The following is a 50483-nucleotide window of genomic DNA, read 5'->3' as shown; positions in this document are numbered from 1 at the left end:
CCCTTCCCGTAGCGCCTGCCCCTCCCCCAGCGCCCGACATGCCTGCGCCGTCCGTCATCCGGACCATCGACCCCAATCAGGCCGCCGCGCCGAATTGAGGTGTCAGGCCGGTCCCAGGCGGAGCGCCCCGGCCCGAATGAATATGGCGTTGATCACCGGATCATTGTCGGACACGCGCTTCGCCACATGGAAATCGATGGGCGCGAGGGGCGGCATCCCCTCCAGTTCGACCAGCGCGCCGCTGGTCAGGTCGTCGCGGGCCATGGGTTCGGGGAAAATGCCGATGCCGCCGCCGGACTTGGCGATGTCGATCATCATCCGGGCATTGTTGCACAGGTTGAGCGACTGGTGCGCGATCCGGGAGGCGGCGATCGCGTCGCGCATCCGGCCGTAGATCGGCGAATGGCTGGCCAGCGACCAGATCGGGATGGCGCGATCCAATGCGCCGCCATGGAAGGAGGCGGCGACGGCGGGGCTGGCCAGCCAGGCCAGGCGCACCGATCCGATGGGGTGCGACTGGAGCGCGGGATGTGCCAGCGGCCCGGCGGCGAAGGCGATGTCGGTGCGGCCGACCAGCAATTGCTGGATCAGATTGGCGGTCAGGTCGATTTCCAGTTCCAGGCTGACATGCGGCATGTCCGCCTTCAGGCCGGACACGAAGGCCGGAAGGCGACTGGCGGCGGCGATCTCCCCCGCGCCGATGCGGACCACGCCGGTCGCCTCCTCCAGCCCGCCGCAGCGCAGCAACATGCTTTGCAGATCGGCCCACAGCGGCCCGCAATCGCGCACAAGCTGGCGTCCGGCGGCGGTGAACGACATGGTGCGGCCTTCGCGGCGGAACAGGCGGGCGCCCAGATGGCCCTCCAATTCCCGGACGCGCGCGGAAATGGCGGGCTGGGTCGTGTTCAGCCGTTCCGCCGCGGCGGCGAAAGTGCCCAGCCGGTCAATCCACAGCAGGGTCTCAAGATGGAAGAGGCCGATGCGATTGATAGACATTCATTTTGATTAGAGCAAAAAACAAATCATTAGAAATGATAAATCCTTTCCGTCAGAGTGCCGCTCTTCCCCCAAGGAGAGCGAGCTGATGGTCAAAAAACTCTATTCGGATGCTGCGAGCGCGTTGGAGGGTTTGCTCTTCGACGGGATGCATCTGTGCGCGGGCGGTTTCGGGCTGTGCGGAATTCCGGAGCGGCTGATCGACGCGATCCGGGATTCGGGGGTCAAGGATCTGACCATCGCCTCCAACAATGCCGGGATCGACGGCGAGGGGCTGGGCAAGCTGCTGCGCACGCGGCAGGTGAAGAAGATGATCTCCAGCTATGTCGGCGAGAATAAGGAGTTTGAGCGGCAATATCTGGCGGGCGAGCTGGAAGTGGAATTTTGTCCGCAGGGCACGCTGGCGGAGCGGTGCCGGGCTGGCGGCGCGGGGATTCCGGGCTTTTACACCAAGACGGGCGTTGGGACCGCCGTTGCCGAGGGCAAGGAGGTCAAGAATTTCGACGGGCAGGATTATATCCTGGAGCGCGGCATTTTTGCCGATGTGGCGATCGTCAAGGGCTGGAAGGCCGATGAGAGCGGCAACCTGATCTTCCGCAAGACGGCGCGCAATTTCAACCAGCCCATGGCGACGGCGGCGAAGATCTGCGTGGCGGAGGTGGAGGAAGTGGTGCCGACCGGCAGTCTCGATCCCGATGCGATCCACCTGCCGGGCATCTACGTCAAGCGCATGATCGTCGGCGCGCCCTATGACAAGAAGATCGAATTCCGCACCGTTCGCCAGAGGGAGGCTGCATGATGCCCCAGGAAAGCAAAGGCTGGACGAGGGACGAGATGGCCGCGCGGGCGGCCAAGGAATTGCAGGACGGATTCTATGTGAATCTGGGCATCGGCATTCCGACGCTGGTGGCGAACCATATTCCGCCGGGCGTGGAGGTGACGCTCCAGTCGGAAAACGGCATGCTGGGCATCGGGCCTTTTCCCTATGAGGGGGAAGAGGATGCGGACCTGATCAATGCGGGCAAGCAGACCATCAGCGAATTGCCGCAGTCGGTCTATTTCTCCAGCGCCGACAGTTTCGCGATGATCCGGGGCGGGCATATCGACCTGACCGTGCTGGGCGCGATGGAAGTCGCGGAAAATGGCGACATCGCCAACTGGATGATCCCCGGCAAGATGATCAAGGGCATGGGCGGCGCGATGGATCTGGTCGCGGGGGTGAAGAAGATCATCGTCGTGATGGAGCACACGTCGAAAGACGGCAGCCCGAAGTTCATCCCGGCCTGCACGCTGCCGCTGACGGGGAAGAATGTGGTCGATATGATCGTCACCGACCTTGCCGTGTTCCAGCGGCCTGACCATGACAGTCCGTTCCGGCTCATCGAATGCGCGCCGGGCGTGACGGTGGAGGAAGTCGCGGCAAAGACGAGCGCGCATTATACGGTTTAGGGCGCGTGAATGATTGGAATGCCGGGGAAGGGCTGATTTGGGTGGGGAGCGGACCTATCCTATTCCTCCCCATCGGGAGATGGGGAGGGGGACCAGCCGAAGGCTGGTGGAGGGGAATGGGGCACGACCTGCGAATTTCCCCTCCACCACCGCCTTCGGCGGCGGTCCCCCTCCCCACGCTGCGCGTAGGGAGGAATTGATGTCCGCTATTGGCCAATTCCCGGTATTCCGAATTTGTCCGCGCGCCCAGGACCACTCTATGCTGGATTGAAGCGGAACAGGGCGACGCGCTGAGGCGCTATCCCAAGGACGCCATTGCCGTCCCTGCAAAACGGCGAGCCTTCCGGTCTCTTCTGGGTTAACATGCCGTCAGCCCATCCGTGACGGACTCGATCCGGCATGGCGGGCCGGAGAGGTGTCATATGTGGCGCCGGAGCAGAGAATGGGGCCCCGAAAGGCAGGGGGCGGGCGCGCTCGCCGCTGTGGGTTTCCCTTGTCCGCGATGGGCGCTGTTCTTCTGCCTGCTGCTTGTTCCCCTGCCATGTCCGGCGGGGCCGTTCGAGGATGCCGCCGCCGCCTATCGGCGAGGCGACTATGCCGACGCCATGCGCCTGTATCAGTCGCTGGCGGACGACGGCGATCCCCGCGCGCAGAACAGCCTGGGCCGCATGTATTTGCGCGGCCAGGGCGCGAGCCGGGACTATAAGGCGGCGATGAAATGGTTCCGCCGGGCCGCCGCGCTGGGAGTGGCGGACGCCCAATATAATCTGGGCGAAATCTATCTGCGGGAATTCGGCGTCGATCAGGATCTGGTGGAGGCGGCGCGATGGTATACCAGGGCCGCCGAACAGGGCCATGTCGGCGCGCAATTCACGCTGGCCGTGCTCTACATGATCGGGCAGGGCGTCAGCCGGAGTCCGTTGAAGGCGGTCTATTGGTTCGAACGCGCCGCATCCCAGGGCAGCGCGGAGGCGCAGGTGCAACTGGGCATTATCTATGGCGCGGGCCAAGGCGTGGCCCGCGATTCCGTGGTCGCCTATAAATGGTTCGCGCTGGGTCAGGCCAATGCCCGCGAGCCGAAGCTGCGCGCCAAGGCCAGCCAGAATATCGGCCGCCTGTCGCGGGGCATGACGCCCGCGCAGATCGCCGAAGCGCAGCGGCAGGTCCGCGAATGGCAGCCCGTTCCAGCAAGGGGCGGCCAGTCATGAGCGGACCGGCCCCCTCCCCCCTGCCCTCCGCCAAACCCAAGGCGTCCAGCGGCCGGAACTGGCTGAAGGGCGGCGCGCAATATGGGTTCGCCCTGATGGTCGGGATCGTCAGCCTGCTGCTGACGCTGGGCGTTTGGCAATGGCTCGTGCTGGGCCAGAGCCGGTCGACCGAAACCGAATTCACGCTGGAGGCCGAACAGCGCGCCGAGGGCATCAAGCGGCAATTCTTTTCCGAAACCAGCGTGATGCGCGCCCTGCTGGGATATTATCGGGCGTCGCAGAATGTCGCCCCGGAAGAGTTCAGGGCCTTTGCCAAAGTCTATCTGACCGGCCTGTCCAGCCTGGATTCCGTGCAATGGGCGCCCCATGTCCCCGGTGGGGAGCGCCGGGACTGGGAGGAAAGTAGCGCGGCCTTCCGCTTCACCCAGGCCGACGCCCACGGCATGGCCGTTCAGGCGGAGCGGCGCGGCAGCTATTTCCCCGTCGTCTACGCGGAATCGGCCATGGACGGTACGCCGGAGATGCTGGGTTTCGACTGGGGATCGGACCCGTTCGCGCGCGCCGCGATGATGGCCGCCCGCGACAGCGGGGAGATCAACGCAGCCGCCCATATCCGCCTGCCGCCTATGGCCGACGATACGCCCCGCATCGCCCTGTTCGCCCCGGTCTATGACGGCGGGGAGCAGGTCGCCGTGGATCAGCGCCGCAAGCATCTCAAAGGGTTCGTCGTCGCCGTGCTGCGGATCGGCGACGTGGTCCAGGGCGCGATCGACCTGATGCCCCGGAAGGGCGTCGACCTCTATCTGCTCGATTCCTCCGCCCCGGCGGCGCAGCGGGTGCTGTTGTCGATCATGGCGCCCGGCAGCAAGGCGAAGCGAAAGCCGGGCGCCGGTCCGGCCATGGATTCGGGGTTGTTCCATTCCAGTTCGCTGGTGATCGGCAACAGCGTCTTCACCATCTACACCGCCGCGACCGACGCCTATGGCGACAGGCGGGCGGCCACCACGCCCGCCATCGCATTGGCGGGCGGGCTGGCCGTCACGCTGATCCTCTTCATCTACCTCGTCTCCCTCGCCAACCAGCGGGCGCGCACCGAGCAGGTGGTGGCGCAGCGCACGGCGGAACTGCGCGGCGTCAACATGCGGCTGGAGGAGCGGACGATCCAGCTGGAGGAATCCGAAACGGAATTGCGCGCCGCCAAGAACCGGGCGGAGGAAGCCACCCGCGCCAAGAGCCAGTTCCTGGCCAATATGAGCCATGAGATACGCACCCCCATGAACGGCGTCATCGGCGCGTCGGAATTGCTGAGCGACACAAGGCTGAACGCGTCGCAGCGGGAATATTTGGCCATGATCACGCAGTCGGCGGACGCCCTGCTGCACCTGATCAACGACATTCTCGACTTTTCGAAGATCGAGGCGGGGCGGCTGGAACTGGAGCATGTCGCCTTCAGCCTGCGCGACGAACTGGCCGACACGTTGCAGGCCTTTGCCGGGCGGGCGACCGAAAAGGGGATCGAACTGGCCTGCCATGTCGCGCTGGACGTGCCCGACGCGCTGGAGGGCGACCCGCACCGGTTGCGGCAGGTGGTGATCAACCTTGTCGGCAATGCGCTGCGCTTCACGGAGCGGGGCGAGGTGGTCATGGACGTGGCGGTGGAGCGGATGGAGGATCAGCAGGTCCGGTTGCGCTTCGCCGTCAGCGATACGGGGCCGGGCATCGCGGCGGACAAGCGGAAGCTTATCTTCGAGGCTTTTTCGCAGGCCGACACATCCTTCACCCGGCGTTTCGGCGGCACCGGCCTGGGCCTGACCATCGCGTCGCAACTGGTGCAGTTGATGGGCGGGCGGCTGGAACTGGACAGCAGCGTCGGCCGGGGCAGCGTCTTTCATTTCACCATAGCCTTCGCGCTGGCGCAGGGGGAACCGGCCCATCCACCCGCAGAACAGCCCTCGCTGCACGGCCTGCCCGTGCTGATCGTCGACGACAACGCCACCAACCGGCGCATATTGGATGAGATAATCCGCGGCTGGGGCATGAAGCCGCTGGCGGTGGAGAGCGGCCCCAAGGCGCTGGCCGCGCTGCGCAACGCGGCGGGGATCGGCCGTCCGCTGCGGCTGGTGCTGCTGGACATGATGATGCCGGACATGGACGGCTTTGCCGTCGCGAAGGAGATAGCGCGGAGCGGCGGGGACGAACGCCCGGCGGTGATCATGCTCTCCTCCGCGCAGAAGGATGAGATGGCCCGCCGCAACTGGGCGACCGGCATCGCCGCCTTCCTGCTGAAGCCGGTGCGCCAGTCCGAATTGCTGGAGGCCATTTTCGCCGTGCTGAAGGTGACCGTGCGGGAGGAAACCGCCCCGCCCGAACCGGCGCCGCACGACCGGCCGTCGCTGCACGTGCTGGTGGCGGAGGATAATGCCGTCAACCAGCGGCTGGCGCTGCGCCTGCTGGAGAAGCGGGGCCATCGGGTGAAGATCGTCGGCGACGGTGCGCAGGCGGTGGAGGCGCTGGCGCAGGACAGTTTCGACGTGGTGCTGATGGACGTGCAGATGCCGGAAATGGACGGTTTCCAGGCCACCGCCGCCATTCGCGAACGGGAACGCGGCACCGGGCAACATATGCCCATCGTCGCGATGACGGCGCATGCGATGCGGGGCGACCGCGAACGATGCCTGGCGGCGGGGATGGACGATTATATCTCCAAGCCGTTGCGGGCGGAGGATTTTTACGAGGTGGTGGAGGGACGGTTCGCCAGCGCGGCGAAGCCCCATAGCGAGGAAGGTTCCGGGCCATGAGCACGCTTCTTGATTGGGCCAAGGCGCTTCAGAACGCCGATGGGGACGAGGGCCTGCTGATTGAACTGGCGGGCGTCTTCATCGACGAATGTCCGGAGATGATGCGGCAGGTCCGCGCCGCGATCGACCGCAGGGATGCGCGGGAGCTGCGGCGGGCCGCGCACAGCCTGAAGGGGTCGGCGCATATCTTCGCCGCGTCGGAAGCGGGAGCCGCCGCCTTCCGCCTGGAGGAAATGGGCGCGGACGGCAATTTCCGGGATGTCGAGGACGGCTGGACCCTGCTGCGCTTCGAGGTCGAAAGCCTGCTGAGCGAACTGATCGCGCGGGTGGGCGACCGCAATCCCGATGAGACCAGGGACACGCAAAACTCTTGAAAAACGGAGCGAAGGCCATGACGCACAAGCGCATCACCGTCCTGCTGGTCGAGGATAATCCGGTCTATTCCCGGCTGATCGAGAAGCTGCTGGGCCGATCCGACAATCCGGTGTTCGAAACCGTGCTGGCGAGCACGCTGGAGCGGGCGCTGGAGCGGCTGGCGCTGGGCGGGATCGATGTCGTCCTGCTGGACCTGATGCTGCCGGACAGCACGGCGCTGGACACATTCTACCGCGTCCGGGCGCATGACATGCAGACGCCGATCATCATCCAGAGCGCGATGGACGATGTCGGGCTGGCCAGCAAGGCGGTGGAAGGCGGGGCGGAAGATTATCTGCTGAAGGACGGCATCAACAGCGCGACGCTGATCCGGTCGATCCACTATGCGATGGAACGCACCCATGCGCGGGGGGCGGAATGGTCTTCGGCCATGCTGCACCTGGCCCAGCAGCAATTTCTGAAGGCCGCCCATATCGCCGGGCTGGACCCCAATATCCGGCAGCGCCTGCTGTTTCCCGAACGGACGCAGATCGCCGCCCTGCCCTTCAAGCGGGACGGCATCGATCAGGTCGAGACCGTCTTCGCCTATCGGGTGCAGCATGTGCTGACCATGGGGCCGACCAAGGGCGGGTTGCGCTATCATCCCGACGTCAGCCTGGGCGAAGTCGCCGCCCTTTCCATGTGGATGACGTGGAAATGCGCGCTGGCGAAGCTGCCCTTCGGCGGGGCCAAGGGCGGGGTCCGGGTCGATCCGGCGGCGCTCAGCAAGGATGAGCTGGAGCGGCTCACCCGCCGCTATACCTCGGAATTCATCGGCATGATCGGGCCTGACAAGGATATTCCCGCGCCCGACATGGGGACGGACGCGCAGGTCATGGCCTGGATCATGGACACTTATAGCGAGCATGTCGGCTATTCCGTGCCGTCGGTGGTGACGGGCAAGCCGGTGGTGCTGGGCGGATCGCTGGGCCGTCATGAGGCGACCGGGCGGGGCCTCGCCTATCTGGTGAGCGAAACGTGCCGGCAGATCGGCCTGGACCTGAACGGCGCGACCGCCGTGGTGCAGGGGTTCGGCAATGTCGGCATGCACGCTGCCACATTCCTGGCCGAAGCCGGGGCGAAGATCGTCGGCATCAGCGACGCCAGCGTGGCGCTGCACAATCCCAAGGGGTTGCCGATCGATCTGCTGAAGAACCATGTGCGCCAGCACCGGCAGCTTTTCGGCTGTCCCCACGGCGAGATCATCCCCAGCCGCGACCTGCTGGAACTGCATTGCGACATATTGGCGCCCTGCGCCTTGCAGAACCAGATCACCGCTGAAAATTCATCGCGGATCAATTGCCGGATCGTGGCGGAAGGCGCCAATGGACCGACCACGCTGGAGGCGGACGACATGTTGCAGGCGCGGGGAATCATCGTGCTGCCCGATATCCTCGCCAATGCGGGCGGCGTCATCGTGTCCTATTTCGAATGGGTGCAGGGCCTTCAGAACCTGACCTGGCCACTGGAGGAGATCAACCTGCGCATGCGCGACATATTGACCGACGCGCTCGCCCGAACGCAGCGCCGCGCCCAGGCGGAGAAGGTCGACCTGCGCACCGCCGCCATGATCGAGGCGCTAAGCCGCGTCGGCGCGGCCAATCATCTGCGCGGACTGTTTCCATGAGGGGGCATGCCGCCGGAAACGGGGCCGGGATCGGCCACCTGAGCGCGCGCCGCCGCGATGCAGGCCTGAAGATGATTGTGCCGGAAGGGCTTTGACAGGCGGGTGATGTCGGGCGCGATCAGGTCGACCCCCTCATAGCCCGATATGATCAGCAGGGCGATGTCCGGATGGTCGACGCGCAGGCGCAGCGCCAGTTCCACGCCGGTCATGCCCGGCATGATATGATCGGTGACGAGGATGTCGGGCCGGTCGCCGGACTCGATGATGCGCAGGGCGCTTTCGGCGCGGTCGGTGTCGACCACGACATAGCCCATGTCCACCAGCATCTCGCGGGTGCTGCTGCGGACAAGGTCGTTGTCGTCCACCAGCAGCACCTTGCCCGAATGCGCCTTGTCGCCCGCTTCCGTTGGTGGGGGTTCGGCCTTCGCGCTAGGGGCGCTTTCCACCGGGAGCCAGAGGCGGATGCTGGTGCCCCTGCCCACGGCGCTGTCGATTTCCACCGTACCGCCCAACTGGCCGGCAAGGCCGTGGACCATCGACAGGCCCAGCCCCGTGCCGTGGCCGGACGGCTTGGTTGTGAAGAAGGGCTCCATTGCCGCCGCCCTGACCGCCGGGGCCATGCCCGCCCCGCTGTCGGTGACGGTAAGGCGGACGTAGCGACCGGGCGCCAGCCCGGCGGGCAGGCGGCTTTGCAGGGCTTCCGCCACTATGCTGAGGGCGCCGCCGTCGGGCATGGCGTCGCGGCTGTTGACCGCCAGGTTGAGCAACGCGACCTCAAGCTGGTGGGCGTCGGCGCGGACCGGCGGCAGCAGCGGCTGAAGGTCGACCGACAGGGCGATCCGCGGTCCCAGCGTGCTGGCCAGCAGGGCCTGCATGCCGCCCAGCAGATCGGGCAGATCGACCGCCTTGACCGCCAGCGGCTGGCGGCGGGCGACGGTCAGCAGCCGCTGGACCAGGGTCTGGGCGCTTTCCGCCGCCTGCATGGCGATATTAGCGTGCCGCTCGATGGATTCGGGCGTCCGCTTTCCCGACAGGATCAGGTCCAGCCCGGCGACGATCGGCATCAGCAGATTGTTGAAATCATGGGCGACATGGCCGGTCAACTGGCCCAGCATGTCCAGCTTCTGAACCTGGCGCAGACTGTCCTGCGACCGTTCCAGTTCCCTGGTGCGTTCCCGCACGCGATGTTCGAGCTGGTCGTTCAGCGCCTCCAGCGAGGCGAAGAGCCGGCCGTTTTCCAGCGCGGTGGAGGCGGCGCGGGCCAGCGCCTCCAGCAGGGCGATCTCATTGTCGGTGGGCTGGCCGAATTCGGACCAATAGGCGCCGACGGCCGCGATGGGGTCGACCCGGCCGATCGGCACCATCAGCATGGACCGGACGAAGGTGGTGCGATACGCCTCCACCGGCACGCGCGGATCGTCGAAGACATCGGGAATGACGGCCGTTTGACGATTTTCCATGGCCCAGCCCGACACGCAACTGGCGGCGGGAAAGCGCTGGCCCGCCCAGAGCGGCTCCATCGAATCCTCGGCGATATAATGGCATTGGTCTTCGTCGCGCAGGACGACCGTTATGCCGTCCGCCCCCACGGCGCGGCGGGCAAAGGCGCGCAATACATGCGTTATCGCTTCCAGCGACCGCGTCCCCGCCATTGCCTCCATAGCCTCGGCGGCGATGCTCCACCTTGCCGCCAGCGCCTTTTGCTCGGCGATTCGTTCGCTTGCCAATTTCTTGTCCATCGACAGCCTTTTGCATCGAAAACAGCGCCTGTTTCTATCATCGGACTGGGGCGATCACAAAGCGAATATGATCAAGGACTTAGAAGACGCCTTGTACAGGCGGTCATCAACACATGCTTAACCCTGTTGTAGTGGGGAGATAGAGGGTGCGATCATGGGTTGAAAAGTGCGCATATTCTGAGTGTGGGTGGCGAATTCGGAATGGGCTGGAGCGGGCATTTGCCTTCATTAAATCCTCCCCATCGACAGATGGGGAGGATTAGAAACCCGCGCTATGGCTTGGCTGGTGCAGCGACGACGGGTGGTGGCGGCGCAATCTTCACCACTTCGAATCGTTCCTTGCGCCGCACGCCCGCCAGTTCGGGCGCGGGAGCCGTCGGAATGCGCTGGCGCATGCATTCATCCTTGTTGGCTCGCTGCGTCTGGAGGCAGTTCCAGAGCGACCGCTGCAAACCCGTCGCGCTGTTGTGGATATAGGCGAAGGCCATGCTTTCCATCTGATCGCCTGACAGGGGCAGGCCGCCCGGCGCGGTGCCCGCCCGCCATGCCATGATCCGGCATTCCGGCCGCCCGGCGCAGAAGGTCTGGGCCAGCGTCGGCCAGCTATCGGGCACGGCGGTGCGGCCCAGTTCGACCAGGAAGCTCTTGGCCCCCGGCGCGATGGCGATCAGGCGTACGCCCGCCATCATCTGGCCCAGCGATTCCGTGCCGATCATCTGCTGCGGCCGGGCGGCGAGGTCCGCCGCCGCGCCGCCCGCCAGGACCAGCGGCGAGAGGGCGCCGGGCGCGTCCGGCCCGCCCTGATGCGCGGCGGACAGGCGGGCGATCCGCTGGACCAGCGGCTCGCCATTGTCCCCGGCGCGGCGGAAGGCAGGCGGCGTCCCCCACCAGCCCCGCCAGCGGAAGAAGAGATGCGCGCCGACGGCGCCGATCTTGTCCAGGCTGCCGCTCCAATAGGGGACGACCCAGTCGGTGTGATAATGGGTGGCGTAGCCGACGGGTTTATAGACCTTGCCCGCCAGCGCCGATTTCGCGATGTCCCGCGCCCTTTCCCACGCCGCCTGGGTCGGCGTGCGGGCTAGAGCGCCGTCGCAGGTGAAGGTGAACTGACATCCGGTCGCCCGTTCCTGTCCCTGGAAGACGACGCCGCAAACCGTCTTCGGGAAGGCGGGATGGCGCACGCGGTTCAGCACCACCTGCGCGACGGCGCGCTCGCCGACGGCGTCGTCGCCCGCCTCATAGATTTGCGCGGCCGCCAGACAGTCGATGGCGCGGGCGAGATCGGTGGGCGATCCTGAGAAGAGGAAGGGGCGCGCCGCCGGATTGGGCAGGCGGGAAAAGGGAATGGCGGCGTTGAACGACCGCGCTTGATCGCGGTCCAGCGCATAGAGCCGGACGGGCGCGACCGCCGGGGGTGGGGTGGCCGGGCGTTGGAGCCGGGCGGCGGTGGGGCGCGACTGGCTTAGCGGCGCCCGCGCCTCCCATGCAGCGACGAGGGCGGGCAGGCCGACGAACAGCGCAAGCCAGATCAGCCACATCGCGCGATGCGGCTGGCCGGTGGTGGAAGCGTCGGTCATGCCCGGTCCGGCTCTGGCCTGTTCCCGGCCTTATTCGGGCAGGAAATCGGGCACCGACAGATAGCGTTCGCCCGTGTCATAGTTGAAGCCCAGAACGCGGCTGCCCGCCGGCAGTTCCGGCAGCTTCTGCGCAATGGCGGCCAGCGTCGCGCCGGAGGAGATGCCGACCAGCACGCCTTCCTCCCGCGCGGCGCGGCGGGCATATTCCTTGGCGTCGGCGGGGTCGACCTGAATCACGCCGTCCAGCAACTGGGTGTGGAGGTTGGCCGGGATGAAGCCCGCGCCGATGCCCTGGATCGGGTGCGGGCCGGGCTGGCCGCCGCTGATGACATGGGACAGGGTCGGTTCGACCGCATAGACCTTCAAATTGGGCCAGAGCGATTTCAGCACCTGCGCCACGCCGGTGATGTGCCCCCCGGTGCCGACGCCCGTGATCAGCGCGTCGAGCGGCGCGTCGGCGAAGTCGGCGGCGATCTCCTGCGCCGTGGTGCGGACGTGGACGTCGATATTGGCGGGATTTTCGAACTGCTGCGGCATCCAGCTATTGGGCGTCTGGTCGATCAGTTCCAGCGCGCGCTCGATGGCGCCCTTCATGCCCTTTTCCCGCGGCGTCAGGTCGAAGCGGGCGCCATAGGCCAGCATCAGGCGGCGGCGTTCCAGGCTCATGCTTTCGGGCATGACCAGGATCAGCTTATACCCCTTGACCGCCGCGACCATGGCCAGGCCCACGCCGGTATTGCCGGACGTCGGTTCGATGATGGTGCCGCCGGGCTTCAGGTCGCCCGATGCCTCGGCCGCCTCTATCATGGAAAGAGCGATCCGGTCCTTGATCGAGCCGCCGGGGTTGGACCGTTCGGACTTGATCCACACTTCTGCGTCGCCGAACAGCCGGTTGACGCGGATATGCGGCGTATTGCCGATGGTTTCCAAGATGCTGGATGCCTTCATTGCACTGTCTCCTGCGTGGATTTCGGCTCCTGGGGGGATTCGGCCGCCTTTGTTTCAGGTGGGTCGAAGGTACGGGCAAGGCGGAGTTCTGGAAAGAGCTTCGCCCAGATGAGGGTTATGACGATGGCGCCGATGCCGCCGCCGATCACCGCCGCGACCGGGCCGACCAGCGCGGCCAGGAAGCCGGATTCCGCCTCCCCCAGTTCGTTGGACGCGGAAATGGTGAGTTGCGACAGGCTGGACACGCGGCCGCGCATCTCGTCGGGGGTGTGAAGCTGGATCAGCGACTGGCGGACATAGACCGACACCATGTCGGCCGACCCCAGCAGGATCAGCGCGCCGATGCCGACCTCTATCGCGATGCTGCGCGGCAGGAAGGCGGTGGCGCCGAAGACGATGGTGGCGATGCCGAATAGGATGACGGAGGCCAGCATCTTCAGACCCACCTCCGTCTTCATGGGGCGGAAGGAGAAGAAGAGCGCGGTGACGGCCGCGCCGATGCCGGGGGATGCCGCCAGATGACCCAGGCCCGCTGATCCCACATGCAATATGTCGCGGGCATAGACGGGCAGCAGCGCCGTCGCGCCCGCCAGCAGCACCGCGAACAGGTCCAGCGTGATGGTGGCCAGCACCAGCCGGTTGGTGCGGACATAGGTCAGGCCGTCGATCATCTGGCGCACCGGATGGCGGCTGGTGTCGCGGGGCGGCTGGGGCACCGGGCCGATCAGCATCATGCAGAGCAGGGCGACGGCGAACAGCCCCGACGCCAGCGCATAGGCGCCCCAGGGCTGCACCGCATAGGCATAGCCGCCCAGCGCCGGACCCGCGATCATGCCCGCCTGCCACATGACGCTGGAAATGGCGATGGCGTTGGGCAGCACTTCGCGGGGCACCAGATTGGGAGCGAGCGCGCTATAAGCCGGGCCGTTGAAGGCGCGGGCAATGCCGACGATCGCGGCGATGCCGAAGATCAGCGGCAGGCTGACCCAGCCTTCATAAGTGGCGAAGGCCAGGGTGCCCGACGCCAGCACCAGCAGCAGCAGGGTGAAGCGGGTGATCATGCGGCGGTCGAAATGATCGGCCACCCATCCGGTCACGGGCGTCAGGAAGAAGAGCGGCAGGAACTGCGCCAGGCCGATCAGGCCAAGCTGGGCGGCGGCGGCGCCCGTGCTCATGGTTTCGCGGGCGACATTATAGGCCTGCCACGCCAGCACGATCATCATGCTATATTGCGCCAGAACCGCCGTCAGCCGCCCCAGCAGATAGGCGCGGAAATTGCCGAAGCGCAGAGGGTGGCGGGGGATGGGAGGGCTGTGCATGGCCCCCTCCTTAGCGCCTGCGCGGCGGGTTTCGCAACCGAGCGGGTAGAGAAAAGACGCAGCAATATTTGGGATGGGGAAGGTTTGGCTTTTAGGGGGGATTGGCCGCAGGCTGGTGGAGGGAAAGGCGCGACCTGCGAATTTTCCCCTCCACCACTCGCTACGCGAGCGCTCCCCCTCCCCATCTGTCGATGGGGAGGAATGGGATGGCGCCTGCTCTAATCGAATATGCCCTTCGTCAGCAGCCCGGCGAAGCGCGATACCGCCAATTCGAGCGGTTGGCCGGCGGCCCAGCCGCGCACGTCATAGGCCGAATTGATGGTCGACATGATGATATGCCCGGCGATGGCGGGATCGATCAGGCGGACGGACCCTTCCCGCATGCCGTCCAGCAGCGCGCCGGCCAGCCACAGGGCCTCCCGGTTGCTGAGTTCCAGCGCCTCGGCGCGGAGCGCGGCGGGCATCGCCTGCAGCGCGGTCGAGCGCAGGAGAGGATGGTCGCTCGCGAACTGGAGGACCAGGACGGACGCGATCCCATTTTCCAACCGCTGCCATCGCGTCCCTCCCCGCGCGTCCACCGCGATCTGGAGACGGGTCAGGCGGCGGTAGCTTTCCCGGAAACATTCCAGGATGAGGTCGTCCTTCGCCTCATTATGATGGTAGAAGCTGCCCTTGGTGAGGTTCATCTCCCGCATGATGCTGTCGACCGAGGCGCCCTTGTAACCATGCTCGTTGATGAGCCTGGTCGCGATCCGCATGAAGGGCGACTGGAGCGGCGCGGCGTCCAGCGCCTCCTCCAGCGTGAGCGGGCAGGCCCTTGATTCCAGGCCCTTCGCGCCGATGCCCTCCCGCAATATGTCGAACATGCGACGGCGGACGCTGTCGAAATCCCCCAGCGCGTAATGGGGCAGCCAGAAGGTCGCCCAGAAGAGGGATTCGTTCAGAAGCTGCGTCCGCGCCGTCAGCACGCGTTTCCGGTCGGGGTCGTCGCTCGTCCCGAAAAATTCGCGGACATCCCGGAACAAGGCCTGATATTGGGCGATCAAGGGCAGGCGATATTCCTCGTCAAGCGCCCGGATTTCCGAGAAATTCGCAAGCGGGCGCATTTCCTTCCGCAGGGATCGGGCCGTCCGGTCGAAGAAGAGGGCCAGATATTTCTCGACCCGCGCCTCCGGCGTCGGTTCCGTCCCCGCCTCCCGGACCATGGCGTGCAGCCGCTCTATGCTGTCCTCCAGCACGGCGGCGGCGAGCAGTTCCTTGTAGCGGAAATAATAGATGACGCTCGTCGTCTTGAGCGAGAGGGCCTGGGCGACCTCCTGAAAGGTCATGCCCGTCACGCCCCGCTCGTTCAGCAGGACCGTCGCGACATCCAATATCCGCTGCTTCTTGTCCTCGAAGCGGGTGCGCCGGGCCCCTCCCCCCGCATCGGTCACCAATGGATCATCGGAGGGGACGGGTCTCTCGGCCATGACCTCTTATGTCGCGGTGCAACCCGCCATGCCACCACTTTTTCCATAAGCGCTGAAAATTCAAACTGCTGGTCAGGAAATCAAAGGAAGGCAGGTCAGGCCTGTCATCCTATATTTCGAATGGTTGGTATGTTACTCGCCCGACTAAATCCCTGATCTAAAGTCCAGCCATGTCCGGCGCCTTGGGCATGGCGGCGAGTTGAGGGCAAATGTCGCGGGCCATCAGGTCGGCGATGAAGATCGATCCCTGTTGCGTCAAGTGGCCATAGTCGAACTGGACGGGCACGCCCGACTTCACCCAGAGGCGGCAATCGGTCGCGCAAAGGCTGCGATAGGTCGAGAAATAGGGGATATCGGCCCGCTTCATCGCCGCGGCGAGCTGTTGGTCGACTTTGGCCACCTGCCCGTTTCTGTGCGTGGCCAGCGGTTCGGCCTGGTCGATATGCTTGGCCAGCAGGCGCGGCAATGCCTGGTCATATTCCACGATCGGCCCGGACACGATGACATGGGGCGCGGCCTGCCGGATCAGCCGGACGGTCTGTTCGACATCGGGAACATCCTTGTCCAGCCAGCGGGCCGAAAGCACGACCATGTCCGGGCGCAGCCGGGGCAGATATTCGGAAAAGACCCGCTGCATCAGGGCCAGGCAGCGCGCATCGCCGCGACTGTGGATCAGCGGCTTGCACCCCGCCGCCGTCGCCTGGAGCACATGCATGTTCGGCAGCGCATGGTTCAGCCCATAATAGAGATGGGCGGCATGGCTGTCGCCGATGATGAGCAGGCGGGGCTTGTCATGGGCGGCCGTCAGGCATTTTTCGACCGAATAGTCCGACAGGCGGTTCTGCGTCGTCAGGAAGCAGGAGCCGGTGCGCATCATTTCCGTCCGCCCCGTCCGCTCGCCATAGGCCAGCACGTCGCGCGCCTGCGCGGATATGGGATAGAGGCTATTGCTGAGCAGGGCGAGCGACAGCACGGCCGCGCCGCAGGCCGCCATGGCGGCCGTGCCCCGCGCCACCACGGCGCGGGAGGTCAGGCGGCTCGACCGGCGGAACGGCTTTTCCACGAAGGCCCAGGAGAGCGTCGCCGCAAAGATGGCCGCGATCAGCAGGCCCAGCCGCTCCACATTGTCCAGGCGGCTGTCGATCTGGCGATAGAAGACGATGATCGGCCAGTGCCAGAGGTAGAGCGAATAGGAAATGAGGCCGATGAAGCGCATCGGCGGCAGCGAAAGCAGGCGGCCGCCCCATGTGGTTCCCCGCTGCCCGCAGAGCAGGACGAGGCCTGCGCCAAAGCAGGGGACAAGGGCGGACGCGCCGGGGAAAGTTGTGGCCTTGTTGTAGAAGAGAACGGACCAGGCGATCAGCGCCAGCCCGGCCACGACGCCGATTTCCGCCTGCCACTGACGGCGCGGGGCCGGGATCGCGCCCATCGCCAGCAGCGAACCGATGGCCAGTTCCCAGGTGCGGAAGGGAATGAGGTAGAAAGCCGCGCTGGCGTTGCGCGACACCATCCATTGCGCCGCGACGAAGCTGGCCAGCGTCAACGCCCAGACCAGTTGGCGCCGGTGCGTGGCGGACCAGCTACGGGTAAAGAAGATCAGCAGCGGGAAGAAGATGTAGAATTGCTCCTCCACCGAGAGCGACCAGGTGTGCAGCAGCGGGTTGCTGTCCAGTTCGCCGTCGAAATAGCCGCTCTGGCCGTAGAATAGCATGTTCGAGACGAAGAATATGGAGGCGATGATCGACCGGGACACCTCCGTCGCCTGATCCGACATCAGCAGCGTGCAGGCGGCGAGCATCACGATCAGGTAGAGAGCGAACAGCGCCGGGAAGATGCGCTTGATGCGCCGCTTGTAGAAATCGAACAGCGCGTCGCGCCATGCGCCCTGCTCGCCTAGAAGCGTTTGCGTGATGAGGAAGCCGGAGATTACGAAGAACACATCGACGCCGACGAAACCGCCGGAGAAGAGGCTGGTTCCCAGATGGAAGATGACGACCGGAATGACCGCTACGGTCCGCAGTCCGTCAATATCCGTGCGATATTGCTTAATCATGCGCGGACGATCCGCAGATCATGTCGCGTCCGCCGAAATGTTTCCGCTATTGCTTCCTTATCTTCGCGAAGGATTGCAGCCGTCCTTATCAAGTAAAGAAGCACGCGATAGTGCATCTTGCGTCCCCAATTCATGAAGATCGACGGAATTGCCGATTCCGCTGTTCGTTGGGATTTTTCGTACCAGAAAATTTTCCGATTTCTTGGGGAAGTGGAATCGGCATATCGCATAATATGCAATGTTCGTCGTTTTTTATGGTGAAATAACAATGATTTGGATTTAATTTACTTAAATCGTACCGGATTTGAAATATTGAAAGCAATAATCATTCGGTCGTGACAATAAACGAGGAATATTCCTGAGAATAAATTTGTTCATTTTTCATGTGTGATTGGCTGGTTTGGGTGGAGAGCGGACCTATCCTATTCCTCCCCATCGGGAGATGGGGAGGGGGACCGGCCGAAGGCTGGTGGAGGGGAAGGGGGCACGACCTCCGAATTTCCCCTCCACCACTCGCTTCGCGAGCGGTCCCCCTCCCCACGCTGCGCGTAGGGAGGAATTAATGTCAGCTATTGGCCATTTCCCGGCATTTCGAATTCTCCACGGGACGTAGGATTATAAATGATTTCAACCCTGAAGAATCGATGGCGGCGGTTCATCCGCAAAGGATGGAACAGGCGGTTATTGGGGATCGGCGGTGCTTGCATGGGGGCCATGGCCGCCATGATGTTGCTCGCCGCGCCGCATGATCCCGCCGATTATTCGCATGACAGGCAGCCCTTCGATATTGCGATCACGGTGGACGACCTGTCGGGCAACGGCAATTTGCCCCCCGGCACGACCCGTCTGGCCATTGCCGATCTCTATCTTCATACGCTGAAGCGACATGGGGTGCCGGACGCTTATGGTCTGGTCAATGTCGGCAAATTGGAACGGGACAGCGACGGCGCGGCGGTGCTGGATCGCTGGCGGCGCGCAGGCTATTCGCTGGGCAATCATTCCTACAGCCACATGAACCTCAATCGCGCGCCTTCCCTTGAGGCATGGGAGGCCGATGTCGTGACCGGCGAGCAGGAGATCGCCAGCCGGATGGAAGGCGCGGACTGGCGCTATTTCCGATTTCCCAACATGGCGGCGGGGCGGGACAAGGCGCAGCATGACAGCGCCATGGCCTTCCTGAAAGAGCGGGGATACCGGATCGCGGAGGCCAGCGTCAGCTTTGACGACTGGGCTTATAGCGACGCCTATGCGCGCTGTCTGCGTACCGGCGACAGGAAGGCGATTGCGGCCATGAAGGCCCAATATCTGAAGGGCGTCGACGATGGCATCCTGCGCATGAAGGCGCTTTCGCACGCCGTCTATGGCCGCATGATTCCGCAAGTGCTGCTGACGCATCTGAGCGCCTGGGGAGCGGATACGCTGCCCGATGTGCTCGCCAGGCTCGATGCGGCGGGGGCGCATTATGTGAGCCTGCCGCAAGCACAGCGCGACCCTGCTTATGTCGCTCCCGATCCCTGGGCGGGGAACCAGTTGCTGATGGATCGCGCCGCCCGCCAGCGGAAGATCGACGTGGAAGCCATTCCCAGGCCGCGTTCCCCGGTCGATCCGAAGACCCTCTGCCGCTGATCGTTCAGCGGCAGGCCTCCATTCTCTCCACCGCCAGGTCGATCAGGCGCGGCAGGCTTCCCAGCCGGTCCTTCGCATGGGCGGATGCCGCCGTTCCCCGGATCACCCGTCCCTTGATGCCGTGGAAGATCGCCGCCAGCCGGAAGAAGTTGAAGGCGATGCAAAAGGCATAGTCCGCTTCGGAAATCGGCGGGCGTCCGACATTGCGGCAATAGGCGGCGCGATATTCCTCTTCATTGGGAATGCCCAGCGCCGCGATGTCCGCACCGCCCAGCCCAGCCACGATGTCCGGCGGCATGCGGAACATCATCGCATGATAGGCGAAATCGGCCAGCGGATGGCCCAGCGTCGACAATTCCCAGTCCAGCACCGCCAGCACGCGCGGCTCCGTCGGGTGGAAGATCATATTGTCGCAGCGGAAGTCGCCATGGACGATCCGCGTCTCGTCGCCCGCCGGAATGGCGGTGGGCAGCCACTCGATCAGCCGGTCCATGCCGGGGTCGCGCCCCGCCTCCTCATCCTCCAGATATTGTTTCGACCAGCGGGCGATCTGCCGTTCGAAATAATTGCCGGGGCGGCCATAGTCGCCCAGCCCGACGGCTTCCGGATCGAGGCGGTGGAGCGTCGCGATGGTGCCGTTCATCGCGTCGAAATAGGCGGCGCGCTGGTCGCGGCCGACATCGGGGAAGGTCGCGTCCCAGAAGATGCGGCCTTCAACCATCTCCATCACATAGAACCAACTGCCGATGATGCTATCGTCAGTGCACAGGCCATGGACATGGGCGACGGGAAAGCCCGTCCCGCCCAGGGCCGACAGCACCCGCGCCTCCCGCTCCACGGCGTGGGCGCCCTTCAGCACCTGTCCCGGCGGCTTGCGGCGCAGCACATAGGAACGGCGCGGCGTCACCAGCTTGTAGGTCGGGTTGGACTGGCCGCCCTTGAACTGCTCGACGGAGAGCGGCCCGGCATAGCCGTCGACATGCGCCTCCATCCAGCGGGCCAGGGCGGCTTCGTCGAAACGATAGGCCTCCCGCACGGCGGTGGTTCCGGCGTTGACGGATGCATCCACGCTCATGCCACCTTCTCCCTCTGGGCCTCCCGCCAGTCGCGCTTGATCTTCTTGGCCAGGCTCCATTTATGCACTTCGGTCGGGCCGTCATAGATGCGGAAGGCCCGGATTTCCCGGAACACCTGCTCCACGATGGTGTCGCCGGTCACGCCCGCCCCGCCCATCACCTGGACGCAGCGGTCCGCGACGCGCATCAGCGCTTCGGACACGGCGACCTTGGTCATGGAGCTTTCGACCGTGCCCAGCGCGCCGCTGTCCAGCACGTCCGCGCACCAGTCTATCATCAATTCCGCCTGTTTCAGATCGATGAGATTTTCCGCCAGCATGAAGCCGACGCCCTCATGATCGATCAGCGTCTTGCCGAAGGCCAGGCGGCGATTGGCATAGTCGGCCGCGATCTCATTCGCCCGGATGCACGCCCCCAGCCAGCGCATGCAATGCGACAGCCGCGCCGGGCTGAGTCGCACCTGCGCATATTGGAAGCCTTCGCCCGCCCGGCCCAGCATCTGACTGGCCGGGACGCGCAGATTGTCGATGGTGATGACCGCGTGGCCGCCCGGCATGGAATTGTCGATGGTGTTGGGCACATGATCGATGCGGATCGCCGGATCGGGCAGATCGACCAGGAACATGCACGCCCCCTCCTCCGCCTTCGCCATGACGATGCCGACCTTCGCGCCCTGCGCGCCGGTGATGAACGCCTTGCGCCCGCTTATCACCCAATGATCGCCGTCCTGGTGGCAGACGGTCCGCATCATCGACGGATCGGAACCCGCGCCATTTTCCGCCGCCGGTTCGGTCATGAAGAAGGCGGAACGCGCCCGCCCCTCCACCAGCGGTTGCAGGAAGCGCTCTTTGATCTCCGCACTGCCGACCTTGCCCAGAAGATACATATTGCCTTCATCGGGCGCGGCGGTGTTGCAAGCGAGCGGACCCAGCGGCGACAGGCCGCTCTTGCGCAGCACGATGGCCGTCTCCCGCTGCGTCAGATGGCCGCCTTCGGGAAGGATATGCGGCGTCAGCACGCCTGCGGCCCGCGCCTTTTCCTTCAATTCGACGACCAGTTCCTCGGTCGGGCAGTCATGATGGTCGCGGCGGGGATCGCGCTCATAGGGGACGACCACCTCGCGGACGAAGGCTTCCACCTTCGCCGCGATCTCCGCCGTCCGTTCCGGACCGGCGCCGATGTGGGCCGCGCTCATTTCGGCGCCATCCGGATCGCGCCGTCCAGGCGGATGACTTCACCGTTCAGCATCGGGTTGGCGACGATCTGCTCCACCATCAGCGCATATTCGTCGGGGTGGCCGAGGCGGCTGGGGAAGGGCACCTGCCTGCCCAGCGAATCCTGCGCCTCCTGCGGCAGGGACGCCAGCAGCGGAGTCAGGAACAGGCCCGGCGCGATGGTCATCACGCGGATGCCGTAGCGGGCGAATTCGCGCGCGATGGGCAGGGTCATGCCGACCACGCCGCCCTTGGACGCAGCATAGGCGGCCTGGCCGATCTGCCCGTCGAAGGCGGCGACGCTGGCCGTGTTGACGATGACGCCGCGTTCCTCACCGCCGACCGGATCCGCATCGTGCAGGCGCGCCGCGAATTTCGACAGGACATTGAAGCTGCCGATCAGGTTGATGGTCACGATCTTCGAGAAATCGTTCAGCGGGATCGCCTTGCCGTCGCGGCCGATGACCTTGGCGGGCGGGCCGATGCCCGCGCAGTTGACCAGGATGCGGGCCTTGCCGTTCAGCGCCTCCGCCTCATCCAGCGCGGCGTCGACGGCGGCTTCGTTCGTCACGTCGACCTTGATGAAATGGCCGCCGATGGCCTTCGCATGCGCCTCGCCCAGATCGGCGTTGAGGTCGAAGATCGTCACCTTCGCCCCGCCCCTGGCCAGCCGCTCCGCCGTGGCACCGCCAAGGCCGGATGCGCCGCCCGTGACGATGGCGGCAAGTCCCCTGAAATCCATTCCATGCTCTCCCGGCAGAATCGTAAAACTCTATAGTGCATCACGCACTCATGAGTGTATTGCGTCTTCACCGGTTTCCTGTCAACGGACTATCGCCAAGGGAAAAAGGGTCATCGATGCAGTCGGCTTCACCATTTCGCACCCCTGCCCAGAAGGAGGCGGAACGCGCCGCCAAGCGGGACGCCGTGCTGCGCGCGGCGGTGCGGATGTTCAACGAGCGGGGCTTTCATGCGACATCGCTGGACGATGTCGCCGCCAGCCTGGGCATATCGAAGCGGACCATCTACCATTATCTGGCCAACAAGGATCAGGTGCTGCTGGAATGCATCACCATCGGCCTGCATCAATTGCTGGAAGCGGCGGCGGAAGCGCGGCGGGAACCGGGCGACGGCCGCCATCGCCTGACCCGGTTCCTGCGCCGCTACGCCGAAGTCAACATGGAGGATTTCGGCCGCTGCGTGATCCGCACGGGGGTGGAGGCGCTGTCGCCCGAAAGCCTGCCGCGCTATCGCCAGCTCAAGCGGGAAATCGACGACGCGCTGCGGACGATGATCCAGGAAGCGATCGACGACGGCTCCATCGCTCCGGTGGATGTGAAGCTGGCCGCCTTCACCCTGGCGGGGGCGCTCAACTGGCCTGCCCGCTGGCATGATCCCGAAGGGCAATTGCCGGTCGAAACCATCGCGGTGACGATGGTCGACATATTGACCGGGGGGCTTGATCCCCGGCCTTGAAAAAGGCGGCGTCGACCCCAACTGCACCCGCAAGTGCATTATGGACGAACAAGTTTCGAGGAAGAACATGCAGGACGATCCGATCATCATCGCAAGCTATGCCCGCACGCCGATGGGCGGTTTTCAGGGCGCGCTGTCGCCGCTGAAGGCGACCGAACTGGGCGCGGCGGCGGTCCGGGCGGCCGTGGAGCGCGCAGGGGTGGCGGCAGATGCGGTGGACCGCGTCTATATGGGCTGCGTCCTGCCTGCGGGACTGGGTCAGGCGCCGGCGCGACAGGCGGCGCTGGGCGCGGGTCTGGGCCTCAACACCGAGGCGACCACCGTCAACAAGATGTGCGGATCGGGCATGCAGGCCGCGATCATGGCCTATGAGGCGCTGAGCGCGGGCACCGCCGACATCGTGCTGGCGGGCGGCATGGAAAGCATGACCAACGCGCCCTATGCCCTGCCCAAGCATCGTTCCGGGGCGCGTATCGGCCATGACCGCATCGTCGACACGATGATGATGGACGGGCTGGAGGACGCCTATGAACCCGGCAAGGCGATGGGCGTCTTCGCCGAAGAGGCGGTGCGCGACTATCAGTTCACGCGGGCGGACCAGGACGAATATGCCATCCGATCGCTGGACCGCGCCAACGCCGCCATCGCCAGTGGGGCCTTCCAGCGGGAAATCGCGCCTGTCACCGTATCCGGGCGCGGCGGGGATGTGGTGGTCGATACCGACGAACAGCCGGGCAAGGCCAAGCCGGAGAAGATCCCTTCGCTGAAGCCCGCCTTCGCGAAGGACGGGACGATCACTGCCGCGAACTCCTCGTCCATTTCGGACGGGGCGGCTGCGCTGGTCATGACACGGCGCAGCGTGGCGGAAAAGCAGGGGTTGAAGATGGTGGCGAAGATCGTCGCCACCGCCGCCCATGCCCATGAACCGGCGAAGTTCACCACCGCGCCCGTGCCCGCCATGCGCAAGCTGCTGGCGAAGGCCGGATGGTCGGTGGAGGATGTCGACCTGTTCGAAATCAATGAGGCCTTCGCCGTCGTCGCCATGATCGCGGCGAAGGAATTGGGCATTCCGGCGGAGAAGCTGAACGTCAATGGCGGCGCGACGGCGCTGGGTCATCCTATTGGCGCTTCGGGCGCGCGCATCGTGGCTACGCTGGTGGCAGCGCTGGAAAATCGCGGTCTCAAGCGCGGGGTCGCCAGCCTCTGCATCGGCGGCGGCGAAGCGACGGCGATGGCGGTCGAACTGCTTTAGGGCGAGAATTCGGAATGCGGGGAATGGCCGTTAGCGGGCATTAAAATCCTCCCTACGCGAAGCGTGGGGAGGGGGACCGTCGGCGCAGCCGATGGTGGAGGGGAAGATTCGGAGGTCGTGCCCCATTCCCCTCCACCACGCTTCGCGCGGTCCCCCTCCCCATCTCTCGATGGGGAGGAATAGGATGGGTCCGCTCTCCACCTGATGCCCGCATTCCGCATCATCGATTGGTTGTCGGTGCGTAATCTGCTATTTCTTGTCCATTGGATGGCGTTGGCCAGACCATCGTGCATGACGCCCGGCTGACCGCGCCGCCCCGGCATTGGGCCGATGGAGGATGTCATGGCGATTTCCCAAAGGTTGCGCGGCTATATGGACCGTTGCGGCACGCGATTCGACGAATGGCCGCACGAACATTCCAGCGAAATGGCGCGGGCGGCGCAGGCGGCCCATGTGCCCGGACGGCAGGTCGCGAAGGCCGTGCTGGTGCAGGCGGGCGACGAATATATGCTGGCTGTGCTGCCCTCCTCCAAGCATGTGAGCTTCCATTTCCTGCGGCAATGGCTGGCGCGGGAGGTGTCGCTGGCGGAAGAGCATACGACAGCGGCGCTCTTCCCCGATTGCGAACTGGGCGCGATCCCGCCCGTGGGCGCGGCCTATGGGTTGAAGACCATCATCGACGACGACATGCTGATGGACCGCGACGTGTGGTTCGAGGGGGGCGATCACCACACGCTTGTCCATATGAATGCGGAGAATTGGCGGCGGTTGCAGAAGGGCGCCGGGCATTTCGCGTTCAGTATTTAGGGCTGGCGGAGGGGAATGGTCGGGCGTTGCGCATTTCCCCTCCACCAATCGCTGCGATCGGTCCCCCTCCCCATCTGCGATGGGGAGGATTTGATTTTCTCTCATGCAATTAATTCGACACAGTCATCGGAAAAATCCTCCACCCCCGATGTTTCCCCATCGCCGGGCATCGCCTAAAATCACGGTCCCGGAGAAGCTGAAAGGAATCATGCAATGGACGCAAAGACGAGCAATGATCCGCTGTCCTGTCCCGTGAAGGAGCCTGCCGCGCTGCGATCCCTGTTGGGGCGCACCAATCGCGACTGGTGGCCCAACCAGCTTTCGCTCGACATCCTTCAGCAGAACGGTCTGTCCGGGAATCCGCTGGGCGACGATTTCGATTATGCGGCCGCCTTCAAGGCGCTGGATTATCAGGCGGTGAAGCGCGATCTGACCGCGCTGATGACCGACAGCCAGCCCTGGTGGCCGGCGGATTACGGCCATTACGGCCCCTTCTTCATCCGCATGGCCTGGCACTCGGCGGGCACCTATCGCACCGGCGACGGGCGCGGCGGCGCTTCGTCCGGATCGCAGCGCTTCGCTCCGCTCAATAGCTGGCCGGACAATGCCAATCTGGACAAGGCCCGCCGCCTGCTGTGGCCGGTCAAGCAGAAATATGGGCAGGCGCTGAGCTGGGCGGACCTGATGATCCTGGCCGGCAATGTCGCCATCGAATCGATGGGCGGCCCGGTCTTCGGCTTCGGTGGTGGCCGCGCCGACGTGTTCGAGCCGGAAAAGGACGTCTATTGGGGCACCGAGGAATTCTGGGTCGGCCAGGAAGGCAATGAGACCCGCATCCAGCCCGAAAAGAACATGGTGCTGGAAAGCCCGCTGGCCGCGATCCAGATGGGCCTCATCTACGTCAATCCGGAGGGGCCGGGCGGCAATCCCGACCCGCTGCAATCGGCCCGCGACATCCGCGAAACCTTCCTGCGCATGGGCATGAACGATGAGGAGACGGTCGCGCTGACCGCAGGCGGCCATACTTTCGGCAAGGCCCATGGCGCGGGCGACGCGTCGAAGGTCGGCAAGGAACCGGAGGGCGCGGACATCGCGCAGCAGGGCCTTGGCTGGCAGAGCGGCTATGAAAGCGGCGTGGGCGATCACACCATCACCAGCGGCATCGAAGGCGCCTGGACGCCGACGCCCCGGACCTGGGACCACAGCTTCTTCCACATGTTGCTCGATTATGAATATGAATTGGTGAAGAGCCCGGCAGGCGCCAAGCAGTGGCAGCCGGTGAACCAGAAGCCGGAAGACCTGGCTCCCGGCGCGCACAGCCCGGACAGGCGCGTGCCGACGATGATGACGACCGCCGACATGGCGTTCAAGATGGACCCGGAATATCGCAAGATTTCCGAACGGTTCCGCAACGATCCGGCGGCGTTCGAGGATGCCTTCGCCCGCGCATGGTTCAAGCTGTGCCATCGCGACATGGGGCCGAAGTCCCGCTATCTGGGGCCTGAGGTTCCCGCCGAAGACCTGATCTGGCAAGACCCGATTCCGGCTGTCGACCATCCGCTGGTCGATGCGGCGGACATCGCTTCGCTCAAGCAGAAGATATTGGCGTCGGGCCTGAGCGTCGCGGAACTGGTGACGACCGCCTGGGCGTCGGCGTCGACCTATCGCGGGTCGGACCATCGCGGCGGCGCCAATGGCGGGCGCATACGGCTAGCTCCGCAAAAGGACTGGGACGTGAACCAGCCGGAGCAGCTTTCCCGCGTCCTATCGGCGCTGGAGAAGATCAAGGCCGAGTTTGACGGTGCGGGCGCGAAGAAGATTTCGCTGGCCGACCTGATCGTGCTGGCCGGATCGGCGGCGATCGAAAAGGCGGCGAAGGATGGCGGGCGCAGCATCGAGGTGCCCTTCACCCCCGGCCGTGCCGATGCGTCGAAGGAACAGACGGACGTGCAGAATTTCGAAGTGCTGGAGCCCAAGGTCGACGGCTTCCGCAACTATCTGCCCGTGCCGTTCAGCGTGCCGGTCGAGGAACTGCTGATCGACCGCGCCCAGTTGCTGACATTGAGCGCGCCGGAAATGACGGTGCTGGTCGGCGGCCTGCGCGTGCTGGGCGCCAATCATGGCGAGTCCAGCCATGGCGTCTTCACCGACAGGCCGGGGACGCTGAGCAACGACTTCTTCGTCAACCTGCTCGACATGAGCACGGCGTGGAAGGAAGTGGAGGGTCAGAAGGACATCTTCACCGGCACCTGCCGCAAGTCCAATGAACAGAAATGGACCGGCACGCGGGTCGATCTGGTATTCGGGTCGAACTCGCAATTGCGGGCGTTGTCGGAGGTCTATGCCTCCGCCGATGCGGGCGACAAGTTTGTGAAGGACTTCGTCGCGGCCTGGACCAAGGTGATGAACGCAGACCGGTTCGACTTGGCGGCTTGAAGCAAGCGTCGTTCTGCATGGCCGGGGCTCCCGCCTCGACCATGCGGCGCGCCTTCGCAGGAGCACGTTTCCTCTAGCGGCCTAGAAATACCGGGGCGCGCCGTTCCCGGAAGGCGGCTATGCCCTCCACGCAGTCGGAGGAACGGGACAATTCGCCCTGAATTTGGCGCTGGAGGTCGAGATCCTCGTCCAGCGCGCCTTCGACCGCCGTCCATGACAGGCGCTTGGCGGCGGCGAAGGCCAATGTCGGACCGGCGGCAAGGGTGCGGGCGATTTGATCGACCGCCGCCTGCAACTGGTCAGGCTCCACCAGCCTGTTGACGACGCCCTTTTCTGCGGCCTCCGCCGCGGACAGCCTTTGGCCGAGCAGCAGCATGTTCATGGCCCCGGCTCGTCCAAGGGCCCGGGTCAGCAGGAAGGATGCGCCGCTGTCGGGCGCCAGCCCCAGCTTCGCGAAAGGCGCGAGGAAATAGGCGTCGCTGGAGGCCACGATGACATCGCCCATCAGCGCCAGCGAGACGCCCAGGCCGACGACCGGACCGTGCACCTGCGTCACCAGCGGTATCCGTAGCGCCCGGATGCGCCGGATGAGCGGGTTGTAATGGCGTTCCAGCACGTCGCCGCCGTCGACATCCTGTCCCGGCGTCGCGGCATCGTCACCCAGATTGGCCCCGGAGCAGAAGCCCCTGCCCGCCCCGCGCAATACCACGACCCGCGCCTGTTCCTCGGCGCGGTCGAGCGCCTCTATCAGCGACTGGGCCATGGCGGGCGTCATGCCGTTGATCGATGCCGGGTCGTCCAGCACCAGGGTGGCGACATCGTTGGTCAGGTCGGCATGGATGTGTCCCGGCATGGAAACGGCCCTTCTATTTTCAGGCAGCGGCCTGCCGCGCCGCGATTGCTTCGGCGCGCAGGACGTGTTTCAGCACCTTGCCTAAAGTGCTGAGAGGCAACGGCGTGTCGCGCACGGTGATCGCCTTGGGGCATTTATATCCGGCGATATGGGCGCGGCAGTGGGCGATCAATGCGTCCGGATCGATCTGCGCGCCCGGCTTCGCGACCACGGCGGCGGTGACGATTTCTCCCCAGAAATCGTCAGGCACTCCATAGACCGCGCAGGCCGCTACGCCGGGGAATGCGGCGATGATGTTTTCTACTTCGCCCGAATAGACATTCTCGCCGCCCGTGACGATCATGTCCTTGTAGCGGTCCACGATGGTCAGGAATCCCTTGCCGTCGATGAAGCCCGCGTCGCCGGTATGCATCCAGCCGTCGGTGAACAATTCCCCCGTGCGTTCCGGATCCTGCCAATAGCCGCTGGTGACGCCATGGCCGCGCAGCATCACTTCGCCCACGACATCCGGTCCGGCGGGCGCGCCGTCCGGACCGGCGATCCGCACCTCCACATGGGAACGCGGCTTGCCCGCCGACCGCAAAATGTCCGGATCGTCCAGCATATGATGTTCGGGCAGCAGGGCGGAGATCGGCCCGCTTTCCGTCAGTCCGTAAAGCTGACACAGCCGCGCATGGGGCATGGCGGCGCGCACGTCGCGCAGCAGCTTTTCCGATATGGGGGCCGCGCCGTAGACGACGCTTTGCAGGCGGGCGAGCAGCGCGTCGTCGCGATCCGGGGAGGCGAGGAGCATGGCGAGGGTCGTGGGCACAGCCCCTATCGAATTGACGCCGTTCGCGGCAATTTCCTGATAGACGGCGGGCGGCCCGGCATCGGCGCGGAAGACGATGCGCGCGGCGGCGAGCGTCAGCGCCGTGAGCTGGTTGACGCCCGCGATATGGAAGGCGGGCTGGGAATGCAGCGCGACTGTATCGGCGTCATAGGACAGGCAATTCTGGACGTTCCGCCCCTGCACCATCAGCGCGTCCGCCGAGTGCATGACTCCCTTCGGCGCGCCCGTGGTCCCGCCGGTGAACAGGATCAGCGCCAGTTCGCCGGGCCGCCAGTCATGCCGGGTGGCGGCCTGCCCGTCCGTCGACAGGTCGGACATGTCTATCGCGAGGATATCTTCCTGCATCTGGGCGATCGATTCCGCCTGATCACGATAGGCCGGTTCGTAGAGGACCGCCGTCGCGGCGGCGGTGCGCACCGCCTGCGTCAATTCGGGCAGCGACAGGCGGAAGTTGAGCGGAATGGCGACCAGCCCCGCCCATGACAGCGCCGCCGCCACCTCCAGATTGCTCGCCCCCACCCCCGCGAGCAGGGCGACGCGATCCCCCGGCAGGAAGCCGCGCCCGTGCAGGTCGGCGGCCATTGCGGCGACGCGGTCCCGCAATTGCGACCATGTCGCCTTGCGGTCCTTTTCCACGATGGCGACGCATTCAGGCCGCGCCTGCGCCGCCCCTTCGACCGCGCCTGCGAGCGAGTCGAAGCCGGTGCGCACATCGTCCATGACTGCCGCCATTATGCCTCCAAAGTTCCAATAGGGCCGGTGCGGCCGGGACGAACGTCGACGGCCTTATATTCCGTTCGACAGTGGCGGCAAAAGGGCTGGATTGATGTCCCCGGACGATGGGACTGTCGAAGCCGCAGCGCCTGCATTAACAGGAGAAACGGCAAAACGCGCCGACGGGAGAGATGATTTGGGCAGGCTGGCGAACAAGGTTGCGATCGTTACCGGCGGCGCGAGCGGCATCGGCGGGGCCACCGTCCGCCGGTTTGTCGGCGAAGGCGCGAGGGTGTTGATCGCCGATATAGACGATGTTCGCGGCGCGGCCCTGGCGGAGGAGCTTGGCCCCGACGCCCTGTTCCAGCATCTGGACGTTTCGAAGGAAGGTGATTGGACCGCCGCAATCGATGCGGCCATGCGCGCCTTCGGCCGGATCGAAATATTGGTGAACGATGCGGGCTATTACCGGGCAACGCCGTTGCAGGACGCCACGGTCGAAGAATTCCAGCGCCATGTCGATGTCAATCAACTGGGCGTGTTTCTGGGCATGCAGGCGGTGGTCGCGCCGATGCGGGCGGCCGGGGGCGGCGCCATCGTGAACATATCCTCCACGGGGGGCATGCGCGGGGGGCCTTCGCTGTTCCATTATCGCGCCACCAAATGGGCGGTGCGGGGCATGACCCGTTCGGCGGCCCATGATCTGGCCAGCCTGAACATCCGGGTCAACACCGTGCTGCCCGGCCCCATCGAAACGCCGATGATGAAGGCGGGCAACAGCCAGGACAGGATCGAAGCGATGAAGGGCCGGACGCTGCTGCAACGTCTGGGCCAGCCGTCCGAACTGGCCGCTGCCGTTCTGTTTCTCGCGTCGGACGAGGCATCCTACATCACCGGCATCGATCTGCCCGTCGACGGGGGCACGATGGCCTGAGCCATCGTTGTTCCTCCTTTTATTTTCCGGAGGTTGCCATGCTGGTCGTACTGGGTTTCTACCGGCGCAAGCCGGGTTTGAGCCATCAGGAATTTTCGGACTATTGGACCAATGTCCATGGCCCCATGCTGCGCGACCATCCCGACATCGCGCCGCACATCAAATATTATGTGCAGCATCATCTGGAACCGAACCCGTCGGGCGATGTGCGGGATGTCGGCTTCGACGGCTTTTCGGAGGCGTGGTACGATTCGGCCGAGGATCGGGCCAGGGTCGTGCAAAGCGCCGCATTCCAGGCGATCAGGGAAGATGAGGCGATGTTCATCGACCTGACGCAGACCCGCGTGTCGGTGATCGATACGCAGCGCGTCATCATCGACAACAGATAGATATGGACGGACAGGAGCAGGCAATGGGTCGATTGAACGGCAGGGTCGCGATAGTGACGGGCGCGGCGCAGGGCATGGGCGAGGCAACCGCCCGCCTGTTCCTGGAGGAAGGCGCCAGGGTTCTCCTGACCGACATCGATCTGGAGCGCGGCGCGGCGCTGGCGGCCGAACTGGGCGGGGAAGCGGCCTTCCGGAAGCTGGACGTGGCCGATGCCGACGATTGGGCGCGGGCGGTGCAGACCGCCACCGAACTGTTCGGCGGGGTCGACATCCTCGTGAACAATGCGGGTTATTACAAGGCGCTGAGCCTGCTGGACAGCCATAGCGAGGAATTCGGCCGCCATGTCGAGATCAACGACAAGGGCACCTTCCTGGGCATGCAGGCGGTCGTCGCGCCGATGCGGGCGGCGGGCCGCGGGGCGGTCGTCAATATCGCGTCGGTCGCCGGTCTTCGCGGCGGGCCGGGCATGTTCAGCTATGGCGCGGCGAAATGGGCGGTGCGCGGCATGACGCGGTCGGCGGCCCATGATCTGGCGCCGTTCCATATCAGGGTGAATGCGGTGCTTCCGGGACCGATCGACACGCAGATGATCAACACCGGCAACGATCCGGCGCTGAATGCCGCGATCACGGAGCGGACTTTGCTGAAGCGCATGGGCCAGCCGCGGGAGGTCGCCATGGCGACGCTGTTCCTCGCCTCCGACGAGGCGAGCTACGTGACCGGCACCGAAATCATCGTGGACGGCGGCTATTCCGCCTGAACGCATAACGGAATCGGATCGGGCGATGTTCGCAAACAGCCTGGAAGAACTGATCGCCAAGGATCAGATAAGCGGCCGCATCAAGCTCTACGCCCATGCCGTGGACCGGCGGAAATGGGACTTGCTGGATCATGTGTTCCATGATGACGGGCGGTGGCGCATGTCCGCCTTCGACGGCCCGTGGCGGGAGGCGCGGGACACGGTGGCGCGGATTTTCGAGCAGGCGCTGGCCATGACCTTCCATCAGGTGAGCAATATATCGATCTCGCTGAACGGAGCGGAGGCTTTCGCGGAAACCTATTGCGTCGGCTATCATCGGGTGCGGGCCGATGCGCCGCCGGGCGGCCTGTTCGGCGGCACGGGCGAGGATTACGACCTAATCGCCGCGCTTCGCTATATCGACCGGTTCGAGCTTCGCGCCAGCGGCTGGGGCATCACGTCCCGCACCGGCATTTCCGAATGGCGCAGCTATCAGCCGGTGAGCGAGGGGACCGCCCTCGCCTCCGCCCCCGACCGCGGCCAATGGGGCGACGCCGACAGGTCGGCGGTCCTGTTCGGCGGGCGCGGAATGCCCGATCCCTTATCTTCAGGAGCGTGATGATGACTGCTAGCATAATCGGCTGGGCGCACAGCCCCTTCGGCAAGCTGCCCGACGAGACGTTGGAGACGCTGATGGTCCGGACGACGCGGGATGCCCTCCAGCATGCGAATATCGGCGCGGAAGATGTCGACGAGATTTTCGTGGGCCATTTCAACAGCGGATTTTCGAAGCAGAATCTGACGGGCGGTCTTGTCCTCCAAGCGGACCCCGGATTGCGGTTCACGCCCGCCACCCGCGTCGAAAATGCCTGCGCATCCGGATCGGCGGCGGTGCATCAGGCGCTTCGCGCCATCGAATCCGGCCATGCGGAAATCGCGCTGGTCGTCGGGGTGGAGAAGATGACCGACGCCACCAGCGACGCGGTGAAATCGAACCTGTTGGGCGCATGCTATCTGCCGGAGGAAGGCGGGGTCGAGGGTGGTTTCGCCGGTCTTTTCGGCCAGATCGCCGACCTCTATTATGCCCGCTATGGCGACCAGACGGATGTGCTGGCCGCTATCGCCGCCAAGAATCACCGGAACGGGATGGGCAATCCCTGGGCGCAGTTGCGCAAGGATCTTGGGATCGAATTCTGCCGGACGGAAAGTCCGGGCAACCCCCGCGTCGCGGGTCCGCTGAAGCGCAGCGACTGTTCGCCGGTGTCCGACGGTGCGGCGGCCATCGTCATCGCATCCGCCAATGTCGCGCGCGAGGCGAAGCGCGCCGTGTCGTTCCGCGCCACCGCCCATGTGCAGGATTTCCTGCCGATGTCGCGCCGCGACATCCTGCGGTTCGAAGGGTGCGCGACCGCCTGGCGGCTGGCCCTGCATGAGGCGGGCATCGCCCTGGATGACCTGAGTTTCGTGGAAACCCATGATTGCTTCACCATCGCGGAACTCATCGAATATGAAGCGATGGGGCTGGCTCCCGCCGGGCAGGGCGCGCGCGTGGTTCAAGAGGGGTGGACGGAAATGGGCGGGAAGCTGCCCGTCAATCCCTCCGGCGGGCTGAAGGCGAAGGGCCATCCGATCGGCGCGACCGGCGTTTCCATGCATGCGATTTCCGCCATGCAGCTTTGCGGAGAAGCGCCGCCGGAGATTCAGGTTCCGCAGGCGACCATTGCCGGCATCTTCAACATGGGCGGAGCCGCGGTGGCGAATTACACATCGATTCTGGAGCGCGTGCGTTAGGGCGTGTAAGTGCCTGGGGAATCACCAGCTTCCATGACAGGCGCCCAGGGCAATGGATCATAAGATAGTCGATGCCGTCCTGCTGGACATGGACGGCACGATCCTGAATTCCATCAAGGCGGCGGAACGCATCTGGGGCGACTGGGCGCGGGGCCATGGGCTGGACGTCGATGCGTTCCTCCCCACGATCCATGGCGTCCAGTCCGTGGAGACCGTCCGCCGGCTGGGCCTGCCGGGCATCGATCCCGTGGCGGAGGCGGCCGCCATCACCCAGGCGGAGATCGACAATGTCGAGGGCATCGAAGCCATAGCGGGCGCGGCGGAATTTCTGGCCGCGCTGGGCGATTGCCGCTGGGCCGTCGTTACCTCCGCCCCCAGGGCGCTGGCATTGGGCCGCATCAGGGCGGCCGGACTTCCCATTCCGCCGCTGCTGATCGCGGCCGAGGATGTGGAGCGGGGCAAGCCTGCGCCGGACTGCTTCCATCTGGCCGCCGAGCGGTTGGGCACGACAGCCGATCGGTGTCTGGCGATCGAGGACTCCGTGGCAGGCATAGCGGCGGCGGAAAGCGCTGGCGCAAGCCTACTGGTCGTCACCGCGACCCATCACGAACCGATGGACACGCCGCACGGGGCGATAGTCGACTATCGCGACCTCTGGATGGAACAGGCCCCTGCCGGGGGCGTCCGCATAGGTGCGCGGGCATCGACGGCGGATGCGGGCGGCCCCTGCTGGCTTGTCGCCCGCCGCGTCACGCCCGGTTGAAGGCGACCTGTTCGATCTCCCGCGCCGTCGCGCGCAACAGGTCGACCAAATCCTCCTGGGAAATGCGCCGCCCGGTCACGGATTGCGAGACGGAGATGGCGGCGGGCACCCCGCCGTCGGGCCTTCGGATCGGAACCGCCGCGCAGGTCAGATCCTCCACGACCTCGCCATCGTCGATCGCATAGCCCTGCCCCGCGACCAGATCCAGTTCCCGCGCCAATGCATCGGCGTCGATGATGGTGCGCGGCGTCAGCGCGACGAAGGGCCCATTCGCGAGATAGGCGTCCCGCTCTTCGCGGGGAAGGTTGGCGAGCAGCACCTTGCCCATTCCGGAACAATAGGCCTCCAACTGCATGCCCACCTGGGTGAACAGTTCCGCCGCACCCTGGCCGATTTTCAGGCGATAGGTCACCATCTCATTTTCCAGCGTGCCCAGTTGGACGATGGTTCGCACCCTGACGGCCAGCCGATGCAGGACCGGTGCCGCGACATTGACGATCAGTTGCTTTTCATCCAGCCGCTGCAAGAGCCGCAGCAGCCGCGCCCCCGCGACATGCCGCCCGCGCCCGACCGGGGTCAGATAGCCTTCCTCCACCAGCGTCGTCACCTGCCGGTGCGCGGTCGCCACGGGAATGTCCGCCGACCTCGCCAGCGTGGAGACATTGCTCTGTCCGCCATCGGCCACGACCTCTTCCAACATGGTCAATGTGCGCTTGAGCGAACTGATCTGCGGGGTCTTCTTTCTCATGATGCAAGAAGATAGCGACCTGGCCCCGTGGCGCCAAGAGCAGGGCGCGCTTATTGCCCTTCGAACAGAATTGCGTTGCGAGAAGGCTTGGAGGAACATGGCCAGGACCAAAGTTGCGATCATCGGATCGGGCAATATCGGCACCGACCTGATGATGAAGATCATGCGCCTGTCGGAGGTGCTGGAAATGGGCGCGCTCGTCGGCATCGATCCGGAATCGGACGGGCTGAAGCGGGCGGCGCGCATGGGCGTGCCCGTCACGGCGGAGGGCATTGACGGGCTGATCGCGCTGGAGGGGTTCAGGGACATCGCCATCGTCTTCGACGCGACATCGGCCGGGGCGCACCAGCGCCACAACGAACTGCTCCAGGCGCATGGCAAGCGGGTGGTCGACCTGACGCCCGCCGCCATCGGCCCCTACACCATCCCGTCCGTCAACGGCGAAGCCCATCTGGACGCGACGAACGTCAACATGGTGACCTGCGGCGGTCAAGCGACCATCCCCATCGTCCACGCCGTCAACCGCGTGGCGAAGGTGCATTATGGCGAGATCGTCGCCTCCATCGCCTCGAAAAGCGCCGGGCCGGGCACCCGCGCCAATATCGACGAGTTCACCGAGACGACCAGCCAGGCGATCATGGACGTGGGCGGCGCGAGCCGGGGCAAGGCGATCATCATCCTCAACCCCGCCGAACCGCCGCTGATCATGCGCGACACCGTCTATTGCCTGTGCGAGGAAGCCGACCAGGACGAAATCCGCGCCAGCATCGACGCCATGGTGGCGCAAGTGCAGAGCTATGTGCCCGGATACCGGCTGAAGCAGGCGGTGCAGTTCGAACATATCGGGTCGAACCGACCGCTGCGCATAGCGGAGATGGATGGGGAATATACCGGCCTGAAGGTCAGCGTCTTCCTGGAGGTGGAGGGGGCCGCCCATTATCTGCCCGCCTATGCAGGCAATCTGGACATCATGACATCGGCCGCGCTGCGCACCGCCGAGAAGATCGCCGTCCGCATGCAGGAAGGAGCCGTGGCATGACATTCGACCCGACCCGGACCAAGCTCTATATCCAGGACGTCACGCTGCGCGACGGCATGCATGCCATGCGCCACCAATATGGCATCGACCATGTGAAGAAGATCGCCAAGGCGCTGGACGACGCCAAAGTGGACGCCATAGAGGTCGCCCATGGCGACGGGCTGAGCGGATCGTCCTTCAACTATGGCTTCGGCGCGCATACCGACTGGGAGTGGATCGCGGCGGTGGCGGAGGTACTGGAACATAGCGTGCTGACGACGCTGCTGCTGCCCGGCATCGGCACGGTCCATGACCTGAAACATGCCTATGATCTGGGCGTGCGGTCGGTGCGCATCGCGACCCACTGCACGGAGGCGGACGTTTCGAAACAGCATATCGAGGCGGGGCGCAACCTGGGCATGGACGTGTCCGGCTTCCTGATGATGAGCCACATGACCGATCCGGAATCGCTGGCGCGGCAGGCGAAGCTGATGGAAGATTATGGGGCGCACTGCGTCTATGTCACCGACAGCGGCGGCGCGCTGAATATGGAGGAATATGCGGCGCGGCTTCAGGCCTATGACCGGGTGCTGAAGCCCGAAACCCAGCGCGGCGTCCATGCGCACCATAATCTGTCGCTGGGCGTGGCCAACTCCATTGTCGCGGTGCAGAATGGCGCGGTGCGCGTCGACGCCAGCCTGGCGGGCATGGGCGCGGGCGCGGGCAACGCGCCGCTGGAAGTGTTCATCGCCGCCGCCGACCGCTATGGCTGGAACCATGGCTGCGACCTCTATGCGCTGATGGATGCGGCGGAGGAACTGGTCCGTCCGTTGCAGGACCGGCCGGTGCGCGTGGACCGGGAGACGCTGACGCTGGGCTATGCGGGCGTCTATTCCAGCTTCCTGCGTCATGCAGAGAAGGCAGCGCTGGACCATGGCCTGGACACCCGCGCCATCCTTGTGGAGGTGGGCCGCCGCAAGATGGTCGGCGGTCAGGAGGACATGATCGTGGACGTCGCGCTCGACCTCAGCGGGAAATGACGGAGGGGCGGCCTCCCCGCCCCTCTCCTGCTACATCGCCGCGATCATGCTCAGCCGTTGCGCCCCGCGGCGGAGCGCCGACAGGCAGCGGGTGCGCAGGTCGGCGGTCGTGATGCGCGCCGCCTGCGTCCCTACGTTGAGCGCGGCGATGACGCCGTTTCGGCCCTGGACCGGCACCGCGATGGAGCGCAGGCCCGGCTCCAGTTCCTGGTCGATAATGGCGAATCCCTCCTCCCGCACCTGTTCCAGCTTTGCGAGAAGGGCGGGCTTGGACCGTTCGGTCTTCGCGGTGAGCGCCACCAGTTCCGTCCGCGCCAGATAGGCCTCCTGCGCCTCCCGCGATTGGGCGGCGAGCAGTACGCGGCCCATGGACGTCGCGTAGAGGGGAAGACGGCTGCCCGCCAGCAGCGCGATGGACATGATCCGGCCCGCCTCGGCGCGGGCGACATAATAGACCTCATCCTCCTCCAGCACGCCCAGCGAACAGGATTCGCCAAGCTCGTCGCGCAACTGGTCCAGAATGGGCTGCGCTCGCGCCGCCAGCGAACTGGACGAGAGATAGGCGTAGCCGAGCGACAGCACCTTGGGCCGCAGGACGTAGCTCAAATCCTCCTGCGCGGCATAGCCCAGCCGCGTCAGCGTATAGAGGCAGCGCCGGACGGCGGCGCGGCTCAGCCCCGTCATCTCCGCCGCCTGGGCAATGGTCATCGGCCGTTCCCTCTCGGCAAAGCAGCGCAAGACGGCTAGGCCGCGGGCTAGCGACATCATGAATTCCGGATCGCCCTGAAACTCCGCGCCGGTCTCTTCCCGCATTTCGATCTCCAATAACCGATTACCGAACGTAAATCCGTTTATCGATTGACTCGCGACAAGGCAAGGCGGAAGGCTCCGGCCCGACGATCACGCCAGGAGAGCCAAATGATCGACAAGAGTTTTGAATCCCCCAGCGCCGCCGTGGCCGACATATTCGACGGCGCATCGGTCATGATCGGCGGCTTCGGCACGGCCGGAATGCCCGACGACCTTATCGACGCGCTGATCGCGCGCGGCGTCGGCAACCTGACCATCATCAACAACAATGCCGGCAATGGCGAAACGGGGCTGGCCGCGCTGATCAAGGCGGGGCGGGTGAAGAAGATCATCTGCTCCTTCCCGCGCCAGACCGACTCCCATCATTTCGACGCCCGTTACCGCGCCGGGGAAATCGAGCTGGAACTGGTGCCGCAGGGCAATCTGGCGGCGCGCATCCAGGCGGCGGGCGCCGGGCTGGGCGCGATCTTCACGCCGACCGGCTTCGGCACCGCCCTTGCGGAGGGCAAGGAGACCCGGCGCATCGACGGCAAGGACCATGTGCTGGAATATCCGATCCACGCCGACTTCGCGCTGATCAAGGCGCATAAGGGCGACCGCTGGGGCAACCTCATCTACCGCAAGACCGCCCGCAATTTCGGGCCGATCATGGCGATGGCGGCGAAGACCAGCATCGTTCAGGTGTCGGAGATCGTCCCGCTCGGCGCGCTCGATCCCGAAACGATCGTGACGCCGGGCATCTTCGTCCAGCGCGTCGTCGAAACCGGCGCCCAAGCATCGACAGCCGCCTGAGAGGAGCCGCCATATGAACCGTCTCAGCCGCGATCAGATCGCCGCCCGCGTCGCCAAGGATATTCCTGAGGGCGCTTATGTGAACCTGGGCATCGGCCTGCCCACCAAGGTCGCCAATTTCCTTCCCGTCGACCGCGACATATTGCTCCAGAGCGAGAATGGCCTGCTGGGCATGGGCCCCGCGCCCGCGCCGGGCGAAGAGGATTGGGAATTGATCAACGCGGGCAAGCAGGCGGTGACGCTGCTGACCGGCGGGGCCTATTTCCACCATGCCGACAGCTTCGCCATGATGCGCGGCGGCCATATCGACATCTGCGTGCTTGGCGCGTTCCAGGTGTCGGTGAAGGGCGACCTCGCCAACTGGCACACGGGCGATCCGTCCGCGATCCCGGCCGTCGGCGGGGCCATGGACCTGGCCGTCGGCGCCAAGCAGACCTTCGTGATGATGGAATTGCTGACCAAGGAGGGGGAAAGCAAGCTGGTGGAGCGCTGCTCCTATCCGCTGACGGGGCTGGCCTGCGTTTCGCGGGTCTATACCGACCTGGCCGTCTTCGACGTCGGCCCCAACGGCGCCAGCGTCGTCGAGATGGTCGACGGCCTCACCCTTGACGAGCTTCGCCGGATGACCGGCGTCGCCCTGACCGCCTGATCGATAGGAAAGCGAAAATCCCATGACCGAAGCCTTTATCTGCGACGCCGTCCGCACGCCCATCGGCCGTTATGGCGGCATCCTTGCCAAAGTCCGCGCCGACGATCTGGGCGCGCTGCCGATGAAGGCGCTGATCGAACGCAATCCCGGCCTGGACGCGGCGGCGATCGAAGAGGTGTTCTACGGCTGCGCCAACCAGTCGGGCGAGGATAATCGCAACGTGGCGCGGATGAGCCTGCTGCTCGCCGGGCTGCCGCACACGATTCCCGGCGTGACGCTGAACCGGCTTTGCGCTTCGGGTCTGGAGGCGGTGGGCGCCGCCGCCCGCGCCATCCGTTCGGACGAGATCGCGCTCGCCATCGCGGGCGGCGTGGAGAGCATGAGCCGCGCGCCCTTCGTGATGGGGAAGGCCGACGGCGCCTTTGGCCGGAACCAGAAGCTGGAAGACACGACCATGGGCTGGCGCTTCGTCAATCCCGCGCTCGACGCCCTTTATGGTACGGAGGCGATGCCGCGCACGGGCGAGAATGTGGCGGAGGACTACCGGATCAGCCGCGCCGATCAGGACGAATTCGCCCTGCGCAGCCAACAGCGCGCCGTCGCCGCGCAGCAGAGCGGCTTTCATGCCGAAGAAATCATCGCCGTCACCGTGCCCGGCCGGAAGCGCGGCGAGACGATGGAGGTCAGCGTTGACGAACATCCCCGCGCCGACGCCAGTCTGGAGGCGTTGCAGAAGCTGAAGCCGCTGTTCGGCCCCGAAGCGACGGTCACGGCGGGCAATGCGTCGGGCATCAACGACGGCGCGGCGGCGATGATCGTAGCATCCGAAGCCGCCGTGAAGGCGCATGGCCTGACTCCCCGCGCACGGATCCTCGGCATGGCATCCGCCGGGGTGGAGCCGCGAGTCATGGGGATCGGCCCGGTTCCTGCGGCGCGGAAGCTGATGGCGCGTCTGGGCCTTTCCATCGAGGATTTCGATGCCATCGAACTGAACGAAGCCTTCGCCAGCCAGAGTCTGGCGGTGCTGCGGAACCTGGGCCTGCCCGACGATGCGCCGCATGTGAACGCCAATGGCGGCGCGATCGCGCTGGGGCATCCGCTGGGCATGTCGGGCGCGCGCCTGGCCATGACGGTCGTCCACCAGCTTGAGAAGAGCGGCGGCAAGCGGGGTCTGGCGACGCTGTGCATCGGCGTCGGCATGGGCCTGGCGCTAGCGGTGGAGCGGGTCTGAACGACGGCTGATCATCAATAATTTCAGGAAATCGACGTTCAATGACATCCTATGACCTGTTCGTGATCGGCGCAGGCTCCGGCGGGGTGCGCGCTGCGCGCATCGCGGCGGCCCATGGCGCGAAAGTGGCCATCGCCGAGGAATATCGCGTAGGCGGCACCTGCGTCATTCGCGGCTGCGTGCCCAAGAAGCTGCTGGTCTACGGCGCGCATTTCGCCGAAGACCTGAAGGACGCCCGCCGCTTCGGTTGGGACGTGCCCGAATGCGATTTCGACTGGCCCATATTGCGGGACAATGTGCTGGCCGACGTGGACCGGTTGAACGGCGCCTATACCAGCACGTTGTCCAGTCATGATGTCGAGGTGTTTCTGGAGCGCGCCACGGTCAGCGGCCCGCAGGAGGTCACGCTGGCGAGCGGGCGCAGGATCAGCGCCAAGCATATATTGATCGCGACCGGCGCATGGCCCGTGACCCCGGACATAGAGGGGGCCGAACATGGCATCACCTCCAACGAGGTGTTCCATCTGGAAAAAATGCCCCGACGCGCCGTGATCGCGGGCGGCGGCTATATCGCCAATGAATTTGCCGGCATCTTCCACGAATTTTCCTGCGACGTGACGCTGGTCAACCGGTCCGACACCATATTGCGCGGCTATGACCGGCAGATCGTCGAGCGGTTGCTGGCGACATCCATGGCGAAGGGCATCAATTTCCGCCTGAACGCCGAATTCGAGAAGATCGAGAAGCTGGCTGACGGCTCGCTCCGCCTCCATTTCAAGGACGGCGACCCGATAGAGACGGACCTGCTGATGTTCGCGACCGGCCGCCGCCCGCATACGCAGGGCCTGGGACTGGAGAATGTGGGCGTCGCGCTGGACGATCAGGGCGCGGTCATCGTGGACGACTATAACCGGTCGAGTTGCGAGAGCATCTATGCGGTGGGCGACGTGACCAACCGGGTGCAGCTTACACCCGTGGCCATCCGGGAGGGTCATGCCTTTGCCGACACCGTCTTCGGCGGCAATCCGCGCACCGTGGATTATGACTGCATACCGTCCGCCGTGTTCAGCCATCCGCCGATTGCCGGGGTGGGCATGACGGAGAGCGAGGCGCGGGAAAAGCTGGGCACGGTGAAGGTCTATACTTCCGACTTCCGGGCGATGAAGAATGTGCTTGCCGGGCGGGATGAGCGAGCGCTGTACAAGATGATCGTGGACGACACGACCGGCCGGGTGGTGGGCCTGCACATGATCGGCCCGGACGCGCCCGAAATCCTGCAGGCGGCCGCCGTGGCGGTGAAGGCGGGGCTTACCAAGCAGGCCTTCGACGACACCGTCGCGCTGCATCCCAGCATGGCCGAGGAGCTTGTGTTGTTGAAATAGGGGCTGGGTGGCGTGGGCAATTGGTGTGGCCAGTTGCGGATTAAATCCTCCCTGCGCGTAGCGTGGGGAGGGGGACCGCTCGCGGAGCGAGTGGTGGAGGGGAAATTCGGAGGTCGTGCCCCGTTCCCCTCCACCACCGCTTTTAGCGGCGGTCCCCCTCCCCATCTATCGATGGGGAGGAATAGGAAAGGTCGGCTCTCCATCCATCACTCAGGCCTGTGCGCTCCGTGTAGTCATCGCCGCCTCCAGTTCGCGGCGCAGATGTTCGACCACGAAGTGGATTTTGGGAACGAGGTGCCGCCTTTGGGGATAGACCGCCCAGATCGGCTCGTCATCCGGGCGGCAATCCTCCAATATCAGTTCCACCATGCCATGTTGCAGATGCGGCAGGACATAGAATTCCGGAAGCTGACATATTCCGAGGCCCGCAACGCAGGCGTCCACGACCGCATGGCCGCTATTGCAGCGGAAACGGCCGATGGGGCGATGCGAGACATCCACCCCGTCCACCTTGAAATGCCAGCTTCCGCTCGTTCCGCCGATGCATTCATGCGCGCCGATCTCCTCGACAGTGGTCGGACGACCGGCGCGGGCGAGATAATCGGGCGCGGCGCAGGTATAGAGGCGGCGGGACGCGATGCGCGTCTTGATCAGGCGGGGATCGGAAATCGTGCCGGTGCGGATGGCGAGGTCGAAATCCTCCGTCATCAGGTCCACGACGCGGTTGGTCAGTTCGATGGACACTGACAAGCGGGGATGATGCATGGCGAACCGCCGGATTAGGGGCGCGACATAGCGTTCGCCCATCGCCGTCGAGCATGTCACCCGCAACTCGCCCGCCGGTTCGCCCTGCTCCGCGATGTGGGCGATGGCCTCGTCCGTCTCTGCGGCGATGCGGCGGCATTGTTCCAGGAACACCCGTCCGGTGTCAGTCAATCGCACCGTCCGCGTGGTCCGGTAGAAAAGCTGGGCGTTGATGCGCTGTTCGAGCGCCATGACGGCCCGGCTGACATGGGTGGTCGATACGGACAGGGAACGCGCTGCGCCCGTGAAGGAACTGGCGGCGGCGACGGCCATAAATTCGTCCAGCCCCTCCCATTTCGACATATTATCGCTCCTCAGCAACAGTATATTGCGAAATGAGCATATTAACGCTGAAAGGAGACAATGCTAGGCCCTCCTCACCGAAGGAGAAAAGCAATGAAGACTCGCGCCGCCGTCGCGTTCGAAGCGAAAAAGCCGCTGGAGATCGTGGAACTCGACCTGGAAGGCCCGAAGGCGGGCGAGGTTCTGGTGGAGATCATGGCGACGGGCATCTGCCATACCGACGCCTATACGCTGGACGGGTTCGACAGCGAGGGCATCTTTCCCTCCATATTGGGTCATGAGGGCGCGGGCGTCGTGCGCGAAGTGGGCGCGGGCGTTACCTCGGTCAAGCCGGGCGACCATGTGATCCCGCTCTACACGCCCGAATGCCGCCAGTGCAAAAGCTGCCTCTCCGGCAAGACCAACCTCTGCACCGCGATCCGCGCCACGCAGGGCAAGGGGCTGATGCCCGACGGCACGACCCGCTTTTCCTACAAGGGGCAGCCGATCTACCATTATATGGGCTGTTCGACCTTCTCCAACTTCACCGTCCTGCCAGAGATCGCGGTGGCGAAGATCCGCGAGGACGCGCCCTTCGACAAGAGTTGCTATATCGGTTGCGGCGTCACCACCGGCGTCGGCGCGGTGATCAACAGCGCGAAGGTCACGCCCGGTTCCAACGTCATCGTCTTCGGGCTGGGCGGCATCGGTCTTAACGTGCTTCAAGCGGCCCGGCTGGTCGGCGCGGACCGGATCATCGGCGTCGACATCAATGAGGGCAAGGCGGAATGGGGCAAGCGTTTCGGCATGACTCATTTCTACAATCCCGCCGGCAAGAGCACGGCGGAGGTCGTTGCCGATCTGGTCGCGCTGACCGACGGGGGTGCCGATTATACGTTCGACTGCACCGGCAATACCGAAGTGATGCGCCAGGCGCTGGAGGCATGCCATCGCGGCTGGGGCGTATCCACCGTGATCGGCGTGGCGGAAGCGGGGAAGGAAATCTCCACCCGTCCCTTCCAGCTCGTCACCGGCCGCGTCTGGCAGGGCAGCGCCTTTGGCGGGGCCAAGGGGCGCACGGATGTGCCCAAGATCGTCGACTGGTATATGAACGGCAAGATCGAGATCGACCCGATGATCACCCATGTGCTGAGCCTGGAGGAGATCAACAAGGGCTTCGACCTGATGCATGCCGGGGAAAGCATCCGCAGCGTCGTCGTCTTCTGAAGAAGAAGTGGGCATGGAACAGGTCAGCGTCAATCGCGCCTTCGGCGGGGAGCAGGGCGTGTACAGGCATGCGTCCACGGCAACCGGAACGGACATGGTCTTTTCGGTCTTCGTGCCCCCGCATGAGCCGGGCGCGAAGCTGCCGGTGCTGTGGTATCTTTCCGGGCTGACCTGCACCCATGCCAATGTGACGGAAAAGGGCGAGTTTCGGCGGTTATGCGCCGAACTGGGCCTGATCTTCGTCGCGCCGGACACTTCGCCTCGCGGTCCCGACGTGCCCGACGATGCGGAAGGCGCTTATGATTTCGGGTTGGGCGCGGGCTTTTATGTCGATGCGGATCAGCCGCCCTTCGACAAAAATTACCGTATGTGGAGCTATGTGACGGAGGAACTGCCGACGCTGATCGCCGGCCATTTCCCCGTAGATCCCACGCGGCAGTCGATCATGGGGCACAGCATGGGCGGTCACGGCGCGCTCACCGTCGCCCTGCGCCATCCGGAACGGTTCAAGTCCGTGTCCGCCTTCGCGCCGATCGTCGCGCCTTCGCAGGTGCCTTGGGGTGAAAAGGCGCTCAGCGGCTATCTCGGTTCCGACCGGGCGGCCTGGCGCAAGCATGATGCGGTCGCCCTGATCCAGGATGGCGCCCATGTGCCCGCAATGCTGGTGGATCAGGGGGCAGCGGACCCTTTCCTGGAAAAGGAGCTTCGTCCCGAACTTTTGCGCGAAGCCTGCGATGCGGCGGGCATCGACCTCACGCTGAACCTGCGCGAGGGATATGACCACAGCTATTATTTCATCTCGACCTTCATGGACGATCATCTGCGCTGGCACGCCGAGCGGCTGAATTTCCTTCGTTCCTAGACCGCGTGGAAAGATTCGGAATGTCGGGAAATTGGCCATGAGCGGACTTTCTTCTCCCCTCCCGCAGGCGGGAGGGGCGGGGGTGGGCCGCCGCGCCAGCGGCGTTCTTCCCTAGCCGAGAAGGCTGAAGCTCGCTCCGCTCGCGCCCACCCCCTAACCCCCTCCCGCTTGCGGGAGGGGGAATGCCGGAAATCCACCCAAATCACCCCGTCCAGCGAGTCTTGAATTTGTCCACGCGGCCTGGCGGTCAATGATCCTTGACCGTGTCCATCGCGACGAAGGTCGACGTGCTGGCGACATGGGGAAGGCTGGATATCTTCTCGCCCAGCACGATCCTGTAGCGACGGATGTCTGGCGTCCGCACCTTGAGCAGATAGTCGAAGCTGCTCGCGATCATATGGCATTCCTCCACCTCCGGAATGCGGCGGACCCCGGCGTTGAATTCCTCCAGCGCATGTTCGCGGGTGTCCGACAGCTTGACCTCCGCGAAGGCGATATGGTCCAGCCCCAGCTTGGCCTTGTCCAGCACAGCCCGGAACCCAGTGATGATGCCCGTTTCCATCAGGCGTTTCAGCCGAAGTTGGCAAGGCGTCTTTGAAAGGCCCACCTGACGCGCCAGTTCGGTGACGCTGATCCTTCCGTCGCTCGACAGGATGGCCAGCATCTTATGATCGAAATGATCCAGATTGACCTTAGATGTGCCAATTTCCATGAAATTTACCTTGAAATAATCCGAATTAAAGTTCGATTCGTTTTAATATGCCCGCAAATAAGTCGGAACGACAGGGATGGATTTGATATTCTCCCGCCATGACCGATCAACCTCCCTTCAGCGCCTTCGCGCCGCCAATCCGCCCCCAGAGTCCGCTGCGGCGCGCCATCACCGCCGCTTATCGCCGCGACGAGGCTCTGTGCATGACACCATTGCTGGAGGCGGCCTCCCTCCCGGAGCCGGATCGCGCCGCGATTAGTGAGACGGCGCGCAAGCTGGTGACAGGGCTGCGCGCCAACCGCAAGGGCGGCGGCGTGGAAGGGCTGGTGCAGGAATATTCGCTCTCCAGCGAAGAAGGCGTCGCGCTGATGTGTCTGGCCGAGGCGCTGCTGCGCATTCCCGATGCTGCGACCCGCGACGCCCTGATCCGCGACAAGGTTTCGGGCGGCGACTGGGGCGCTCATCTGGGCGAAGGCAAGTCGCTCTTCGTCAATGCCGCCACATGGGGGCTGGTCGTCACGGGCAAGCTGGTCGGCAGCGTCGACGATCGGGGTCTGGGCGCGGCGCTCACCCGTCTGGTCGCCCGCGCCGGGGAGCCGGTGATTCGCCGGGGCGTCGATCTGGCGATGCGCATGATGGGTGAACAGTTCGTCACCGGCGAGACGATTTCGGAAGCGCTGAAGCGCGCCCGCGCCCTGGAGGCAAAGGGCTTCCGCTACAGTTACGACATGCTGGGCGAAGCGGCGACGACGGCGGCGGACGCCGACCGCTATTATGCCGACTATGAACGCGCCATCCACGCCATCGGCAAGGCATCGGGCGGGCGCGGCGTCTATGAGGGGCCGGGCATCTCGATCAAGCTGTCCGCGCTGCACCCCCGCTATGTGCGCGCCCAGGCGGAACGGGTCATGGGCGAACTGCTGCCCCGCGTGCGGCAATTGGCGATCCTGGCCAAGGGCTATGACATCGGCCTCAACATCGATGCCGAGGAAATGGACCGGCTGGAACTGTCGCTCGACCTGCTGGAGAGTTTGGCGACGGACGTGGAACTTGCCGGATGGGACGGGCTGGGTTTCGTCGTTCAGGGATATGGGAAGCGGTGCCCGTTCGTCATCGACTGGATCGTCGACCTTGCCCGGCGCGCCGGACGCCGAATGATGGTCCGTCTGGTGAAGGGCGCCTATTGGGATGCGGAGATCAAGCGGGCGCAGGTGGACGGGCTGGCCGACTTCCCCGTCTATACGCGGAAGGTCCATACCGACGTCGCCTATATCGCCTGCGCTCGAAAGCTGCTGGCCGCGCCCGACGCGGTCTTTCCGCAATTCGCGACGCACAATGCCCAGACATTGGCGACCATCCACCACCTTGCCGGGCCGGATTTCGCCGCCGGCCGATATGAGTTCCAGTGCCTGCACGGCATGGGCGAGCCGCTGTACGAACAGGTCGTCGGCAGGGAGAAGCTGGACCGCCCCTGCCGCATCTACGCGCCGGTCGGAACGCATGAGACGCTGCTTGCCTATCTTGTCCGGCGTCTGCTGGAAAATGGCGCCAATTCCTCCTTCGTCCATCGGATCGCCGATCCGGCGACGTCGGTCGAAGAGCTGATCGCCGACCCGGTCGAGGTCGTCCGCGCCATGCCCGATCCGGGGGCACGGCACGACCGGATCGCCCTGCCCGCCGATCTCTATCCAGACCGGCGCAATTCGGCAGGGTTCGACCTGAGCGACGAAACGACCCTTGCCGCCCTGTCCGAAGCGTTACGGGAAAGCGCCGCGATTGCATGGTCGGCGGCCCCTACCTTCGGCACAGGCGAGGAGCGGCCCATCGTCAACCCGGCCGATCATCGCGACAGGATCGGCACGGTGGTGGAACTTGCGGAGGAGGACGCCGCCGGTCTGGTGTCCCGTGCCGCCGGGTCCGGCTGGGGGAACAGGCCCGTGCAGGACCGCGCCGCCATTCTGGAGCGCGCCGCCGATGCGATGCAGGCGCGCATGCCGATCCTGCTGGGCCTGCTGATGCGCGAGGCGGGGAAATCCCTTCCCAACGCCATAGCCGAGGTGCGCGAGGCGATTGATTTCCTCCGCTATTATGCCGCGCAGGCCCGCGCCAATTTCGGGACCGGACAAGCGCCGCTCGGCCCCATCGTGTGCATCAGCCCCTGGAACTTCCCGCTGGCGATCTTCACCGGTCAGGTCGTGGCCGCATTGGTCGCGGGCAATCCGGTGCTCGCAAAACCTGCGGGCATGACGCCGCTGATCGCGGCCGAAGCCGTGCGCCTGCTGCATGAAGCGGGCGTGCCGCAGGATGCCCTTCAACTGACGCCCGGTGGCGGCGACCTCGGCAGCGCGCTGGTGGCGGCGCCGGAAACGGCGGGGGTCATGTTCACCGGCTCCACCGCGGTGGCCCGGCTCATCCAGGGCCAGCTTGCAAAGCGGCTGTCACCTGCGGGCCGTCCCATTCCGTTGATCGCCGAGACGGGCGGGCAGAATGCGATGATCGTGGACTCATCGGCGCTGGCGGAACAAGTCGTTGCGGACGTGCTGGTTTCGGCCTTCGACAGCGCGGGCCAGCGCTGCTCGGCGCTCCGCGTCCTCTGCCTTCAGGAAGATGTCGCGGATCGCATCCTCGCGATGCTCAAGGGCGCCTTGCGCGAACTGCGCATCGGCCGCACTGACGCACTGAAGGCCGACATAGGCCCGGTCATCAGCGCGGATGCGAAGGCCGGGATCGAACGGCACATCGCGGCCATGCGCCAGCGCGGCGCGCGAGTCGATCAGCATGCCCTGCCCGGCGAAGCGGTGCATGGCACCTTCGTCGCGCCGACGATCATCGAGATCGGGGATATAGCAGAACTGGAGCAGGAGGTGTTCGGACCGGTCCTGCATATCGTCCGCTTCCGCCGCGAACGGCTGGGCGCGCTGATCGATTCGATCAATGCAACCGGCTATGGCCTGACCTTCGGCCTTCACACCCGGCTGGATGAGACGATCGCCCATGTCACTTCGCGGGTGAAGGCGGGCAATCTCTATGTGAACCGCAACACGATCGGCGCCATCGTCGGCGTCCAGCCCTTCGGCGGGCGCGGGCTGTCCGGAACGGGACCGAAGGCGGGCGGTCCGCTTTACCTGAACCGGCTGGTCGCGCTGCCCCCCATATTCGGTTCGCGGGCGCGGCATCTCGACTCGCCGGTCCATGATTTCGCCGACTGGCTGGAGGACAAGGGAGAGCTGGCCAGCGCGGCGAAGGCCCGCGGTTACGCCGCCGCATCCGCCCTGGGGGCGGAGATCGCCCTCCCCGGGCCGGTCGGGGAATGCAATCTCTACAGCCTGCATCCCCGTGGCCAGGTGTTGATGAAGCCCCAGACCCGCCATGGCCTGTTCGAGCAGATGGCCGCAGTGCTCGCCACCGGAAATCGGGGCGTGGTGGACGAAGCTCTGCCCGCCGATCTGCCGCCGAACGTCGCCGCCGCATTTGCCGAGCGGCCCGACGGCCCCTGTTCCGTCGCGCTAGTGGAAGGGGACCAAGCCGCCGTCGCCGAAATCGTGGCGCAGGTCGCGGCCATGCCCGGCCCGATCGTTTCGGTCCATGCTGCCGAACGGGATCAGCCGCTCGCCTATCATTGCGAATGGCTGCTCGAAGAGGTTTCGATCTCTGTCAACACGACAGCCGCTGGCGGCAATGCCAGCCTGATGATGATCGGCTGAATGTTGCGCTGAATGACGGGGCGCCTTGGCGGGCGCCCCGTCGGCCATTGCCGGGCGATTACCTGCCTGCAGCCATTTTCCGATGGCCGGACAGCGGCTTAGACGGCGCTCCGCACCCCCGATTCGATGCTGATGCGGAACATTCCCGCGAATCGCCGCGCCCTGCGCGCGAGGTCCGTTTCGGAGCGCTACGTTCTAGCGAAGCCGCCAGAAACCGCTCATTCATGCTATGGATAATTTGTTGGAACGGAAAGCGTTTCTCCTGAATTGAATGTATCTACACTTTTTTTCTTGCGTCCATGCCGCTGCATCGATAGCTTCCAGTACATCAGATAAAATCAATGAAGTTTTTCTGGCTTTCGCGATGTGCCGACTCTGCTTGTCGGCATGCCAGGACGCGCATTGGCTGAATTCGCAGCCCAGCGACGCAGCGCGGCAGGATTAAAATAACAAGGTGTAAACATCAGACTAAGGGGGTAATATGCTTAATAAGGGAATTATTCTTCGCCGCAGCTTGAAGAATATCATTTGCGTCTCGATTTGTGCGTCTGCTTTTCCCGCAATTGCCCAGTCTTCTGCGCCTGATAGCTCTGAACCCGCTGACATTGTAGTGACGGGTGTTCAGTTCAAGGGTGCGGCGACGCCTTTGAAGTTGTCTGTTGATCCAGCGAGCGACACGGCGCTGGTGAGTTCCTTGTCGTCGGAGGATATTGCGCGTCAGT

At 65.0% G+C, this 50483-nt stretch carries 42 protein-coding genes and 1 pseudogene; 27 read left to right on the top strand and 16 right to left on the bottom strand.

Annotated features, from left to right (window positions below; translation table 11 throughout):
- Positions 1 to 102 precede the first annotated feature (102 nt).
- Entirely contained in the window at positions 103 to 996 is an 894-nt protein-coding gene (locus tag BV95_RS14910; protein ID WP_037453498.1) for a LysR family transcriptional regulator, read from the bottom strand.
- An 88-nt stretch (positions 997 to 1084) separates the two neighbouring features.
- Here BV95_RS14910 and BV95_RS14905 point away from each other — a divergent pair, with 88 nt between their 5' ends.
- From BV95_RS14905 to BV95_RS14880, 6 genes are all read left to right on the top strand, one after another.
- Positions 1085 to 1795, top strand: a complete 711-nt coding sequence (locus tag BV95_RS14905) for a CoA transferase subunit A (RefSeq protein ID WP_037453494.1) — start codon at positions 1085 to 1087, stop codon at positions 1793 to 1795.
- Positions 1792 to 2445 carry a CoA transferase subunit B gene (locus BV95_RS14900; protein WP_174544431.1) on the top strand — a complete coding sequence of 218 codons (654 nt, stop codon included), beginning with the start codon at positions 1792 to 1794 and terminating at the stop codon, positions 2443 to 2445. The genes BV95_RS14905 and BV95_RS14900 overlap by 4 nt, the downstream gene beginning before the upstream one ends.
- A 422-nt stretch (positions 2446 to 2867) precedes the next feature.
- On the top strand, positions 2868 to 3653 hold the full coding sequence (locus tag BV95_RS14895) for a tetratricopeptide repeat protein (RefSeq protein ID WP_051749802.1): 786 nt from the start codon (positions 2868 to 2870) through the stop codon (positions 3651 to 3653).
- Complete coding sequence (locus BV95_RS22780) at positions 3650 to 6451, top strand: response regulator (RefSeq protein WP_051749801.1); 2802 nt, start codon at positions 3650 to 3652, stop codon at positions 6449 to 6451. The genes BV95_RS14895 and BV95_RS22780 overlap by 4 nt, the downstream gene beginning before the upstream one ends.
- Positions 6448 to 6825 carry an Hpt domain-containing protein gene (locus BV95_RS14885; protein ID WP_037453488.1) on the top strand — a complete coding sequence of 126 codons (378 nt, stop codon included), beginning with the start codon at positions 6448 to 6450 and terminating at the stop codon, positions 6823 to 6825. The genes BV95_RS22780 and BV95_RS14885 overlap by 4 nt, the downstream gene beginning before the upstream one ends.
- 17 nt (positions 6826 to 6842) lie before the next feature.
- Positions 6843 to 8492: a Glu/Leu/Phe/Val dehydrogenase dimerization domain-containing protein gene (locus tag BV95_RS14880; RefSeq protein ID WP_037453486.1), complete on the top strand. Its 1650-nt coding sequence runs from the start codon at positions 6843 to 6845 to the stop codon at positions 8490 to 8492.
- Here BV95_RS14880 and BV95_RS14875 read toward each other — a convergent pair.
- The 6 genes from BV95_RS14875 to BV95_RS14850 form a co-directional block, all read right to left on the bottom strand.
- The gene (locus tag BV95_RS14875; protein ID WP_037453483.1) at positions 8468 to 10231 is read right to left on the bottom strand and encodes an ATP-binding protein; all 1764 of its coding nucleotides are present in this window, start codon (positions 10229 to 10231) and stop codon (positions 8468 to 8470) included. The two genes, BV95_RS14880 and BV95_RS14875, sit on opposite strands and share 25 nt — an antisense overlap.
- 272 nt (positions 10232 to 10503) lie before the next feature.
- Positions 10504 to 11808: a cell wall hydrolase gene (locus BV95_RS14870; RefSeq protein WP_037453480.1), complete on the bottom strand. Its 1305-nt coding sequence runs from the start codon at positions 11806 to 11808 to the stop codon at positions 10504 to 10506.
- 30 nt (positions 11809 to 11838) lie between these two features.
- Positions 11839 to 12756 carry a cysteine synthase A gene (gene cysK / locus BV95_RS14865; RefSeq protein ID WP_037453477.1) on the bottom strand — a complete coding sequence of 306 codons (918 nt, stop codon included), beginning with the start codon at positions 12754 to 12756 and terminating at the stop codon, positions 11839 to 11841.
- Entirely contained in the window at positions 12753 to 14075 is a 1323-nt protein-coding gene (locus tag BV95_RS14860; protein WP_037453473.1) for an MFS transporter, read from the bottom strand. Before BV95_RS14860 ends, cysK begins: the two co-directional genes overlap by 4 nt.
- A gap of 218 nt (positions 14076 to 14293) precedes the next feature.
- On the bottom strand, positions 14294 to 15544 hold the full coding sequence (locus tag BV95_RS14855; RefSeq protein ID WP_081873396.1) for a TetR/AcrR family transcriptional regulator: 1251 nt from the start codon (positions 15542 to 15544) through the stop codon (positions 14294 to 14296).
- Positions 15545 to 15701: 157 nt separating this feature from the next.
- Positions 15702 to 17597 (bottom strand): acyltransferase family protein, encoded by a 1896-nt coding sequence (locus BV95_RS14850; RefSeq protein ID WP_051749799.1) that lies wholly within the window; start codon positions 17595 to 17597, stop codon positions 15702 to 15704.
- A gap of 714 nt (positions 17598 to 18311) precedes the next feature.
- Here BV95_RS14850 and BV95_RS14845 point away from each other — a divergent pair.
- Positions 18312 to 19223, top strand: a complete 912-nt coding sequence (locus tag BV95_RS14845; RefSeq protein WP_169804645.1) for a polysaccharide deacetylase family protein — start codon at positions 18312 to 18314, stop codon at positions 19221 to 19223.
- A gap of 4 nt (positions 19224 to 19227) precedes the next feature.
- Here the strand turns inward: BV95_RS14845 and BV95_RS14840 are convergent, their stop codons facing one another.
- Genes BV95_RS14840 through BV95_RS14830 form a run of 3 tightly spaced genes read right to left on the bottom strand, consistent with a single transcriptional unit; the run spans position 19228 to position 22255 of the window.
- The gene (locus tag BV95_RS14840) at positions 19228 to 20298 is read right to left on the bottom strand and encodes a phosphotransferase (protein ID WP_037453466.1); all 1071 of its coding nucleotides are present in this window, start codon (positions 20296 to 20298) and stop codon (positions 19228 to 19230) included.
- Positions 20295 to 21494: an acyl-CoA dehydrogenase family protein gene (locus BV95_RS14835; protein WP_156028668.1), complete on the bottom strand. Its 1200-nt coding sequence runs from the start codon at positions 21492 to 21494 to the stop codon at positions 20295 to 20297. Before BV95_RS14835 ends, BV95_RS14840 begins: the two co-directional genes overlap by 4 nt.
- On the bottom strand, positions 21491 to 22255 hold the full coding sequence (locus BV95_RS14830) for an SDR family NAD(P)-dependent oxidoreductase (RefSeq protein ID WP_037453462.1): 765 nt from the start codon (positions 22253 to 22255) through the stop codon (positions 21491 to 21493). Before BV95_RS14830 ends, BV95_RS14835 begins: the two co-directional genes overlap by 4 nt.
- Positions 22256 to 22371: 116 nt before the next feature.
- On the opposite strand from BV95_RS14830, the gene BV95_RS14825 reads away from it, so the two are divergent.
- From BV95_RS14825 to katG, 4 genes are all read left to right on the top strand, one after another.
- A complete protein-coding gene (locus tag BV95_RS14825) occupies positions 22372 to 22989 on the top strand; it encodes a TetR/AcrR family transcriptional regulator (protein ID WP_037453458.1) in 618 nt (205 codons plus the stop codon).
- 67 nt (positions 22990 to 23056) lie between these two features.
- A complete protein-coding gene (locus BV95_RS14820) occupies positions 23057 to 24241 on the top strand; it encodes an acetyl-CoA C-acyltransferase (protein WP_037453455.1) in 1185 nt (394 codons plus the stop codon).
- Positions 24242 to 24583: 342 nt separating this feature from the next.
- Complete coding sequence (locus BV95_RS14815; RefSeq protein WP_037453509.1) at positions 24584 to 25048, top strand: aminoacyl-tRNA deacylase; 465 nt, start codon at positions 24584 to 24586, stop codon at positions 25046 to 25048.
- Positions 25049 to 25261: 213 nt separating this feature from the next.
- The gene (gene katG / locus BV95_RS14810; RefSeq protein ID WP_037453452.1) at positions 25262 to 27484 is read left to right on the top strand and encodes a catalase/peroxidase HPI; all 2223 of its coding nucleotides are present in this window, start codon (positions 25262 to 25264) and stop codon (positions 27482 to 27484) included.
- 73 nt (positions 27485 to 27557) lie between these two features.
- Here katG and BV95_RS14805 read toward each other — a convergent pair whose 3' ends face one another.
- A complete protein-coding gene (locus BV95_RS14805) occupies positions 27558 to 28337 on the bottom strand; it encodes an enoyl-CoA hydratase-related protein (RefSeq protein ID WP_051749798.1) in 780 nt (259 codons plus the stop codon).
- A gap of 19 nt (positions 28338 to 28356) precedes the next feature.
- Complete coding sequence (locus BV95_RS14800; protein WP_051749797.1) at positions 28357 to 29901, bottom strand: class I adenylate-forming enzyme family protein; 1545 nt, start codon at positions 29899 to 29901, stop codon at positions 28357 to 28359.
- A gap of 178 nt (positions 29902 to 30079) precedes the next feature.
- On the opposite strand from BV95_RS14800, the gene BV95_RS14795 reads away from it, so the two are divergent.
- From BV95_RS14795 to BV95_RS14775, 6 genes are read left to right on the top strand one after another with little or no spacing between them, the layout of a single operon-like run.
- Positions 30080 to 30817 carry an SDR family NAD(P)-dependent oxidoreductase gene (locus BV95_RS14795; RefSeq protein WP_037453449.1) on the top strand — a complete coding sequence of 246 codons (738 nt, stop codon included), beginning with the start codon at positions 30080 to 30082 and terminating at the stop codon, positions 30815 to 30817.
- 38 nt (positions 30818 to 30855) lie between these two features.
- Positions 30856 to 31206 (top strand): EthD domain-containing protein, encoded by a 351-nt coding sequence (locus BV95_RS14790; protein ID WP_037453446.1) that lies wholly within the window; start codon positions 30856 to 30858, stop codon positions 31204 to 31206.
- A gap of 23 nt (positions 31207 to 31229) precedes the next feature.
- Positions 31230 to 31967: an SDR family NAD(P)-dependent oxidoreductase gene (locus tag BV95_RS14785; protein WP_037453443.1), complete on the top strand. Its 738-nt coding sequence runs from the start codon at positions 31230 to 31232 to the stop codon at positions 31965 to 31967.
- A gap of 25 nt (positions 31968 to 31992) precedes the next feature.
- The gene (locus BV95_RS22775) at positions 31993 to 32565 is read left to right on the top strand and encodes a nuclear transport factor 2 family protein (protein ID WP_051749796.1); all 573 of its coding nucleotides are present in this window, start codon (positions 31993 to 31995) and stop codon (positions 32563 to 32565) included.
- A gap of 2 nt (positions 32566 to 32567) precedes the next feature.
- A complete protein-coding gene (locus tag BV95_RS14780; RefSeq protein WP_037453440.1) occupies positions 32568 to 33737 on the top strand; it encodes an acetyl-CoA acetyltransferase in 1170 nt (389 codons plus the stop codon).
- Between the two features lie 52 nt (positions 33738 to 33789).
- On the top strand, positions 33790 to 34500 hold the full coding sequence (locus BV95_RS14775; RefSeq protein ID WP_037453437.1) for an HAD-IA family hydrolase: 711 nt from the start codon (positions 33790 to 33792) through the stop codon (positions 34498 to 34500).
- On the opposite strand, the gene BV95_RS14770 is transcribed toward BV95_RS14775, so the two are convergent.
- A complete protein-coding gene (locus BV95_RS14770; protein WP_037453433.1) occupies positions 34487 to 35248 on the bottom strand; it encodes an IclR family transcriptional regulator in 762 nt (253 codons plus the stop codon). The genes BV95_RS14775 and BV95_RS14770 overlap by 14 nt on opposite strands.
- Before the next feature lie 97 nt (positions 35249 to 35345).
- Between BV95_RS14770 and BV95_RS14765 the strand changes: the two genes are divergently transcribed.
- Positions 35346 to 36287 carry an acetaldehyde dehydrogenase (acetylating) gene (locus BV95_RS14765; RefSeq protein ID WP_037453430.1) on the top strand — a complete coding sequence of 314 codons (942 nt, stop codon included), beginning with the start codon at positions 35346 to 35348 and terminating at the stop codon, positions 36285 to 36287.
- The gene (gene dmpG, locus BV95_RS14760) at positions 36284 to 37306 is read left to right on the top strand and encodes a 4-hydroxy-2-oxovalerate aldolase (RefSeq protein ID WP_037453428.1); all 1023 of its coding nucleotides are present in this window, start codon (positions 36284 to 36286) and stop codon (positions 37304 to 37306) included. Before BV95_RS14765 ends, dmpG begins: the two co-directional genes overlap by 4 nt.
- A 30-nt stretch (positions 37307 to 37336) precedes the next feature.
- Here the strand turns inward: dmpG and BV95_RS14755 are convergent, their stop codons facing one another.
- Positions 37337 to 38119 (bottom strand): IclR family transcriptional regulator domain-containing protein, encoded by a 783-nt coding sequence (locus BV95_RS14755; protein ID WP_037453426.1) that lies wholly within the window; start codon positions 38117 to 38119, stop codon positions 37337 to 37339.
- A 105-nt stretch (positions 38120 to 38224) separates the two neighbouring features.
- On the opposite strand from BV95_RS14755, the gene BV95_RS14750 reads away from it, so the two are divergent.
- Genes BV95_RS14750 through gorA form a run of 4 tightly spaced genes read left to right on the top strand, consistent with a single transcriptional unit; the run spans position 38225 to position 42170 of the window.
- Entirely contained in the window at positions 38225 to 38908 is a 684-nt protein-coding gene (locus tag BV95_RS14750) for a 3-oxoacid CoA-transferase subunit A (RefSeq protein WP_037453423.1), read from the top strand.
- Between the two features lie 13 nt (positions 38909 to 38921).
- A complete protein-coding gene (locus tag BV95_RS14745; RefSeq protein ID WP_037453421.1) occupies positions 38922 to 39557 on the top strand; it encodes a 3-oxoacid CoA-transferase subunit B in 636 nt (211 codons plus the stop codon).
- 22 nt (positions 39558 to 39579) lie between these two features.
- The gene (pcaF, locus tag BV95_RS14740; RefSeq protein WP_037453418.1) at positions 39580 to 40788 is read left to right on the top strand and encodes a 3-oxoadipyl-CoA thiolase; all 1209 of its coding nucleotides are present in this window, start codon (positions 39580 to 39582) and stop codon (positions 40786 to 40788) included.
- 41 nt (positions 40789 to 40829) lie between these two features.
- Positions 40830 to 42170 (top strand): glutathione-disulfide reductase, encoded by a 1341-nt coding sequence (gene gorA, locus BV95_RS14735; protein ID WP_037453415.1) that lies wholly within the window; start codon positions 40830 to 40832, stop codon positions 42168 to 42170.
- A gap of 210 nt (positions 42171 to 42380) precedes the next feature.
- Here gorA and BV95_RS14730 read toward each other — a convergent pair whose 3' ends face one another.
- Positions 42381 to 43277, bottom strand: a complete 897-nt coding sequence (locus BV95_RS14730) for a LysR substrate-binding domain-containing protein (RefSeq protein WP_037453412.1) — start codon at positions 43275 to 43277, stop codon at positions 42381 to 42383.
- A gap of 93 nt (positions 43278 to 43370) precedes the next feature.
- Between BV95_RS14730 and BV95_RS14725 the strand changes: the two genes are divergently transcribed.
- Positions 43371 to 44483 (top strand): S-(hydroxymethyl)glutathione dehydrogenase/class III alcohol dehydrogenase, encoded by a 1113-nt coding sequence (locus tag BV95_RS14725; RefSeq protein WP_013849307.1) that lies wholly within the window; start codon positions 43371 to 43373, stop codon positions 44481 to 44483.
- Positions 44484 to 44496: 13 nt separating this feature from the next.
- Positions 44497 to 45345, top strand: a complete 849-nt coding sequence (gene fghA / locus BV95_RS14720) for an S-formylglutathione hydrolase (protein WP_037453501.1) — start codon at positions 44497 to 44499, stop codon at positions 45343 to 45345.
- Between the two features lie 247 nt (positions 45346 to 45592).
- On the opposite strand, the gene BV95_RS14715 is transcribed toward fghA, so the two are convergent.
- The gene (locus BV95_RS14715) at positions 45593 to 46057 is read right to left on the bottom strand and encodes an Lrp/AsnC family transcriptional regulator (protein ID WP_037453407.1); all 465 of its coding nucleotides are present in this window, start codon (positions 46055 to 46057) and stop codon (positions 45593 to 45595) included.
- Positions 46058 to 46155: 98 nt separating this feature from the next.
- On the opposite strand from BV95_RS14715, the gene putA reads away from it, so the two are divergent.
- Positions 46156 to 49761: a trifunctional transcriptional regulator/proline dehydrogenase/L-glutamate gamma-semialdehyde dehydrogenase gene (gene putA, locus BV95_RS14710; protein WP_037453404.1), complete on the top strand. Its 3606-nt coding sequence runs from the start codon at positions 46156 to 46158 to the stop codon at positions 49759 to 49761.
- Between the two features lie 481 nt (positions 49762 to 50242).
- A pseudogene (locus BV95_RS24450) lies at positions 50243 to 50483 on the top strand (TonB-dependent receptor); the annotation flags it as partial.

It is taken from the genome of Sphingobium chlorophenolicum, assembly GCF_000722875.1.
GTDB classification, from domain to species: domain Bacteria; phylum Pseudomonadota; class Alphaproteobacteria; order Sphingomonadales; family Sphingomonadaceae; genus Sphingobium; species Sphingobium chlorophenolicum.
The sequence above is the reverse complement of the archived record's forward strand: the minus strand, read 5'-3'. Positions and strand labels throughout refer to the sequence as shown.

Excerpts from the sequence above, each read along its gene's own strand:
- BV95_RS14910 (WP_037453498.1), bottom strand. The coding sequence starts at position 996 with ATGTCTATCAATCGCATCGGCCTCTTCCATCTTGAGACCCTGCTGTGG.
- BV95_RS14905 (WP_037453494.1), top strand. The coding sequence starts at position 1,085 with ATGGTCAAAAAACTCTATTCGGATGCTGCGAGCGCGTTGGAGGGTTTG.
- BV95_RS14900 (WP_174544431.1), top strand. The coding sequence starts at position 1,792 with ATGATGCCCCAGGAAAGCAAAGGCTGGACGAGGGACGAGATGGCCGCG.
- BV95_RS14895 (WP_051749802.1), top strand. The coding sequence starts at position 2,868 with ATGTGGCGCCGGAGCAGAGAATGGGGCCCCGAAAGGCAGGGGGCGGGC.
- BV95_RS22780 (WP_051749801.1), top strand. The coding sequence starts at position 3,650 with ATGAGCGGACCGGCCCCCTCCCCCCTGCCCTCCGCCAAACCCAAGGCG.
- BV95_RS14885 (WP_037453488.1), top strand. The coding sequence starts at position 6,448 with ATGAGCACGCTTCTTGATTGGGCCAAGGCGCTTCAGAACGCCGATGGG.
- BV95_RS14880 (WP_037453486.1), top strand. The coding sequence starts at position 6,843 with ATGACGCACAAGCGCATCACCGTCCTGCTGGTCGAGGATAATCCGGTC.
- BV95_RS14875 (WP_037453483.1), bottom strand. The coding sequence starts at position 10,231 with ATGGACAAGAAATTGGCAAGCGAACGAATCGCCGAGCAAAAGGCGCTG.
- BV95_RS14870 (WP_037453480.1), bottom strand. The coding sequence starts at position 11,808 with ATGACCGACGCTTCCACCACCGGCCAGCCGCATCGCGCGATGTGGCTG.
- cysK (WP_037453477.1), bottom strand. The coding sequence starts at position 12,756 with ATGAAGGCATCCAGCATCTTGGAAACCATCGGCAATACGCCGCATATC.
- BV95_RS14860 (WP_037453473.1), bottom strand. The coding sequence starts at position 14,075 with ATGCACAGCCCTCCCATCCCCCGCCACCCTCTGCGCTTCGGCAATTTC.
- BV95_RS14855 (WP_081873396.1), bottom strand. The coding sequence starts at position 15,544 with ATGGCCGAGAGACCCGTCCCCTCCGATGATCCATTGGTGACCGATGCG.
- BV95_RS14850 (WP_051749799.1), bottom strand. The coding sequence starts at position 17,597 with ATGATTAAGCAATATCGCACGGATATTGACGGACTGCGGACCGTAGCG.
- BV95_RS14845 (WP_169804645.1), top strand. The coding sequence starts at position 18,312 with ATGGCCGCCATGATGTTGCTCGCCGCGCCGCATGATCCCGCCGATTAT.
- BV95_RS14840 (WP_037453466.1), bottom strand. The coding sequence starts at position 20,298 with ATGAGCGTGGATGCATCCGTCAACGCCGGAACCACCGCCGTGCGGGAG.
- BV95_RS14835 (WP_156028668.1), bottom strand. The coding sequence starts at position 21,494 with ATGAGCGCGGCCCACATCGGCGCCGGTCCGGAACGGACGGCGGAGATC.
- BV95_RS14830 (WP_037453462.1), bottom strand. The coding sequence starts at position 22,255 with ATGGATTTCAGGGGACTTGCCGCCATCGTCACGGGCGGCGCATCCGGC.
- BV95_RS14825 (WP_037453458.1), top strand. The coding sequence starts at position 22,372 with ATGCAGTCGGCTTCACCATTTCGCACCCCTGCCCAGAAGGAGGCGGAA.
- BV95_RS14820 (WP_037453455.1), top strand. The coding sequence starts at position 23,057 with ATGCAGGACGATCCGATCATCATCGCAAGCTATGCCCGCACGCCGATG.
- BV95_RS14815 (WP_037453509.1), top strand. The coding sequence starts at position 24,584 with ATGGCGATTTCCCAAAGGTTGCGCGGCTATATGGACCGTTGCGGCACG.
- katG (WP_037453452.1), top strand. The coding sequence starts at position 25,262 with ATGGACGCAAAGACGAGCAATGATCCGCTGTCCTGTCCCGTGAAGGAG.
- BV95_RS14805 (WP_051749798.1), bottom strand. The coding sequence starts at position 28,337 with ATGCCGGGACACATCCATGCCGACCTGACCAACGATGTCGCCACCCTG.
- BV95_RS14800 (WP_051749797.1), bottom strand. The coding sequence starts at position 29,901 with ATGGCGGCAGTCATGGACGATGTGCGCACCGGCTTCGACTCGCTCGCA.
- BV95_RS14790 (WP_037453446.1), top strand. The coding sequence starts at position 30,856 with ATGCTGGTCGTACTGGGTTTCTACCGGCGCAAGCCGGGTTTGAGCCAT.
- BV95_RS14785 (WP_037453443.1), top strand. The coding sequence starts at position 31,230 with ATGGGTCGATTGAACGGCAGGGTCGCGATAGTGACGGGCGCGGCGCAG.
- BV95_RS22775 (WP_051749796.1), top strand. The coding sequence starts at position 31,993 with ATGTTCGCAAACAGCCTGGAAGAACTGATCGCCAAGGATCAGATAAGC.
- BV95_RS14780 (WP_037453440.1), top strand. The coding sequence starts at position 32,568 with ATGACTGCTAGCATAATCGGCTGGGCGCACAGCCCCTTCGGCAAGCTG.
- BV95_RS14775 (WP_037453437.1), top strand. The coding sequence starts at position 33,790 with ATGGATCATAAGATAGTCGATGCCGTCCTGCTGGACATGGACGGCACG.
- BV95_RS14770 (WP_037453433.1), bottom strand. The coding sequence starts at position 35,248 with ATGAGAAAGAAGACCCCGCAGATCAGTTCGCTCAAGCGCACATTGACC.
- BV95_RS14765 (WP_037453430.1), top strand. The coding sequence starts at position 35,346 with ATGGCCAGGACCAAAGTTGCGATCATCGGATCGGGCAATATCGGCACC.
- dmpG (WP_037453428.1), top strand. The coding sequence starts at position 36,284 with ATGACATTCGACCCGACCCGGACCAAGCTCTATATCCAGGACGTCACG.
- BV95_RS14755 (WP_037453426.1), bottom strand. The coding sequence starts at position 38,119 with ATGCGGGAAGAGACCGGCGCGGAGTTTCAGGGCGATCCGGAATTCATG.
- BV95_RS14750 (WP_037453423.1), top strand. The coding sequence starts at position 38,225 with ATGATCGACAAGAGTTTTGAATCCCCCAGCGCCGCCGTGGCCGACATA.
- BV95_RS14745 (WP_037453421.1), top strand. The coding sequence starts at position 38,922 with ATGAACCGTCTCAGCCGCGATCAGATCGCCGCCCGCGTCGCCAAGGAT.
- pcaF (WP_037453418.1), top strand. The coding sequence starts at position 39,580 with ATGACCGAAGCCTTTATCTGCGACGCCGTCCGCACGCCCATCGGCCGT.
- gorA (WP_037453415.1), top strand. The coding sequence starts at position 40,830 with ATGACATCCTATGACCTGTTCGTGATCGGCGCAGGCTCCGGCGGGGTG.
- BV95_RS14730 (WP_037453412.1), bottom strand. The coding sequence starts at position 43,277 with ATGTCGAAATGGGAGGGGCTGGACGAATTTATGGCCGTCGCCGCCGCC.
- BV95_RS14725 (WP_013849307.1), top strand. The coding sequence starts at position 43,371 with ATGAAGACTCGCGCCGCCGTCGCGTTCGAAGCGAAAAAGCCGCTGGAG.
- fghA (WP_037453501.1), top strand. The coding sequence starts at position 44,497 with ATGGAACAGGTCAGCGTCAATCGCGCCTTCGGCGGGGAGCAGGGCGTG.
- BV95_RS14715 (WP_037453407.1), bottom strand. The coding sequence starts at position 46,057 with ATGGAAATTGGCACATCTAAGGTCAATCTGGATCATTTCGATCATAAG.
- putA (WP_037453404.1), top strand. The coding sequence starts at position 46,156 with ATGACCGATCAACCTCCCTTCAGCGCCTTCGCGCCGCCAATCCGCCCC.